Raw genomic sequence first — 57,104 nt, 5'->3', positions numbered from 1 at the left:
GCCGGCAACAGCTGGCAGTCTTCTACCGCCGCCATGTAGGCAGACGACGGTGGGTAGGTCTGGAATGCCTCCTCCCAATCCAGAAACCCCATGGTGCGACGAAAGCAACGGATGACCGGGTCCTCGATCATCAGTCGTCCCTGGCAGTAGAGATCCTTCCAGTAACTGTCGACATTGGATGTGATACAGCTGAGCAGGGAACCGTTGCGGTATTGATAGAGCATCGCTCGCTCACAACGACACTCCTCCCGCAGCCAGTCGAGCGCATTGGCAATCGCGGCGTCACCGTCCTGCTCGGTAATGCTGCTGACCATCTGCTGTATCAACGGACTCAGCGTCCCTGTTTGCACGTTTTTCATCTTCCCCTCCGTTTAAAAAACGTCATGTGTCGTCCCTGAAGGCTCTTTAGAGTTTTAAGTTGATTGCAGCCGCAAAGGACGCTTCGGACACGGCTGGAAGCAGCGACCAGGAAGCGCCAAAACGGCTGTCAGGTTCCGACAGGTGAAGGGTTACACAGTCCGGGAGGGTTAAACATAAAGGCGAAAACAAACAGGCATGCCTGACTCGTAAACAGGCCGCTTCCCACAAAATAACCAAAACGTGCTTACATTTTTGACGATTTACCAAAAAAAACGGCCGATGTCAGAGACATCGGCCGTGGGTTCATTCCGACACAGCAAGGGTCAGAACGTGGCGGGATCAATCTGCGCGAAACTGGCGACATTCGTGTGCCCGGCCAGCACTCCGCCGTCGCGCACCAGTGCGCAGGTCGCCAGGGACGCCTGCCCGGCCGCGTCCAGCTCTTCGACGATGTCGGAGAGGAACAGGATGTCCTGAGCCGGATGCCCGATGGCGGAGGCGATCGTGCGGTAGGACTGCACCTCACGCTTGGGACCGGACGTTGTATCGAAGTAGCCGCTGAACAGACCGGACAAATCGCCTGCCTCGGACCGTCCGAAGATCAGCTTCTGCGCCTGGATCGAGCCTGACGAGTACACGTACAGCGCGTAGCCCTCACGATGCCAGCGCTGAAGCGCTTCGACCGCATCCGGATAAACGTGCCCCTTGAGCTGCCCCGCCAGATAGCCTTGTTGCCAGACCATGCCCTGCAACGCTTTGAGCGGCGTGGCCTTGCGGTCCTCGGCGATCCAGCCGAGCAGAATCTCAATGACGCGCTCGACATCGGCCTGAGGCTCAGCACTGTCGTTGCGCACCGCCTGAAGCTGCGCGGCCACCTCGGCCTCGGTCGCGTGCTGCCGGACGTAATCCGGCAGGTGCGCGGCGGCATACGGAAACAGCACGTCGAAGACGAAGCTCACGGCGCTGGTCGTGCCTTCGATGTCGGTCAGAATTGCTTTGATTGCCATGGGTTTCTCAGTCTTCCAGGCGCGGGAACTGGCTGGCGATGGACTCACCGGTGAAGTTCGCCACCCAGCCTTCCGGGTTGTTGAACAGGCGAATCGCGACGAAGTGCGGGTTTTCGCCCATGTCGAACCAGTGGCGCGTGCCGGCCGGAACGGAAATCAGATCGTTTTTCTCGCACAACACCGCGTAGACGAAGTCGCCGATGTGCAGGGTAAACAAGCCACGCCCGGCAACGAAGAATCGCACCTCATCCTCGGCATGCTGATGCTCGTCAAGAAACTTGGCGCGCAGTTCGGCTTTCTGTGGATGGTCGCTGTTGAGGCTGATCACGTCGACGGTCACATACCCGCGCTCGGTCATCAGTTGGTCGATCTGCACGCGATAGGCGTTGATCACCTCCTCCTGACTGGCGCCCGGCGTAATCGGGGTTGCCGCCTGCCAGCGATCGAATGCAACGCCGTGCTCGGCCAGGGTCGACGCGATGTCTTCAAGGTGAGTCAGGACCTTGTTCGGCAATTGCGGAGATGACACGTGATAGACGGAGAGACTGCTCATTACGGTGTTCCTCGGTTCGGTCAACGCGCGCCGGCTCTGGGGGCCGGTCGGGCGCGGGTTCAGTCAGGCAATCGACAAAAAATGCGGGGACGGCTCGCGAATCAGGGTTGGCGATTCATGACGGCCATGGTTTTGAGTTCGCACTCGAACAGGAACTCAAACGCCTCGATCTGGCGCAAAGCATCGCTCATCTTCGCACCCCAGGTGTACAACCCGTGGCCGCGAATCAGATAACCGGCGCAATCGGGATGCTGGTCGAGCCACGGCTGAACCTTCAGGGCCAGCCGTGTGATGTCCTGATCGTTGTCGAAAATCGGCACGACCACGCGGGATTCATGGGTGACCACACCGCTGAACGCCTTCTGCAGTTCGTAATCTTCGAACACCAGACGGTCGCCCTCGGTCAGCCGCGACAGCACCGTCGCATTCACCGAATGGGTGTGCAACACCGCGCCCACTTCAGACCTGCAGCGGTAGAGCTGGGTGTGCAGCAAGGTTTCGGCGGAGGGTTTCTTGCCCGGCTCCAGGCTGTTACCGGCCAGGTCGGTGGCCAGTACATCGTCGACACCGAGCTGCCCTTTGTGTTTGCCAGAAACCGTCAGCAGCGCCTCGCTGGCCGACAGCCTTGCCGAGTAGTTGCTGCTGGTGGCGGGCGACCAGCCACGGCCATACAGAAAGCGCCCGGCTTCGATGATTTCTTGAGCCAATGATTCGCGACTCATAAGCGCTCCTCTTTCATACAGGTGGCAGCCAGAATCGCGGCAATAAACGCCGCCAGGCTGGCAATGGCGAAGGTCCAGCCAGCGCCTAGCGCATTCCAGCTGTAACCTGAATACAACGCACCCATGGCGCCGCCGGTGCCGGACAATGCGGCATAAAGCGCCTGTCCCTGGCCTTGCTGGCGGGGGCCGAAACTACGTTGCAGGAAATGTATGGCAGCGGCGTGATAACTGCCGAACGTGGCCGCATGCAGCAGCTGGGCGAATATCAATACCGACAGATGATCGGCGAAATTGCCCAGCAAAAGCCAGCGCAGAGACGCCAGCGCGAAGCTTGTGATCAAAACGTGGCGCACGCTAAAGCGCTGTAGAACCCGGCTCATGGCCATGAACATCAAGACTTCGGCGACCACACCCACGGCCCAAAGCATGCCGATGATCCCGCGACTGTAGCCAAGGTGCTCCAGGTGCAGCGTGAGGAAGGTGTAATACGGGCCGTGACTCAACTGCATCAGCGCGACGCTGATATAAAAGACCAGCACACCGGGACTCAACAGTTGCTTGAAAAAGCCTTCACCCGCCGGGCGCTGGCCAGAGGCTGGCGGCTGAGCGTTCGGCACCCACCAACTGCTGCCAACGATTCCGGCCATGATCAGCAACAAGGCCAGCGGATACGCGTCCAGGCTGAACCACTCGAACAGTCGACCCAGTCCGACCACGGTCAGGATGAAGCCTACGGAACCCCACAGGCGGATCTGGCTGTAGCGCGCGGTCTGGCCCTGAAGGTGCGCCAGCGTGATGACTTCGAATTGCGGCAACACCGCATGCCAGAAGAAGGCGTGCAGAGCCATGACCATGGCCAGCCAGGCATAGGACGTGTCGAACAGGATCAGCGAAAAACACGCCAGCGTGCACACTGCACCGAAGCGCACGATGGCCAGTCGGCGGCCCGTGTAGTCCCCGAGCCAGCCCCAGAGATTCGGCGCCACGCACCGCATCAGCATGGGAATCGCGACCAGCTCACCGATGCGCGCACTGGGAAACCCCAGATGATCGAAATACAGCGCCAGAAACGGCGCCGTGGAGCCCAGCAAGGCGAAATAGAACAGGTAGAAACTGGACAGGCGCCAGTAAGGAAGCGCTGCCACGTTCAAACGCCCGTGGCAGCGGCACCGGATGGCGGCATTACAGTTGACCCAGAACCGGCGTATTCACCCGCACGTCCATGTTCTGTCCGCGATGGCGGAGCAAATGGTCAAGCAGCACGATGGCCATCATTGCTTCGGCGATGGGCGTTGCACGGATACCGACGCAGGGGTCGTGACGGCCCTTGGTGATCACATCGACCGGGTTGCCGTCGACATCGATCGAACGGCCCGGTGTGGTGATGCTCGAGGTAGGCTTCAAGGCCAGATGGGCGACAATGGGCTGTCCGGAGGAAATACCGCCCAGGATGCCGCCGGCATTGTTGGACAGGAAGCCTTCCGGCGTCAGTTCATCGCGGTGTTCGGTGCCACGCTGGGCAACGCTGTCGAAACCGGCGCCGATTTCGATGCCTTTGACGGCGTTGATACTCATCAGCGCGTGGGCCAGCTCAGCGTCCAGGCGGTCAAAGATAGGCTCGCCGAGGCCGGGCATCACGCCATCGGCGACCACGGTGATTTTTGCCCCGACCGAATCCTGATCGCGACGCAGCTGGTCCATGTAGGCTTCCAGCTCGGGCACTTTGTCCGGGTCCGGGCTGAAGAAGGCGTTCTGCTCGACCGAGTCCCAGGTCTTGAACGGGATGTCGATAGGGCCCAGCTGACTCATGTAGCCGCGCACCGTGATGCCCTGGGTCGCCAGGTACTTTTTGGCAATGGCGCCCGCAGCGACACGCATCGCGGTTTCACGGGCAGAACTGCGACCGCCACCGCGGTAATCGCGGATGCCGTACTTGTGGTGATAGGTGTAGTCGGCGTGGGCCGGGCGGAACAGGTCCTTGATCGCCGAATAGTCCTTGGACTTCTGGTCGGTGTTGCGAATCAGCAGGCCGATGGAGGCGCCGGTGGTCTTGCCTTCGAACACGCCGGAGAGGATTTCGACCTCGTCCGCTTCCTGACGCTGCGTGGTATGGCGGCTGGTGCCGGGCTTGCGGCGGTCGAGGTCACGCTGCAAGTCTTCCAGGGACAACTCGACACCCGGCGGGCAGCCGTCGACGATAGCAACCAGCGCCGGACCATGGCTTTCGCCGGCGGTGGTGACAGAGAACAGCTTGCCGTAGGTATTGCCGGACATGCGGGAAGGCTCCGAAAAATCGTTCAAACACACGAGCCCGCCAGTATACGCAGGCTGATCGCGTGAATCACCCTCGAACCTTCTTCGATTGTCCGCATCCAATTGACACTTTATTGACGATGACCCTGCGATGCTACGTGCCATGTCCCTGATCCGCGGCTTGCTGCCGCTGCGAGTAATCGCTTTGACCCTCACACTCTTGTCTTCACTGGCCCACGCCGGCACACCGGTCGTGCTGCAGCGACCGATCACCCTCGACACCGGCACCGGCGAGCTGTTCGGCACCTTGCTGCTGCCCAAATCCAGCACCCCGGTGCCGGTGGTGCTGATCATTGCCGGGTCCGGTCCGACCGACCGCGACGGTAACAACCCCGACGGCGGTCGAAACGACAGCATGAAGCGCCTGGCGCTGATTCTGGCCAAACACAACATCGCCAGTGTTCGCTACGACAAGCGCGGCGTGGCAGCCAGTCGACCGGCGACACCGGACGAACGTAACTTGAGCATCGAAAAGTACGTGGACGATGCCGTGGCCTGGGCCGAGAAGCTCAAGGCCGACCCGCGCTTGGGTCAGTTGATCCTGATGGGGCACAGCGAGGGCGCGCTGGTGGCCACGCTGGCCGCTGAACGCGCGGGCGCGACGGCGTTGATCTCGGTCGCAGGCACCGGTCGCCCGGTCGATCAGGTGGTGCGCGAACAGCTGCAATACCGCTTGCCCCCGCCTCTGCTGGCGCGCAGTGAGGAGTTGATCGAAGAAATCAAAGCGGGCAAGACCGACGACAACGTCCCCGAGCCGTTACAGGTGGTGTTCCGCCCAAGCGTGCAGCCGTACCTGATTTCCTTGTTTCGACAAAACCCTGCGGCGGCTTTCAGCAAGCTGAAGATCCCGACCCTGATCATTCAAGGCCGTAACGACATGCAAGTTGGCGTTGGCGATGCACAATTGCTGCACAAGGCCAAACCGGACTCGCAGCTGGCGATCATCGACGGCATGAACCATGTCCTGCGCATCGTGCCGATGGACATGAAGCGTCAGCTCGCGTCCTATAAAGACCCGCAATTGCCACTGGCCAGCGAACTGTCCGATCGCATCATGAAATTCATCGATTCTGTTCCCGCTGCCTGAGGCCTGACTCAATGCATCGGTGGGAGCAAATTCATTCGCGAAGGTCTTTCTGACGCTGCTCCTGCGTCGTCTGTCCCCTTTCGCGTATGAATTCGCTCCCGCAGGTCTTCTGCGCCCATCTCCCCTTCTTTCCCTTCAGCTTCGCCGAAAACGGCCGATAGCGGGGTGCAGGCATTGTGTTGCCGAGCAATGTCGAGAACAGGACCGCCGTGATGACAGAAGCAACTATTGAGGCCGAAGCGGCCGCCCCGACCGACGCCAAAGAAGGTGACGTCGCAGCCCCCGTGCTGTGGGATGACGTGCAGGCCGAGCATTTTTCGATGCTGCGCCTGGCTCCGCTGCCCACTGACCGTGCCACCGGCGGCCGGCCGCTGCGCTTTGTCGAATTCGGGCGGGCCGAGCGCAACAGCAAGGAGTTCAGCCTGCTGCGCATGAGCTACCACTTGCCGGGCCAGAAAACCCGCAAGGAACAGAACCATCTGGACATTTGGGTCGACCACGCCAATCGCGCGGTGCGCATCGGGCCGGAGTCGGGCCTGCAGATCGAACCGTGGAACCGCGGCCTGGGCCGATTCATGGTGGCACAGGGCATTCACTGGGCACAGAAACGCTGGTCCGACTACAAAATCGCTGGCACGGCGCTTGCCAACAAGGACGCGCTTAACGAAGACACCCGCCTGCGTCGCGACCACTTTCTGAAAACGCAGGGCTTCGAGGTGGCGTATGCCGACCCTCAGCACCTCAAGGGCAGCATCAAGGATGTCAAAGTCGCCAACCTGAACAACACCTGGAACACCGATAAAGTGCAGATCGTCGAGATTCTCGACGCCGCGCACATGCTGCAACAGGCTGAACAGAAGATTCAGGAACAGGAAGTCACGATCAAGAAGGCCGAAGACAAGGTCAGTAAATACCGCCGCGACGACAGCGGGCTGCGCTTCACGATTGCGTGCCTGGTGACCTTTGCGGTGTTTCAGGCGGGACTGTTGATCTGGATTGCGACGCATCGGTAAGTCGATACCGCAAAACCTGAGGCGCCGGCTGCTGGCGAAAGCGGCCTGTCAGTTGACCTATTGAAACCTGACACTCCGCATCGCCAGCAAGCCGGCGCCTACAATGATTGGCGATGTGGCTTACACCCGCGCCGCAAACACCGCCTGATGCGCCCGGCACTGTTCAGCCGTCAGCATGAACACACCATGGCCGCCGCGCTGGAATTCCAGCCAGGCGAAGTCCACTTCCGGGTACAGCGCCTCGACGTGCACCTGGCTGTTGCCTACTTCAACGATCAACAAGCCCTTCTCGGTCAGGTGATCCGCCGCCTGCGCCAGCATGCGTCGAACCAGATTCAGGCCGTCATCACCACACGCCAGCGCCAGCTCGGGTTCATGCTGGTATTCGTCCGGCATGTCCGCGAAGTCTTCGGCATCGACATACGGTGGATTAGAAACGATCAGGTCGAAGCGTTGACCCGGCAAGCCGTCGAAGCCGTCGCCCTGTACGGTGTACACCCGCTCATCCAGGCCGTGGCGTTCAATGTTCTGGTTCGCCACTTCCAGTGCTTCGAACGACAGGTCCGCCAGCGCCACTTCGGCGTCCGGGAACACATCGGCGCAGGCGATGCCGATGCAGCCGGAACCGGTGCACAGGTCGAGGATGCGCGCAGGCTCCTGACCCAGCCAGGGTTCAAACCGGTTCTCGATCAGCTCGCCGATCGGTGAACGCGGAATCAGCACGCGTTCGTCGACAATGAACGACATTCCGCAGAACCACGCCTCGCCCAGCAGATATGCCGTCGGCACGCGGTCGTCGATACGCCGCTTGATCAAACGCTGCAGATTGACCAGTTCGTCGTCTTCCAGGTTGCAATCCAGGTAGGCGTCGGAGATTTCCCAAGGCAGGTGCAACGCGCCCAGCACCAGTTGACGGGCTTCATCCCAGGCGTTGTCGGTGCCATGACCATAAAAAAGATCTTCCCCGTGAAAGCGGCTGACGGCCCAACGGATATGATCGCGCAGGGTGCGCAGGCGGGAAGTGATCACAGCAGACTCCTTGAAAAAACGACGGGCGATTCTAGCAGCCATCCACGCAACAAACGATGCCTGAGCCCGACGGGCGTTTGACACGGAAAACTTTCCACAGCCTTTGTGTCGATTTGCAGGCAATATGACAGCAACCGCGACCTGCTCGACGGCTTGAAGCCCGGTAAAAGCGAGCCCTGTGAGCATTGAGATTCACAGAATCGCTCAGCCAGTGGACAATGTGGCAAAAGCCCCACTCGAAGGAGCCCCAGATGTCTGTTTCAAAAACCGATCCAAAAACCGATCCTAAGACGGATCCGAAGACCATGTTTCAGCTCAGTGGCCGCGAATACGCGGCGGCCACCTTGAGCAATGCCACGCTGATCATTATCGATGCCCAGAAAGAATACCTCAGTGGTCATTTGGCCCTGACCGGCGTTCAAGAGGCCATCGACAACATCGTCAAACTGGTCGACGCTGCGCGCGCCGCCAAATCACCGATCATCCATGTCCGCCATTTGGGGACCGTGGGCGGCATGTTCGATCCCCAAGGTGAACGTGGGAAGTTCGTCCCGGAGCTGATGCCCCAGGGTGATGAAATCGTCATCGAAAAGCGCCTGCCCAACGCCCTGAACGGCACCGTGACCACCGACGACCGCAAGACCCTGCACAAGCTCCTCGAGGACCTGGGCCGTCTGGACCTGGTGGTCTGCGGTTTCATGAGCCACTCCAGCGTCAGCACCACCGTGCGTGCGGCCAAGGACTACGGCTTCCGCTGCACGCTGGTTGAAGACGCCTGCGCCACCCGCGATCTGCCGACACCTACCGGCGTCATCAAGGCTGAGCTCGTTCAGCAGGCGGAGATGGCAATCATGAACGACAACTTCGCCAAGCTTGCGCTGACCAAAGACCTCATCTGACGCGACGCTCTTCATCAGGAACTGACCCATGATCCGCAGGGGTTGCCCCGCTGAGATCAATTTTCCGGCAGTTCCTGAAGAAAAAGCGTACAAATGCAGTCATCAGGCGTGTGACGCATCTCACATAACCGCCTATCTGTTAATCACTCGTGTTTGCCTTTGAGCGCTGACCAAACGGGAACCACCCCGGCATAAGCTGGTCAGAGCGCCGATACCCATAGAGGAAGTCGGGATGAAGATATCCGATGGTTTCGATGCCCGTCGCCTGCGCCCGAAAGGCCAGAGCAACTGGCGGATGCGCTTTGGCGCTGTGCTGTCCGCCTTGTTTGCAACTGCCGGCGTACTGCTTGCAATGGCCGGCATCGCCAGTCTGATTGGTCATCCGGCAGCGTTGGGTGAGCTTAACGCGAGCCCGGCCGGCGCCGTGGTCACGATTGTTGTCGGCCTGTTCCTGCTGTACATCGGGGTCTGGCTCTGGCGTCGCAGTCGTCTGCGTCGTCGCCGCGCCGGTGAGCTCAACATGTCTCCGCATCTGATGAAGAAACACGACTGACCCTCCCCGCGTCATCCGCAGCCATTTGAACGTTTTTAGTCGCGCCGAGAACGGCGTGACTTGGTTAAACTGGCGTCCTTCGCGGAGACCGACATGCAAGACGACGACTTTTCCCTGTTCAGAAGTGAGCTTCGTGGCGTCAAGCCCATCAGGACTGAACACGCCGACGTAGGCAAACCCAAACCCGACCGTAAGCATCTGGCCAAGCTGAGGCAGGCGGCGACGGTGCGTTCCGACGCGACGATTACCGTCGACGGCCTGTCCGATCAGTTCGTGATCGACGTAGGACCGGAGGACACGCTGTACTGGGCCCGCGATGGCGTTCAGGAAGGCCAGATGCGCAAACTCAAGCTGGGCCAAATCAGCTTCGAAGGCAGCCTTGACCTGCACGGCATGAGCGTGGAACTGGCGCGGGAAACCATGTGGGAGTTCCTCGCCGAGGCAGCGAAGCTGGAAGTCCGCTGCGTGCGCATCACACACGGCAAGGCGGTACGACTGGACGGCAAGCGCCCGATGATCAAAAGCCACGTCAACACCTGGTTGCGTCAACATCAACAGGTGCTGGGGTTTGCATCGTGCATCGCCAAACACGGTGGCGCCGGTGCGGTGTACGTCATGCTCAAGCGCACGATGATGGAAGGGCGCGACGAGTAAGAACGCTTAAACGAACAAACAGGAGCGCGTTTGCCCGCGATTTCAGAGTGTCAGCTATACAGGTGCGGCTGACGCACCGCGATCGCGGGCAAGCGCGCTCTTACACGGTTCATCGGGTTAGCAATTGATCAGCGCGGGCCGGGTCCACCGCCGCCACCCGGGCCGCCACCTTCGTAGTGACCACCACCGCCTCCATGCCCACCGCCGTGACCTCCACCGCCCGGCCCCCAGAAAGGCCAGCAGCCGGACATGGCTGACATGACCGCGATCACCATCGCGACTTTCGCTATACGACTCAACATGTTCATTGCTCTCTCTTAACAGCAGGCATTCATCACCTGCAACGTCTGACAGCACATCCTGTTGAAACCGCGTCGCTGTTTGGTAGCCGTAGGGTGTCGAGATTGATACGCAGCGGTCAGCAAACAAAAAGGCCGCGAAGGGAAAACACGCCCGTCGCGGCCTTTATTTGAGTCTCTTTGTGGATCAGGGCGTATCCGTTCGATCAGGCTCCCGATCAGAGGAATGAGGGTCAGCGGCGATAATAACCAGGTCCCGGGCCGTAGCCGCCCCGCCCCTCATAATAATGACCGCCATCATAATGGCGATGATCCCAACCTCCGTGACGACCCCATCCAGGGCCAAAAAAACATCCCGAAACCGACGACGTCAGGGCGATCACCAGTGCGATTTTCGCGATTCGGCTAAACATATGATTACTCTCTTCATCCGGGCATCTATCACCCATTAACTCAGACACCAAACGGACACATTTCGACATATGCACTCGGTAAAGGTTAGGTAAAGGCGCCTTTACACCGTGCCGGGCGTCGTCATGCCGCAGGTTTGTCGGTCGCCCGCCGTACACCTCCCCGCCCAGCTACGCTACTATGTGCGCCTTTGCAGGCCGACAATCCTGCGTTTTTTGAACCCACACGGAACACAACCCTGTGACACTGGAACAGAACTACACCGAGATCCTTGGTCAACTCGGCGAGGACGTCTCCCGCGAAGGCCTGCTCGACACCCCGAAACGTGCGGCCAAAGCCATGAAGTACCTTTGCCGTGGCTATGAGCAAACCCTGGAAGAAGTCACCAACGGTGCACTGTTCAGTTCTGACAACAGCGAAATGGTCGTGGTCAAGAACATCGAGCTGTATTCGCTGTGTGAACACCACCTGCTGCCCTTCATTGGCAAGGCCCATGTTGCCTACATCCCGAGCGGCAAAGTCCTCGGCCTGTCGAAGGTCGCGCGCATCGTCGACATGTTCGCCCGTCGCCTTCAGATCCAGGAAAACCTCAGCCGCCAGATCGCCGAGGCCATTCAGCAGGTCACCGGCGCGCTCGGCGTGGCCGTGGTCATTGAAGCCCAGCACATGTGCATGATGATGCGCGGCGTCGAGAAGCAGAACTCCTCGATGATCACCTCGGTGATGCTCGGTGAATTCCGCGAAAACGCGGCCACCCGCACCGAGTTCCTTAGCCTGATCAAGTGATCCGGGCGTCCTGAAAGGCCGCGACCTCAGGTCCGCGGCCGCGAGGTTTCAAGCATGTTGATGAAGGCATTGAGGGTTGGCCTGGGCCAGCTCGTTATTCTGATCGATTTCCTGACCCGCCCCGCCAAGAAAAAACGCACTCCGGACGCTCAGGCCGCCGTCGAAGCGTCGGCAAAAGACCTGACGCTGTACCAGTTCCAGGCCTGCCCGTTCTGTGTGAAGACCCGCCGCACGCTGCGCCGCCTTAACGTGCCGGTCGCCTTGCGTGATGCGAAGAACAACGAGATCGATCGTCAGACCCTGCTGACCGAAGGCGGCAAGATCAAAGTGCCTTGCCTGCGCATTGAAGAGGGCGACAAGACGGTGTGGATGTATGAGTCGAAGGTGATCATCGATTACCTGAACAAGCGTTTTTCGGCGGTTTGAATCATTCCGGACACCGCTGAATTTCAAGCCGGGCATAGACCCTGTGGGAGCGAATTCATTCGCGATTGGCCCTTATACCCGACACACAGGGTTTGTCTGGCCAATCATTCGCGAATGAATTCGCTCCCACAGGAATCATGACAGGCCATGGCATCCGCGCTGTCCGGACCTTCGGCTATTTAGGACAGCCTTCCTGCCGACACGCCACGTAGCCCTTCAACTGCTCGACCCGCACCTTGGTCTGTGCCGACAGGCATTGCGCCTGCGCCAATGGCCAGAGGCTACCGCCCTCCTCTCGCTTACCCACCTGATACTGGCAATCGGCATCGCGAAAGGCGATCCACTTCTTCTGAGCATCCTGCAGCGCTTTTTTCTGTGCCGGATTCGTCAGATAGGCCATCTGCGTCTTGTACTGTTTGTTGAGATCGGCATCCAGGGCCGCGTATTCCTTGCTCGCGCACTGGTTCATCGACGCCTGCGTAGCATCGCAATCTTCGGCTTGCGCCGAACAGCCAATGCCCAGCGCCATGAACATGCCCACCGCTATCATCATGAATCGCATCAATTACTCCCTTTTCCAGTTGATCGTCCGGCCTGAGCCAAACGGGGGCGCAGCGTAAATCAACGCCAGCGCACATGCGTTGCACACAACATTCAGACATAAAAAAACCGGTCACTGCTGCCAGGACCGGCTTTTTTATCTGTGAAGGCTCAGCCCTCGCTGTCAATCCAGCATGCCGACGTAACCCGGTTGCTGCTTGATCCGCTCCAGCCAGCGTTCGATGGCCGGGAACTGAGTCAGGTCAAAACCGCCTTGATGGGCGACATGGGTGTAGGCATAGAGCGCGATGTCCGCAATGGAAAAATGCTCGCCCACCAGGAACGGCGTGCGCTGCAGCTGCTGCTCCATGACCTTCAACGCGCGGTAACCGCGCTTGTGCAGCGACCGGTATTCGTCCATACGCGCTTCAGGCAGCCCCAGGTAGAACTGAATGAAGCGGGCCACGGCGATGGTCGGTTCATGGCTGTATTGTTCGAAAAACTGCCATTGCAGCATTTGCGTGCGCAGGCGAGGCTCGGTCAGCAGATACGGCGTGCCTTCAGCGAGGAAGTTGAGAATCGCGTTGGACTCCCACAGGCAGGTGCCGTCCTCAAGCTCCAGCACGGGAATCTTGCCGTTGGGGTTTTTCTCAAGGAACGCCTCGGTTTCGGTCTCCCCGTTCAGAATGTCCACCGGCACCCATTCGTACTGGGCGCCCAGAAGGCTCAGCATCAGTTTGATCTTGTAGCAGTTGCCCGAGTTGTAATCGCCGTAAACCTTGTACATCTGCTGCTCTCCCCTCAACCCTGCTCGGTGGTGCGTGTGCGTAATGTATCAGGCTGCATGGGCAGCCTGTGCGTGTCTGATGACAGCCGCCAGTCGCTTCAACCCTTCATCCAGTCGTGCGGGATCAATGTGGCTGAAGTTCAGGCGCAGATAACCGGGGTTGGCATCCGGGTCGGTGAAAAACGGTTCACCCGGCATAAACGCCACGTTCTGCGCCAACGCCGTGTCGAGCAGCGTACGGGTGTCGATCTTTTCCTTGAGCGTCAGCCAGAAGAACAAGCCGCCTTGCGGGCTGTTCCACTGCGCCAGATCGCTGAAATGCCGTTGCAGCGCCGCTTCGAACTGGTCTCGACGAGTACGGTAGAAGCCACGCAACTCCATCAGATGCTGCTGATAGTGATCGCTGCCGATCCACTGCAGGGCTTGCCACTGGCCCACACGGTTGGTGTGCAGGTCAGCGGACTGCTTGAGCTTTAGCAGATGCGGAAACAGGTCCGGCGTGGCAATCAGATACCCCACGCGCAGCCCCGGCATCAGGGTTTTCGACACAGTGCCGGTGTAAATCCAGCTGGCTTTCTTCAAGCGGCTGACGATCGGCTTGGCACTGGCACCATCAAACGTCAGGTCGCGATAAGGCTCGTCTTCGATCAGGGTGACGCCAAATTCATCCAGCAGCGCCGCCACGGCGTCCCGCGCTTCTTCGCTGTAGCGCACGGCCGACGGGTTCTGGAAGGTCGGGATCAAATAGGCGAACGACGGCGCATGGCGTTCCAGGCGCTGACGCAGTACGTCCAGATCAGGTCCTTCGGCGAGCAACGGAACGGTCAGGCAGTCGGCACCGAACAGCTGGAAGATTTGCAGCGCCGCGAGATAGGTCGGGCCTTCCAGCAGAATTTCCGTGCCTTTGTCGATGTACAGCTTGGCGGCCAGGTCCAGCGTCTGCTGCGAACCGCTGACAATCATCACCTGACTGGCCTCGCAGGCAATACCCAGCGCCCGGGCCTGGGCCGCGAGCGCTTCACGCAACTGCGGTTCGCCCTCACTCATACCGTACTGCCCCATGCTGCGCGGCATGTCCGACCATTCGCTCTGCGGCAACATCGCCTCGGCCGGCAGGCCACCAGCGAACGACATCATGTCCGGGCGTTGAGCGGCGGCCAGGATTTCGCGAATCAGAGAACTCTTCAAACGGGTGACGCGTTCGGAAAATGCCATGAGATCACCGCTGGCGGAAATAAATGGAAATAGGTCAAACTGGTTGACTGAAACTACGACGACAGACCCGGATACGTCAATATGCTTGACCTTAAAAACTCAGCGACGCAACAAATCGCCATGGAAGCGTTTTTCTTCGGCTATCAGGCGTTCACTGCAAAAGCCGACGAAATGCTCGATCGCCGAGGCTTGAGTCGGGTTCACCAACGCATCGTGTTTTTCATCGCCCGCTATCCGGGGCTGAGCGTGAAGGAACTGCTTGCCGTGCTGGGCGTAAGCAAACAGGCGCTGAACACCCCGCTGCGGCAGTTGATCGAGATGGAGCTGGTCCTGAGCGTCGCCCCCGAAGACGACAAACGAAAACGCCTGCTGGAGCTGACTGCCGAAGGCGCGAAATTCGAAGAGTCATTGCGCCGCGAACAGGTAAAACTGCTGCAACGGGTGTTCGCCGACGCCGGACGCGAAGCCGTGGATGGCTGGCTGGCCGTGAATCAGGCATTGGGCAATACCCTCAATCGCAGCTGAGCCTCGAAAGCACACACACGTTGTAGATGAATGATCAGATTGCACGGAAATCAGAAACGACAAATTAACCTGTAGGAGCAGTCGGAGGTTACGAGGGTCTGGGCCGCACTCGGACGAATGCGGTGGGTCAGCCCCATCTATTTCACTGACCCACCGCGTTCGCTGCCGTCTTAACCTCCGACGTCTCCTACAGGGATCTCATCTGTCCACACATCGCGCCAGATTTTGTACCGCATGGAGATTGATTGTTCCCACGCTCCGCGTCCGTCTTTCTTTGACGCAATGCGTTACCACGCGGAGCGTGGGAACGATCGAGCTCTTGCTCCTGCTTTTGATCTTCATACCGAGAAAGTCCAGACGACACAAAATGCGACTTGGGTGCAGGCTGAACGCAGGCGGGCCCACGGAGCGTCGCCGGAGTGAAGGTACCTCGACGAAGTCGAGGCCAAACCGGGAGCGGACCCTTGGTTACTTGGGGATGGTCCGGCATTCCGGTTTTCAAGTAACCCGCCGAAGGCGGAACGCTTCTGCCGTTAGGCAGAACCCAAAAAAGCAGCGCCACCACAGCCCCGATAACGTCACCACGTCTGATGTGCCATCCCTCAGCCCCTAGCATCGCGAACGCTTATAGCCTATGCCCCAACTGTGCCGATTATTGCGCACCCCGCTGTATCGCAACGAATTGTCACAACTGCGTATACGCTTGCAAACCTGCTCAACTCGCCGCCCCAGGGATAGACCGCATGACCGACGCGACCCACACGCCACTGCGCCCCCTCACCGACAGCTCGCCCTCCGCCATCGTCGCCGGCTTCATCGCCATGATGACCGGCGTCACCAGCTCCCTCGTGCTGATCTTCCAGGCAGGCCAGGCCGCCGGCCTGACCTCCGCGCAGATATCCTCCTGGATCTGGGCGCTGTTCATGGGCATGGCGATCTGCAGCATCGGCCTGTCATTGCGCTACCGCACCCCGATCACCGTCGCCTGGTCTACACCGGGCGCCGCACTGCTGATCACCAGCCTGGGACATGTCGCCTATCCCGAAGCCATCGGCGCCTTCATCACCAGCGCGATCCTGGTCTTCATCTGCGGCATCACCGGCAGCTTCGAGAAACTGGTCAAACGCCTGCCCACCTCCCTGGCAGCGGCCCTGCTGGCCGGCATTCTGTTCAAGATCGGCAGCGAAATCTTCGTCGCCGCGCAACACCGTACCGGCCTGGTGCTGGGCATGTTCTTCACGTACCTGATCGTCAAACGCTTCTCGCCACGCTACGCGGTGCTCGCCACGCTGCTGGTGGGTGTGGCGTTGTCAGCGATGCTCGGCATGTTGAATTTCAGCGGCTTTGCACTGGAAGTCGCCGTGCCGGTGTGGACCACGCCCTCGTTTTCGCTGGGCGCCACCATCAGCATCGGGATCCCGCTGTTTGTTGTCGCCATGACCTCGCAGAACATGCCGGGCATCGCCGTATTACGCGCAGACGACTATCACGTCCCTGCCTCTCCGCTGATCACCGCCACCGGCCTGATCTCGCTGGTGACGGCGCCGTTTGGGGCCCACGGCATCACGTTGGCGGCAATCAGCGCAGCGATCTGCACCGGTCCGCACGCCCATGAAGACCGCAACAAACGCTACACCGCCGCGATCTGGTGCGGGATTTTCTACGCCATTGCCGGTGTGTTCGGCGCGACGCTGGCCGCGTTGTTCGCGGCGTTCCCGAAAGAGCTGGTGCTGTCGATAGCGGCGCTGGCGTTGTTCGGTTCGATCATCAACGGGCTGACCGTGGCGATGAATGAACCCAAAGAGCGTGAGGCGGCGTTGATCACTTTCATGGTCACGGCGTCAGGGCTGACGCTGTTTTCCATCGGGTCGGCGTTCTGGGGGATTGTAGCGGGGGTGTTGACGCTGGTGATTCTTAACTATCGGAAACCCTGACTCCCCCAGATGCATACAAAACCTGTGGGAGCGAATTCATTCGCGAGACGTCGGTACAGACAACCGGAAGTCATCGTTTGAAAAAACGCATCGCGAATGAATTCGCTCCTACAAAGGTCATCCGGCGTAGGCAGTGCAACTCAGGCTCACAACCTGAAATGCCCCACCATCCCTTTCAATTCCATGCCCAGTGACGCCAGCTCAATGCTGGACGCAGCATTGCCCCGCATCGCCACGGCGGACTGATCGGCGCTGGCACGGATGCTGGTGACGCTGCGGTTGATCTCTTCGGCCACAGAGCTCTGCTCTTCGGCCGCCGCCGCGATCTGCTGGTTCATCTGCTGGATCAACGACACCGCCGCGGCAATGCTGCCCAGCGCGCTTTCGGTTTGCAGCGCGTCGCTGACGGCCAGCTTCACCAGTTCACCGCTGCTTTGAATCTGTGCCACCGACGCCTGCGCGCCACTTTGCAGGCTTGTCACCAGGCGCTCGATTTCCTCGGTCGATTGCTGGGTGCGCTTGGCCAGGGCCCGCACTTCATCCGCCACCACCGCAAAGCCCCTGCCCTGTTCGCCCGCCCGCGCGGCTTCGATGGCGGCGTTGAGGGCCAGCAGGTTGGTTTGTTCGGCAACGCTTTTGATCACCCCCAGCACCTTGCCGATGTTCTGGATCTCGGCACTGAGGTTTTCGATGCTGTGACTGGCCGAGTTGGCCGAGGTCGCCAGTTGCTCGATGCGCTGCATGCTCTGACGCACCACTGCCTGACCGCTGTCGACCTTGGTGTCGGCGGTCTGCGCGGCCAGGGCGGCTTCCTCGGCATTGCGCGCAACGTCGTGCACGGTCGCCGTCATCTGGTTCATGGCCGTGGCCACTTGTTCGGTTTCTACTTTCTGGGAGCTGACTTCCAGGTTGGTCTGCTCGGTGACGGCCGACAAGGAATGCGCCGAGCTCGCCAGTTGTTCGATCCCCGCTTGCAGACCGCTGACGATCCCGCTCAACCCTGCGCCCATCTGCTGCATGGCCTGCATCAACTGACCAATCTCATCCTTGCGCGTGACCTGTACAGTGCCGCTCAGGTCGCCGGCGGCAATGCGCTGGGCGATGGCAATGACGCTGCGCAGTGGCGCAACAATGATCCGGGTAATGACGAACGAAGCGATCAGGCCGACGATCAACGCCAGCACCGAGGAACCAATGATCTTCATCGAGTTGGCCTGCAGCTCGCCCATCATCGACTGATCTTCCGCGTCATACGCCTGATTCACTTGCTGCACGACGGTTTTGGCGTTGGCAGCCAGTTGCTGGGAAACCTTGGCCTCGTCGGCCAGCAGGCCGGTGTACTCGTTGAGCTTATCGCCGAAGTTGGTGATGTGCCCGCTGACCTCGGTCAATACCGTGAGGTAGCCGGGATCCTTGATCACGCCCTTGAGTTGCTCGGCAGACTCTTGCGCTTGCACTGCCTGTTCAATTTTGCCGGTTTTGGCCTCTTCGCCTGAACCGGTCTTGCGGCTCTTGTCCAGGCGCACGCGGGCCTCGTCCATGGCCTGCATCATCAATTTGGAAATCTGGCTGACCTGGGCCGATTGCTCGATGAACTCCGAGCCTTGCTGGCCTTGGGAATCCTTCAGCGTATAGGCGCCGTCGTCGGCAAGGCCGGCCTGCAATACGTCGAGGTTGTTGGCAACGCTGGACACCGACCAGCTGGCCATTTCCAGTGCCAGGTCCTTGCTCTGACTGATGCTGACGAATTCGTCGAAGGATTTGCGGTAGGCGGCGAGCGCTTGCTGAACCTCGGTCATGACCCGCTGATTCACCGCCGAGCTGGATTTGAGCGCTTCAGCCTGGGCGTTCAAGGCGTCGAGCCCTGCATGCAGTTCGTCGACCACCTTCGGGTCGCTGTGCAGCGCGAAGTCCTGCTCAAGCAATCGGACCCGGTTGAGACCGGTGTTGAGCGCGTTCATGTCTTTGAGACTGTCAAAATGCACGCTGATCGATCGCAGCGACCAGACCCCGATGGCCGCAACCAAGGCGGTCAACAAGAGCACCAGCACGAATCCGATGGCCAGTTTCTTCGCCATTCCGAGATTGGCAAAACGCGTTTGCACGGCCGAAATCATACGATCAGTCCCCAATCACAGCTAGAAGGCACACACAACGAGGCCATGTGGGCATGGCCATTCAATTTTCGTGCAGATTCGCAACGGGTCAGGCGCAAAACAAGTCTTTGACGTCGGAATAATGGCAAATAGCTACGCCAACGTCGCTTCCAGAATGGTTATCGGCGTATCCAGATTTCTCAACAGGGAGCGAGGTGCCGCAAAGCCCGCATTTAACGAGGCCATGCGACGAAAGGTAACGCGCCATGACGGCGCGAAAACGGGCTTTCAGTGACAGTTCGTGCGCAGGTAACGCTCACGCTGACCGGCGGTCAACGCGCGGCAGGTGCAACCGTCAGGGTGCCGGCGTCTGCGTCCAGAACGGCGCGGCTACCCAGCGCGACGGCGAGGTTGCGATCGCCGTGACCAATCGGCAATCCGCCCAGCAGAGGAACACCCAGATCGGCCAGTCGCTCGATCAAGACATCGGGCGGTTTGATCGGGTTGTTGCCATGGCCCGGTTCGCTGAACTGGCCGATGGCGATGCCGCCGACCCGTTGCAGAATGCCGCCGTTGCGCAGATGAGTGAGCAGACGGTCAACCCTATAGGCCAGTTCGCCGACATCTTCGATGAGCAGGATCGCGCCCTCGAGGTCCGGCATGAACGGGGTGCCGACACACGTGCTGAGCATGCTCAGGTTGCCGCCCAACAAGGTGCCTTCGACAGCGCCCGATGTCCGCACGCTGAAGGTCGGCTCAGCAGAGTCGGCCTGCACCACCATCGGTTCGGTGCTCATCAAGGCATGCCGCAATGTGCTGGCAAACTCGCCGCCTCGCTCCAGTTGCGCGGCCACCGGGCCATGAACGGTCACCAGCCCCGCGCGGTTCCACAACGCCGCGTGCAACGCCGTGATGTCGGAAAAGCCAACGACCAGCTTCGGATCGCGGCGCACGGCATCGTAGTCCAGATGCTCAAGGATTCGCTGCACGCCGTAGCCGCCTCGGTTGCACAGCACCGCACGGATCTCGGGGTCGGCCAGGGCGTCGTTAAGGTCTGCGGCACGGTTGGCGTCGCTGCCTGCGAGAAAATGCTCGGCGTCCAGCGCATGGGGGTAAACCCGTGGCCGCAAACCCCAGAACGTCAACTCACGCACCGCCGCTTGAACCCTCGCCTCGGCCACAGGACCGGCAGGCGACACCAGCGCCACGGCATCGCCCGCGCGCAAGACGTTGGGGTTGAGGATCGTGCGGGATACAGGCATTTCAAGGACTCGGCTGACGTTCGAATGAACCGGCAATGTAGAGCACTCCCTTTCTTGAATCCAGCGTCGGGCTCAACTCATCTTGTCGGTCGGGCCCTGACCCCGGTTGACCTGAAAACGCGTGACGCTCTTGCGCAGCCAGCCGAGAAACCCGCTGGGATCGACGATCACCGGTTTTGTCTCCAGCATCGCGGCACGTGCCTTGGCGCGGAATTTCGCCAGGCCGGCCAGCGCACCGATCAGCTCGGGATGGGCCTCCAGCCAGGGTTCCAGATCAGCTTTCTCGATGCGGTAAACCATGCAATCGGTGTACGCGCAAAAACGCCCCACGGTGGGCGTGCCGTCCACGAACCCGGTTTCACCCAGCAATTCGCCCGGCCCCATGCGACCGACTTCCAGCCAGCCCTCCGGGCGCTGGATCGCCACCGAGATCACACCCGACTCAACGATGTACAGCGCGTCGGGAATCACCCCTTCGGCCAGCACCACGTCCTTCGCCGAATAGGCGGCGAGTCGCATGTGCTGCTCAAGCTGTGCGCGGTCATCGTCACTGAGCATACGCAACGCGCCCACCGTATTGAGCACAGCGGACTGCCGCGTCGCAGGCCGCAACTGATCCATCCGCGTTTCGGTCGAGGCCAGTTGCCGGTGAATCAGGTCAAACAGTTGATTGCGCACAGCTGAACGACGATCTCGGGATTTCACGTACCCGGTGACTTCATATTCGACGCTGCGCAGCCCCGACTTCACCACCACCGCCGATGGCTTGGGTTGTGCGAGTAACTCACGGCAACCCAGCAGCGCTTTGTCCAGTGAGTCCAGTACCACGCTGGGGCGCAACCGCGTCGGCAGTTCGATGGACAGGGTGACGGAATGAAAGTGGTCGGGACGGCTGAAGTTGACGATGCGCGTTTTCGCCGCCATGGCGTTCGGGATCACCGCCATGCTGCCTTCGGAGGTCAGCAAATGCGTCGAGCGCCAGTCGATCTCGATGACTTTGCCTTCGATGTCGTCGACCCGAATCCAGTCGTCGACGCGAAACGGCTTGGTCGCATTGAGGACGATCCCGGAAAACACATCGCCCAACGTGCTTTGCACCGCCAGACCGAAAATGATCGCCACGGCGCCCGAGGTTGCGAGCAGGCCTTTGACCGGCAAGTCCAGTACATAGCCCGCAGCGGCCACGGCAGCCACCAGGAAAATGATCGCGCCCATGACGTCTTGCAGCAAATGGCCCTTGCCGCCGATGCGCGGCTCCATGACCACCACCGCCAGAACCGTCAAGGTCCGTGCGCCGAACAGCCACCATGTGATGGTCAGGATCGTTCCGAGCACATGCCGCGGCACCGACCAGTCCATCGGCACCGGATACAGCGGGCTCAAACCGCCATCGAGCAGCGCCATGCTGAACATCACGAACAGCACCAGCCGAAGCACCAGCTTGCGCCGCAGCAGTCGGGGATGCATCCATTGCCACAGCACCAGATCAACGATCAGCAGCAGCGACGCGCTGAGCAACGGATAAGCGAACCACAGGTGATCCATCGAAGCTCCCGGAAGGTAAACAGCCCAAGGAGCTTAGCTGAATACCGTCGCAGGGGAGCCTCAGAACAACGAGGGATCAGCCGCGAAACAGCGGAATACCCCATGGCGCGCCGATGTTGCCGCCATCGACCACGATCTCGGCGGCGGTCATGCCGGACGAGGCGTTCGATGCCAGGAACATCACGGCCTGGGCCAGTTCTTCAGGATCGGAGAAGCGGCCCATCGGAATGCGCGGTGCGATGGCTTTTTCAGTGGCATCGACCGTGGCGCCTGCACGTGAACCGCGTGTCCAGATCGGCGTGCGGGTGGCACCCGGGATCACGGTGTTGACGCGAATCCCCTTGGGCGCCAGTTCCGACGCAAACACTTTGGCCATCGAGGTAATTGCGCCCTTGGTGGCCGAATAGGCGGACGAGCCCGGCGAGCCGAGTTCGCGCATGACCGAGCCGTTGAGGATTACCGAGCTGCCTTCTTTCAGCAGCGGCAACACGCCCTGCACCGTGAAGAACACCGACGTCAGGTTGGTGCGCACGATCGACTCGAACGCTTCGAGGGTGGTGCTGCCCAGCGGGGTCGCGCCAGAGATACCGGCGTTGGCGAACACCACATCAAGGCTGCCGAACGCTTCGCTGATTTTCTTCACCACCACATCGATGTCGGCGAGGTTGTTCACGTCGGCCTTGATGCCCAATACATCGCCGCCCAACTCGGCCACGGCTGCATCGAGTTTGGCTTGATCGCGACCGGTGATGGCGACACGCGCACCGTTTTCCAACAGCAGTCTCGCCGTGGCCAGGCCAATGCCGCTGTTGCCGCCGGTGATCAGAATGGTTTTGCCGTTGACGTTCATGGTAGCTCCTTGAAGCTCATGCAAAGGATGGGAGGCCCGGTGTTTGCCGAACCGCTATGGAGCACAACCATACGCCTATTTTGGATTTCGTCCATACTCCAAATAAAAAATCTCCCGAACGGCATTTGGCGTATGATCGCTCACCATATCGTTACGAAAAGCAGTCACCGGAGATTTCCATGTCGCGCTCACAGGCAGAGAAAGCCGTCATTCACGAACACATCGTCAACCTCGCAGCCGAGCGTTTCCGAGAAGTCGGGCTGAACGGCATCGGTGTGGCCGACCTGATGAAAGAGGCAGGCCGGACCGGCGGCGGCTTCTACAAGCATTTCGAATCACGGGAAAAGTTAGTCGAAGAAGCGTTGCAGTGCGCGTTCAACAAGCGCACCAAGGCGCTGGAAAAATACACCGATCCAGAATCGACCCTGACCCTGACCGATCTGGTGGACAGTTACCTGAGCGAGCGGCACCTGAACGACCCGGGGTCGGGCTGCGCCTTGGCCGCCGTGATGAATGATGTCGCTCGCAGCAGCGATCCGATCCGTGAGGTGTACACGCAGGAGTTGCAGAAGGAACTGGCGGTGATCACGGCATTGACGAACAGTAAGCAGCCCTCGAAGAAGCGCGCTCAGGCGCTGTTGGCCATGTGCACGTTGGTCGGGGCAATCGGGTTGTCGCGTGCGGTGACGGATGAGGGGTTGGCGCAGGAGTTGTTGAACACCGGCAAGACATTGCTTAAAGCGCTGGATGCGTAAAGGCTGCTGCGGTGTTTTTGCGTTGGCTGGAAATATCGCGATCGACGCAGTCCCTGTAGGAGACCTCGGAGGTTACGACGGCAGCGAATGCGGTGTGGCAGTCCGCATCATCGGGACGGTCCTGCCGCGCTTTCACCTCAATCGCGGAATAAACACAAAGCCTGTGTGTGAGCTTGCTCACGAATAGTCAGCATGGATATGTCTGACCCACCGCCTTCATCGGAACGCCCCCCCGCCCCTGCAGGCATCCCATGTCTGATCTATGGAATTAAAAAGCCGTGACACCGCCATCGACCGCCAGTGAATGACCGGTGGTAAAAGCCGCGCCGTCGCTGCACAGGTACAACACGGCGGCGGCGATTTCTTCGACTTTGCCGATCCGGCCGACCGGGTGCATGGTGGCGGCAAACTCGGCTTTGCGCGGGTCGGCTTCGTGGGCGCGGCGGAACATGTCGGTGTCGATCACCGCGGGGCATACGGCGTTGACCCGGATCTGCTTCTTGGCGTATTCGATGGCCGCCGATTTGGTCAGCCCGATCACGGCGTGTTTGGACGCGGCGTAGATGCTCATCTTCGGCGCGGCACCCAGTCCGGCGACGGAGGCGGTGTTGACGATTGCGCCACCGCCCTGCGCGAGCATGACCGGCAACTGGTACTTCATGCACAGCCACACACCTTTGACGTTGACGCCCATGATTGCGTCGAATTCAGCTTCGCTGCCTTCCGCCAAACGGCCTTTTTCGATCTCGATGCCGGCGTTGTTGAACGCATAGTCCACACGACCGAACGCTTCCACGGCGTTGGCCATCATCTGCTGCACGTCCGCTTCCCGGGTCACGTCGCAGCGCAGGAACAGGGCTTCGCCGCCGGCGTGGCGAATCAGCTCAGCCGTGCCCTCCCCGCCCTCGGCATCCAGGTCGACGGCAACGACTTTCAGGCCCTGTTCGGCAAAGGCCAACGCGGTCGCCCGACCAATGCCTGCGGCTGCGCCAGTGACCAGGGCCACCTGTCCGGAAAACGTCATGCTCATGGAATCGTCCTGTGTTGTCGTTTTTTTCAGGAAGGCTTACAGCCCGTTGCGAAGGAGTTTATCCATGGGATAGGGCATCCGGTCAGCACTATCAAAGCCCCGGTTACGGGATCATGAACACGGGTGATATTGACCCGCCGACAGCATCATCGGCATGGATCGTTGCGCATTCGCCTTGCGGTCTTTGCTTGCCCATCATCGATTCCAGGTCTATCACTGGCCTTTCCCTTTCATTCAGGACCCTGCCATGACTGCGCTGAACAACCGCCAATTCCTTCTCGCCCGCCGTCCAGCGGGCCCCGCCAGCCGGGATGACTTCACCTTTCAGACGGTGCCGGTTGCCGAGCCCGCGTCGGGGCAGATCGTGGTCAAAGCCGAGTACCTGTCGCTGGACCCGGCCATGCGTGGCTGGATGAACGAAGGCAAGTCATACATTGCGCCGGTCGAACTGGGCGCGGTGATGCGCGCGCTGGGCGTGGGCAAGGTCGTTGAATCGCAGAACCCGGCCTTCGCGGTCGGCGATTACGTGCAGGGCGTTCTGGGCGTGCAGGACTATTTCGTGGGCGAGCCCAAGGGCTTCCACAAAGTCGACCCTAAACTGTTGCCGCTGCCGGTGTACCTGGCGGCGCTGGGCATGACTGGCATGTCGGCGTATTTCGCCCTGCTTGAAGTGGGCCAGCCGAAAGAAGGCGAGACCGTCGTCATTTCGGGTGCAGCGGGTGCGGTAGGCAGCGTGGCCGGGCAGATCGCGAAGATCAAAGGCTGCCGCGTGATCGGGATCGCGGGTGGCCAGGACAAATGCAAAACGCTGATCGATGAGTTCGGCTTTGACGGAGCGATCGATTACAAGAGCGAAGACATCCACGCAGCACTGAAACGCGAATGCCCGAACGGGATCGACGTGTATTTCGACAACGTCGGCGGCGACATCCTCGATGCCGTGCTGACCCGACTCGCCTTGAAGGCGCGCGTGGTGATCTGCGGCGCGATCAGTCAGTACAACAACAAGGAAGCCGTCAAAGGCCCGGCCAATTACCTGTCACTGCTGGTCAACCGCGCCCGCATGGAAGGTTTTGTGGTCATGGATCACGCCGCGAACTTTCAGAAGGCAGGCATGGAGATGGTCGGCTGGCTGGCACAGGGCAAGCTCAAGAGCAAAGAACACGTCGTCGAAGGGCTGGAGACATTCCCGGAAACCTTGCAGATGCTGTTCAAGGGTGAGAACAACGGGAAGCTTGTTTTGAAGGTGTAAGCCACCCAAAACGAGGATGTGAAAAAAATGTAAAAAAACAACATCAAAGTGATAACAATTCGCAATCACTTCCTGATAGCATCTGCGCCGAAGAAACATTCGCATTGCCAGGGAGGCTTTTCGCAGACTAGACATCTACAGGAAGCTTCCCGATGGCCCTACGCCTCCCCTCCCGCCCGACATTGCTCGCGCTGTGCTGCTCGGTCAGTGCTAGCGCCTACGCGGCCGATCAAGCCATCGAACTGGGCGCGACCGCCGTCGATGCTCAAGCCATTCAGCAGGCCCCAGGCGCTCTGCCGGAGGCATTCGCGGGCGGCCAGGTCGCACGAGGCGGGCAAATGGGCGTGCTGGGTAATCAGGACAACATGAGCGTGCCGTTCACGATGACCAGCTACACCTCGAAGCTCATCGAGGACCAGCAGGCTGAGAACGTGGGCGACGTTCTGCTCAACGATCCGTCGGTGCGTCAATCAGGTGGTTTCGGGAATCAGGCACAAGCCTTCACCATTCGCGGCCTGCCACTGAACGGCGACGACATTTCGTTTAACGGTCTTTACGGCGTGCTGCCGCGTCAGATCATTTCCGTCGACTCGGTGGAACGCGTCGAAGTCTTCAAAGGCCCCAATGCCTTCATCAACGGTGCCAGCCCGACCGGCTCCGGCCTGGGCGGCAGCGTCAACCTGCAACCCAAGCGCGCTCAGGACACCCCCACCCGACGCTACACCCAGGACATCAGCACCGACGGCCGTGTCGGCGAGCATCTGGACCTGGGTCAGCGCTTCGGTGAAGACAACCGTTTCGGCGCACGGGTGAACCTCAGCCAGCGCGAAGGCGAAACAGCCATCGACGATATGGATCAACGATCCAAGCTGTTCATCGGCGGGCTTGATTACCGGGGCGACAATTTCCGCCTGTCCACCGACTTTGGGTATCAGAAAGAACGCATCAACCACCTGCGCAACAACGTGCAGCTGGGCGCCGGGCTGACCGGCATTCCCCATGCACCGGACGCCGACCATAACTACGGCCAGAACTGGACTCACCAGGAAACCGAAGACACCTTCGGCATGGTGCGGGGTGAGTGGGACCTGAGCGACAGCTGGACCGCCTACCTGGCAGGCGGCGGCAAACGCACGCGAGAAGTCGGCACCTACGGCACCCCGGTCCTAAACAACGCCACGACTGGCGCGGCCACCATCGGCGGCTCGAACATCAACCACAACGAACAAAACGGCACCGTCATGGCGGGCCTGAACGGCAAGTTCCAGACCGGACCGGTCAGCCACCAGGTAGCGTTGGGTGTGTCCAGCATCTGGACCCGACAGGAAAACGGTTTCGTCTTCTACAGCGGCACACCGACCAACATCTACAACACCCCGTCCGTGCCAAAGCCCACCAACGTGACGTTTGCGTCGGGGGACCTTGGTGATCCGGATCTCGCGGGCAAGACCCGTAACCGCAGCGTTGCGCTCTCGGACACCGTAGGCTTCTTCGACGACACGTTGTTGTTGACCTACGGCGTCCGTCGGCAGCAGTTGCGTGTCGAAAACTACAGCGTCGGCACGGGGGCTCGCACCTCGCTGTACGACGACGGGATCACCACGCCGGTTTACGGCATCGTCTACAAACCGATCGACACTGTCTCCCTGTACGCCAACCGCATCGAAGGCCTGGCCCAAGGTCCGACCGCCGGCGGCACCGTACTGAACGTCGGTCAGTCGTTCCCGCCAGGCCGCACCAAACAGCTTGAAGCAGGCATCAAGCTAGACATGGGTTCATTCGGCGCCAACCTCGCCGCGTTCCGCATCGAAAAACCAACCGATGGCTTCATTGACACGACGACCAACTTCTTCGTGCGCGACGGCAAACAGATCAACCGTGGCGTGGAGTTCAGCGTCTACGGAGAACCGCTTGAAGGCCTGCGCCTGCTGGCCGGCGCCACACGCCTGGAGTCGAAACTGGAAGACACGGCGGGCGGGACAACCGATGGCAACCACGCCATCGGCGTACCGACCTTCCTGATGAACGCCAGTGTCGACTGGGATGTGCCGGGGTTGCAGGGCGTTTCCTTGAACACCCGCTTCCTGCGCACAGGCGGTCAATACGCCGATCAGGCCAACAACCTCAGCCTGCCGAGCTGGAACCGCTTCGACGCCGGCGCTCGCTACGCCTTCAAGGTGGCGGAAAAGGACGTGACCTTGCGCGTCAACGTCGAGAACATCGCCAACAAGGATTACTGGGCCTCGGCCAACGGCGGTTACCTGACCCAGGGCGATCCGCGTCTGGTGAAGTTCTCGGGAACCATCGATTTCTGATCATTGCGCCAAACCGCCTTTGTAGGAGCGCGCTTGCCCGCGATGGCGTCGGGTCGGTTGATTCGTCATCGACTTGCCCAACGCCATCGCGGGCAAGCGCGCTCCTACAGATGAGGGACCTGTCGCACTGAGCTGCCCCGCTTGCTGAAATTTCGCTGAACAAGTCAACAATGCTGCTGCCAAAACCACCAGAGGGCGCACTCTGGTGTAAGCTCGTGCGCTGTTGATTTCGACTCATCGAGAGGCTTATGCGGGCTCCCTTCCGACGTTCTACCCTTGCAGCGCTGCGCGGCTTTGAATCGTCCAGCGCGGCCATCACCATCCTGCCCAGCGCCGCCGACTATCGCCGGACCCTGCTCGAAAAGATTGCGTCGGCCACTCAGCGCATCTGCATCGTGGCGTTGTACCTGCAGCAGGACGAAGCCGGTCAGGAAATCCTCGACGCCCTGTATGCCGCCAAAGCCGCACGGCCGACCCTCGACATCGTGGTGCTGGTCGACTGGTTCCGGGCCCAGCGCGGGTTGATCGGTGCTGGCAAACAGGCCGGGAACTCGGCGTGGTATCAGGCGCAGAACCTGGAGCACGATCAGGAGGTGCCGATCTATGGCGTGCCAGTGCAGACCCGCGAGCTGTTCGGCGTGTTGCACCTGAAGGGCAGCATCATCGACGATTGCGTCCTCTACACCGGCGCCAGCATCAACAACGTCTACCTGCACAAGCTGAACAAGTACCGCCTCGACCGCTATCAACTGCTGGAAAACAAGGCCCTGGCCGACTCTTTCCAGCGTCTGGTGACGCAGGAAATCCTGCCATCCGACGCCGTGCATCGCCTCGACCTGCCCTCGCCGCCTGCCTCTCGCAGCATTCGCGGGGAAATCCGCCAGTTCCGTCAGCGCCTCAAACGCGCCAGCTATGACATCAATGAAGGTGTCCGTGAGAACGGCGAGTTTCGCCTCATTCCGCTGCTCGGCATCGGCAGCAAAAACCCGCTGAGCAAAGTGTTGTGCGACCTGATCGCGGCAACCCAACATCAACTGACGCTGTGCACACCGTATTTCAACATGCCGCTCTCGGTGAAACGCGAGATCAACCGCGCGCTCAAGCGGGGCGTGAAGATCGACATCATCATTGGCGACAAGACCGCCAACGACTTCTTCATCCCGCCAGAGGAACCGTTCAAGGTGATCTCGGCGCTGCCTTATCTTTATGAAATCAGCCTGCGACGCTTCATGCAGAAGCATCAAACGGCCGTTGCCAGGCACCGTCTGAACATCCACCTGTGGAAAGACGGCGACAACACCTACCACCTGAAGGGGTTGTGGGCCGACGAGCGCTATACGCTGCTGACCGGCAACAACCTCAATCCTCGGGCCTTCCAGCTCGACCTGGAAAACGCGGTGCTGATCGACGACCCCAAAAGTGAATGGCTCACACCCCGCGCCGAGGAAATCGCCCTGTTGATGCGCAACACCCACCGCGTCGGCAAGTTCGACGAACTGGACACGCTGAGCGAATACCCGATGGGCGTGCGCACGTTTCTGCGCCGGGTCAGCCGGGTGCGTGTCGAACGTCTGCTGTACCGGATTCTCTGACGACCATGAGCAAGAACACCGGCGTCCGCGCGCAACAGGCCGACCAGACGCGCGCCCGCATCCTCCAGGCCGCCATCACGGTCTTCACCCGCGACGGGTACTCGGGCGGGCGCATCGAGAAGATTTCCGCCGAGGCCGAGTCCAACGACCGGATGATCTACTACTACTTCGGCAGCAAGGAAAAACTGTTCGTCAAAGTCCTTGAGCACACGTACGAGCGGTTCAACCAGGCCGAAAGCACGCTGAAGCTGGACCCGTCGACGCCCGTCGAGACGCTGCGTCAACTGGTGGCGTTCGTGTGGGACTACTACGTGACGCACCCGGAATTCGTGGCGATCCTCAGCATCGAAAACCTGCACAAGGGCAAGCACGCCAAACAGTCGGGCGAGCTGCGTCGCTTGTCGGGCGAGGCCGTGGGCGTGCTCAAACCGATCATCGAAGCAGGTCAGGAACAAGGCCTGTTCCGGCGTGATGTGGACCTCAAGCACGTCTACCTGATGATCGCCTCGCTCTGCTACTTCTATAACTCCAACCTGCATACCCTGACCTCGTTCCTGGGCCAGGACATGGGCGCGCAGGGGCAGCGGCAGGACTGGCTGGCGTTCATTCAGGACCTGGTGGTGCGCGGAGTGAGGGTGTTGCCGAACGCGACGATTAACACCCACCCCGTGCAGGAATGACCAACGAAATGCGCTGCACCCCTGTGGGAGCTGCCGGAGGTTACGACGGTGGCGAATGCGGTGTGTCAGACGAATCGCTTTCGCCACCGTCGTAACCTCCGGCAGCTCCCCCAGGGTGATGGGGTGTCATTCAAGGCCGGCGATGTCAGTGGGTGCCGGGATTGGCTTTCAGATGCGCCACTTTTTCCGACAACCCCGTCCACTGAGGTTCATTCGGGGCGAAGCGGCTGCGCAAGTAAGCCGCAAGATCGCTAATCTGCGTATTCGAAAGACTGTCCTTGAACCCCGGCATGTAGCCCAGATCCGGCGTCGCTGGCTTGGAAATTCCCTGCTGAATCACCTTGATCAGGTTATCCGGCAGTGCGCTGTGAACGTTGGTATTGCTCGCCAGCGACGGACTGACCCCAAACAGCTTCGGCCCCAGCCCGTCGGCGTGACAACCCTGGCAAGACCCTTCGAACACCCGCTGACCATTGCTCAGCGATTGCGCTGAGACCGCCGCAGCAGATTCAGCCGCCGAGGCGACTTCGGTGACGGCCGGTGTCGCATCAGCCGAGCCATTCAACGAGGCGAGATACACCGCCATCGCCCGCACATCCGATTTCGGCAATTTCGCCAGCTCCGACACCACCGGCCCCATCGGCCCCGCCGCCACGCCATGGGCATCGGAATACCCGCTGCTCAGGTAATTGAACAACTGGTCTTCGGTCCACGGCGTGGGTGCTTTCGACAGACGGTTCAGCGCAGGCGCCTCCCAGCCGTCGACCATGCCGCCCGCCAGAAACGACGCACCGCCCTTCTCCGCACCCATCAGGTTGCGCGGTGAATGGCACGCGGCGCAGTGACCCAGACCATTGACCAGATACTGTCCGCGGTTCCACTGCGCGCTTTGCTGCGGTTGCGTCTGCACCTCGCCCTTGCGCAGAAACAGCGCGTTCCAGCCCGCCATCAACGGGCGCATGTTGAACGGGAACTGCATGCTGTTGGCCGGCTGAACCTGTTTGACCGGCGCTTGCGACATCAAATAGGCGTACAACGCCTGCATGTCGGCGTCGTCGATATTTCGGAAGGCGGTGTAGGGAAACGCCGGATATAGGTGCTTGCCGTCGCGACTGATGCCGTCACGCATCGCCCGCTCGAAAGCCGGATAGGACCAGTTGCCGATGCCGGTTTCAGGATCGGGCGTAATGTTGCTGCTGTGCAGGGTGCCGAATGGGGTTTGCATCGCCAGACCGCCCGCGTTGACCGTGCCGCCCGGTGCGGTATGACAGACCGCGCAATCCCCCGCCGAGGCCAGCAAACGCCCGCGCTCAAGCGTGGCCGCCGACCAGGTGCCGGCGCTCGGTGGTGCGATGGGGGCGATTTCGGCGCGCCATGGCAAGGCGGTCGCAGCCATGCCCAATACCGCGCCGAACGCCGCGAACAACGACCCGAACAGCCATTTCGAACGCTTGGCCCTGGGCGATTGCGGCGGGTTGCTGTTCGCCTCATCGCCTGCATTTTTCAGCGCCGCCAGGATGCGCTCGGGGGTGATCGGCAGCTCACGAAAGCGGATGCCGGTGGCATCGTAGACCGCATTGGCGATCGCCGCCGCGCTGGGCACCGACGCCGACTCGCCCGCCCCCATCGGCGGTTCAGCCTGACGCGGCATCATCATGACGTCGACCTTGGGCACTTCCGGGAAGGTCAGGATCGGATAACCGCCCCATTCCTTGCTCGCGACCATCGACTCCTCGAACGTCACGCGCTCTTTCAGTACACGGCTGGTGGACTGAATGACGTTGCCATGAATCTGATGCTGCACGCCCGCCGGATTGACCATCATCCCGGCGTCGTGGCCGATCACCACCCGCGTGACCGAAACATCGCCAGTGTGCTTGTCCACCGCAACGTCCGCGACCCACGCCGCCCACGCCGCACCGAAGCCGGGAAACTTGCTGTGGATGTAACGCGCGTAGGCAAAGCCCCGACCGCGAAGCACGCCGTCTTCTTCCGGGATTTGCATGGGCTGTGTGCGCGGCGACCAGTTCGCACGCTCGGCGGTGGCGCGCACCAGTTCCGAGGCGCGGTCGTCGTGCAGGTAGCGCAAACGGTACTCAACCGGATCCACCCCCGCCGCGAAAGCCAACTCATCAATGTAGGACTCGTGAGCGAAGGTGTTGGGAAGTGCCGATACACCGCGCATCCATGACGCGCGGACAATGGGCGCCATGTCGTTGATCGTGACCCGCATGTGCTCGATGTCGTACGGCGGAATCGAGGTGCGGTCGCCCATTTCGAACATGGCCGCGACCGGCTCGACGCGCCCGGTCAGCAGCAACGCCAGGGTCGGCGAGTTGTTGGACGGGTAGCTGGTGGTGAAGTCATAACCGGCGATGGTGCCTTCCGCCGTCAGGCCACCATCGACCTCCATCAATTGCGCCGTGCCCTTGGGCTCCCACGCGTGTTCCTGTTCGCGGGTCAGTTGCACCCGAACCGGAAGGCCGACGGCCCGCGACAGCAATACGGCGTCCGCGCACACGTCATCGGCACAGTTGCGACCATAGCAACCGGCCGCCTCCATGCGGATGATCTCGATCTTTTCTTCGGGGTACTCCAGCAACCAGGCCAGGTCGGCGCGCAACATGTGCGGGTTCTGCGTGCCTGACCAGACCCGGATGCCATCCTCGCGGTAGTCCGCCAGCCCGCATGACGGTCCGATGGAGCCATGGATCTGGTAGGGCCAGAGATACGTGCGCTTCATCCGTTCGCTGGCGTTGGCCAGGGCTTCGTCGACATTGCCCTTGTCCAGCACCACCCGCTGAACGCTCGGGTTGTCGCGAATCGCCTGCTCAATGTCGCTCATGTCAGGCAACGGGTGCTGCCAGGGTTTCCAGGTGGCTTTCAGCTCCCGCGCGGCTTTGGCGGCCTGCTCTTCGCGCATCGCAACGACGCCGATGAAATCGCGGATCACCACAATGCGGACAATGCCGGGAATGTGCGCAATGGACGACTCATCGACCTCCAGCAGGCTGGTGCCGACAAACTCGCCCGTGTCGTAACCGGCATAGGGCGGACGAATGACACGGCCGTGGAGCATGTCGGGCAAACGCATGTCGTGGACGTAGGTCAATTCGCCGGTGGCCTTGGCCGGAATGTCGACGCGCGCTGCGACCGTTCCGACCAGCTTGTAATCTTCCAGGCGCTTGAGCGGCGCATTGCCGGAAATACGCAGCTCGACGTGCTGGTCGACCAGCAACTCGCCAAAGCGCAGGCTGCGACCATCCTGGGCACTGATCACCCCGTGTTCGATCACCAGCGAGCCCGCACTGACTCCCCAACGTTGCGCCGCCTGTTCAAGCAGGTATCGCCGCGCTTCGGCAGCGGCATTGCGCAACGGAATCGCGGAGATCTGCAACGTTGCACTGGCAATGGTCGCGCCCTGATTCGGCGCGCGCTCGGTGTCGCCCAGTATCATCGTGACCTGGTCCATGCGCAGGTCGAGCTCTTCGGCGACGATCTGCGCCAGGGAGGTGCGAATACCGGTGCCGAGGTCCACATGGCCGTTGAAGGCGTAGACCGTGTTGTCCTGGTCGATGGCGATGAACAGCCCCAGTTCCTTGGGCTTGACCGTGGGCGTGCCGCCTTTGGCGACCGGCCCTGAAGGCGGCAGGATGTCATCGACGATCAGCAGGACCCCGTTCTTGGCCAACAGGTGGTCGCGGGTCGGCGTGGGCAATGTCGTGGGAGGCGTGATGGGCTGGTTCAAGGGATTCGCTCCGTTCAAAGCGGGTGGCGAGCGGCACGCATGACCGCACGGAGGATTTCGATATGGGTGCCGCAACGGCAGAGGTTGGCCGAGAGTTCGTTGCGGATTTCCGATTCGCTGGGGTGCGGGTTGCGATCGAGCAAGGCTTTGGCCGTCATGATCATGCCGTTCATGCAGTAGCCGCATTGCGCGGCTTGCTCGTCGATGAAGGCCTGCTGCACCGGGTGCGGGCACGCCCGCGAACCGATGCCTTCCAGCGTGGTGATTTCGCGCCCTTCGGCACCGGCCAGAGGAAACACGCAGGCGCGTGCCGCCACCCCGTCAATGATCACCGTACACGCGCCGCACTCCCCTAACCCGCAACCGTACTTCGGGCCGTTGAGGGCCAGGTCGTTGCGCAAGATCAGCAGCAGCGGCGTATCTGGCATGGCTGTGACGGACGCGGCCTGACCGTTGACATTAAGCGTCACGGTCGTTTGCGCCATCACCGGCTGCTCGCTCATATCGCACTCCCCCTGTGTTACTCAGCGCCTCGCGCTTTTGATGAAGTATTCACTTCACAAAAGGAGAGCAGGAAGCGTGCCACTGGAGAAAAGGCTGTAGGACGGAGGGATCTGGCTGTATGGAAATGGAGGTTTTTAATGGAAGAGTTTGAGGGGGCCCACGCTCCGTGGGGTCACTCGACTCCGGACGCTTCGCGCCCTCAAACAATGACGCGGAGCGTTAGCGCAGGCATGCCCACGCGGAGCGTGGGTACGATCATATCGTGGCGAAAAGGAGACGAACCGGCTTACTCCTCAGGCTCGTCGATCAATTTGCGCAGCAGAAACAGCACCGCCACACGTTCAGCCGGGTTGAGCCTGGCCAGTGTGAGTTCGGATATCTGCGCTGCCCGTGGCACCGTCTCCTGCACCAACTGAAGGCCGCTGTCGGTCAGGCTGCAGATGACCTTGCGGCGATCCTCGGGGTCTGGATCGAGGCTGATCAGGTCACGCGCTTTGAGCCGGTCGACGATGCCCCGAATCGTCGCCTGATCCACTGCCGTGGCCTTGACCAGCTCGGTCTGCGAGCTGGGCCCGTGATCGCGCAGCGCGCACAACGTCACGAACTGCACCGCCGTGAGCTGCGAATCACCCACGTTCTGCTGAAAGATCGCCAGATGGCGTTGATACGCCTTGCGCAGCAAGTGGCCGACCTGCTCGGAGAAGGTATAGGGCTGATGGTTGTTGGATGAATGATCAGTGGACACGGAGCGCTCGTTCGACAAGGGACGTAGAAAGTGGTGGGTACATTAACGGTTGCAAGCTGACAGGGGAATCGTCAGCCCACCGCAGTCCGAACTGTGGGAGCGAATTCATTCGCGAGACGGTGGTACAGCCAACGCATCTCCGGCGACCGTACGGGTGCATCGCGAATGAATTCGTTCCCACAGGTCCCACAGGTTTGAAACCTGCCTTGTCATGGACGGCCCGCTTCAGGCCTTCGACGCCTCGGGCGCAACCACATCGCCGCCCAGCACCACGGCCTGATCGTCCAGATAGATGTCGCAATGCCTCAGCGGAATGTCCAGATGGCACGGCGTCTTGCGCGTCCCGCCCACCTCTGTGTTCGGGCCGGTGGAGAACAGGAAGTTGCCATAGAACGCCCGGGCGTCCATGCACATGCCGTCGTTCTTGTCGTGCAGGCCCATGGCGGTCCATTGCGCGCGCGGCTGCAAGCCCCAGCCAATGTGGGAAATGCCGTACACCTCGGGATCATTGAAATACTTCATGTAATCGCGCAGGTACTCAGCCTCGAAGCCGCCCTTGATCCCGGTGATAAAGCCCTTTTCGATCTCCAGAACGATCTGCTCGCGGGAATAGTTCTTGAACGGCAGCACGATGTCGCCGATGTCGATCACCAGCGTGCCTTCTGCCGTTTCTTCGTTTGGCCAGGAGAACAGAAACCCGCTGGGCCAGTGGTCCCAACGGCCCGGTTCGTCGGCGAAACCGTACTCCGTCACCGAAGGGTATTGACCCAGCTGGGCGCGAAAATCACTGCCGGCGCGGGACTTCACATGAATCGAGCGCGCCGATTTCAGCACCTTTTCAGCCGCCAGCACCCGCTCCTTGTCGGCCAGGGTAGGCAGCATGCGCGCCAGCACTTCAGGCGGCTCGACGGCAAGCAGGATGCGCGTACCGGTCTTGAGGATCTGCTCCTGTTCCGGGGAGTGCAGCAGCATCATGGTGTCGACGACCAGGTCCGCTGCCTCCAGCGCGCGCTGGGCCGCGAGGTTGCCGGTCAGCGCGGTGTCGCCGCAGTACGCGGTCATGTCATTGCCCATGGCCTTGGGATGATTGAACGACGGCAATTCCACCGCATAGACCTTGGCGCCCAGACGCTGGGCGGCGTCCATGGCCGCGCGCACGGTGCGCGCATCGGAGTAATGGCTCTTGAGCACTGCAACGCTCTGGGTCGTGTCCACCTTCGACAGTTTCAGGACGTGCTCGAACATCTGGGTCAATTCGCAATCGCTAACCGGCATATCTTGTCTCCTCGTCACTCGGCTCAGGTCAATCACATGGCACCGAATGCACCATTGAAAGGCATCCCGCATCAGACTAGTGCATTTTTTGAAGCGTACACACTAGTTAAACGCGATAAGACATCAATTGAACGCGGTCTGCAATAGACGAGCCACTTCGTTACCTACGCACACACATGGCTTATTTGCTGGGTTACCAAGGGTGACATGCCTGTTTGCGACGTCGCAGGGTATTTTTTGAAATACCAGTTCACATTTCAAAATTTCAGCGTATACACTTTAAAAACGTAATGCAGCGGCAACGATGTTCGCCCCACCACTCATCGAGATTCACGAAACACGAAGGAAGCGCGCCATGCCAACTCACCCCGCTACGCCCAGTTCGCAAACAATCGCCATCGTCGGAGCCGGTCTTGGTGGTGCAGCCGCTGCCACGCTGTTGCAGCAGGCCGGTTTCAAGGTCGATGTCTATGAGCAGGCGCCTGAGTTCTCGCGCATCGGTGCAGGGATCCACATGGGTCCGAACATCATGAAAATCTTTCGGCGCATGGGCATCGAGCAGCAGCTCAGTGACATGGGTTCCCATCCGGATTTCTGGTTCAGCCGTGACGGTGCGACCGGGGACTACATGTCCCGCATCGCACTCGGCGAGTTCTCACGCAAGGAATATGGCGCGGCCTACATCACCGTCCACCGCGGCGACCTTCACGCCTTGCAGATGTCCACCCTCGCCCCGGGCAGCGTGCACTTCAGCAAATGCCTGACCACCCTTGAAGAGCGCGACAATGGCGTGCGCATGAGCTTCGCCGACGGCACCCATGCCGACGCGGACATCGTGATCGGTGCCGACGGCATCAACTCGAAGATCCGCGAAGAGTTGCTCGGTCATGAAAAACCGCTGTACAGCGGCTGGGTCGCACACCGCGCGCTGATTCGCAGCGACGTGCTGACCAAATACAACCTGAATTTCGAGAACTGCGTGAAGTGGTGGAGCGAGGACCGTCACATGATGGTTTACCACACCACCGGCAAGCGCGATGAGTACTACTACGTCACCGGCGTTCCGCACCCGGCATGGGATTTCGACGGCAACTTCGTCGACAGCAGTCAGGCGGAAATGTATGAAGCCTTCGCCGACTATCACCCGACCGTGCAGGCGCTGATCGAATCCACCGAAAGCGTGACCAAGTGGCCGCTGCTCAACCGCAACCCGCTGCCGCTGTGGAGCCGTGGCCGTCTGGTGTTGCTGGGCGACGCCTGCCACCCGATGAAACCCCACATGGCGCAAGGCGCCGGCATGGCCATCGAAGACGCCGCGATGCTGACACGCTGCCTGCAGGAAACCGGGCTCACCGATTACCGCACCGCCTTCGAGCTGTATGAAACCAACCGTAAGGAGCGCGCCTCCCGGGTTCAGGCGGTTTCCAATGCCAACACCTGGCTTCGCACCCAGGAAGACCCCGCGTGGGTCTATGGGTACGACCTGTATGGCCAGGAACTGAAATCGGGGGCCATCGCATGAGCACATTCATTCAGGGCGGTAACGTTCAAGCCAACGGTATCCGGCAGCACTATCTGCGCTACGGCGGTACACGGCACGCCGACAAGCCGGCACTGATCCTGATCCCTGGCATCACCAGCCCGGCGATCACCTGGGGTTTCGTGGCCGAGCGACTGGGTCAGTACTTTGATACGTATGTGATCGATGCCCGAGGTCGTGGTCTGTCTTCCAGCGGCCCGGAGCTGAATTACAGCGTCGACACCTGCGCCGATGACATCAGCGCGTTTGCCGACGCCATGGGGCTCGACAGTTATCACTTGGTCGGCCACTCCATGGGCGCACGATTCGCGGCGCGGACCTCCGTGCGCAATCCCCGTGGCCTGAAGAGCCTGGTGCTGATCGATCCGCCCGTCTCAGGGCCAGGTCGTCGTGAATACCCCTCGAAACTGCCGTGGTACGTGGATTCCATTCGTCAGTCTCAAAACGGCATGAGCGCCGAAGACATGCGTGTCTTCTGCCCGACCTGGACCGACGAACAATTGCAATTGCGCGCCGAATGGCTGCACACCTGCTACGAGCCGGCCATCGTGCGTGCCTTCAACGACTTCCACGAGGTGGATTTCCATCAGGACCTGCCGAACCTGCCCGTCCCTGCCCTGCTCATCGTGGCCGGCCGTGGCGGCGTGATTCAGGCCGAGGACGAAGCGGAAATCCGCCAATTGCAACCCGCGATCCTGATCGCCCGCGTGGAAAACGCCGGGCACATGATCCCGTGGGACAACCTGCCGGGGTTCTTTGCGGCGTTTGGTGATTTTTTGGGCACGACATTGCGCTAGCGACGTCGCTCATCTGGCGCTGAACGTTATGTAGGAGCGTGTTTGCCGCCAACCACTCAAGTTGTTGAAGGAGAACGGAATGAGTGAACAGCAAAGCGCCGACGCCAACTATCAGGGCGTCTGGGGCAATCGCATTGGCTTCGGTCAGAAACCGGCCTTGCTGATGATCGACTTCATGCAGGGTTACACCCAACCCGGCGCACCGCTGTTTGCACCGGGCGTGGTCAGCGCCGTGGCCGAGAGCGTCGAGCTGCTCGCCAGCGCGCGGCAACACGGCATTGCGGTGGTGCACACCAACATCCGCTATCACCCTGGGCATTTTGCCGATGGCGGCATGTGGGTGAAGAAAGCACCGGTGATGAAAGACATGGTCGAGGGCAACCCGCTGGCGGCGTTCTGCGAAGAAGTGCTGCCGCTGCCGGAAGAAGTGGTGATCAGCAAGCAATACGCCAGCTCGTTCTTCGGCACGTCACTCGCCTCGATGCTGCACGCCATGGGCATCGATACCGTGGTCCTGGCCGGCTGCTCGACAAGCGGCTGTATCCGGGCGACGGCGGTAGACGCCGTGCAGCACGGGTTCCGGACCATCGTGGTGCGTGAATGCGTCGGCGACCGCCACCCCGATCCGCACGAGGCCAACCTGTTCGACATCGACAGCAAATACGGGGACGTGGTGAGCAAGCAGGAGGTTATTAACCAGTTCAAGAAATGACCTGAGACGACCGCGCCCTGTCAGGCCAACACGAAACCTGTGGGAGCGAATTTATTCGCGAGACGTGGGTACATTCGGCACACATTTGTCGCCTGACCCAACCCATCGCGAATGAATTCGCTCCCACAGCAGATCGGTAGCCGAAAGGAGCATGCAACAAACGCTTCACCGGCAGAAACGGACATTCCGCCGTCAGAACCAGGCCACAGAGCACTGGTCGCGCAGGTTAATCGCGCACTCACTGGACACTGTTTCGCCATGGACCGGCGAAGCGACGCCCAGTCTTCTGACACTGCCTTTGGAAGCCGCCACCCGGTGCTTGCCAAAGTACTGGATGTGCGGCAAACAAAAACCACAACAGGCCGTATGAGAACGCAGCAAACGCAGGCAAGATCTGCCGCGACTGTGCTCATCGGTCGAAGAACCGCCAGGAGACACCCATGCCCTCTGCGAATGTAGAAACCGCCGCGACCGTTGTCGCGGACCCGATCAAAGCGCTGTACCACAAGATCACCTGGAAGCTCATTCCGTTCCTGTGTTTCTGCTACCTGGCCGCGTACCTTGACCGCATCAACATCGGCTTTGCCAAGCTGCAGATGCTCGATCAGCTGCACTTCAGCGAAACCGCCTTCGGCCTGGGTGCCGGGCTGTTTTTCGTCGGCTATATCCTGTTCGAAGTGCCGAGCAACCTGGTGCTGGAAAAAGTCGGTGCGAAGATCTGGATCGCCCGGATCATGATCACCTGGGGCCTGCTCTCGGCCTGCACGCTGTTCGTCAGCACGCCGATGCAGTTCTACGTTCTGCGCTTCTTTCTGGGCGCCGCCGAAGCGGGCTTTCTGCCGGGCGTGCTGTTCTACCTGACCACCTGGTTCCCGACCTACCGTCGCGGCCGCATCATTGCGCTGTTCATGATCGGTCTGCCGCTGTCGAGCGTCATCGGCGGTCCACTGTCCGGCTGGATCATGGGGCATTTCGACCAGACGGCGGGGCTGCGCGGCTGGCAGTGGTTGTTCCTGATCGAAGGCGTGCCCAGTGTGCTGCTTGGCGTACTGACCTTCTGGGCCCTGCCGAACGCACCGAAAGATGCGAAATGGCTGAACGCTTCCGAGCAGACGCTGCTGGAGGGCGAGCTGCGTCTGGACGATGCCGAAGGCAAAGACAGCAAGCACAGCTTCCGTGACGGCTTCTTCAACCTGAAGGTGTGGATGCTCGGCGGTATCGACTTCTCGATCCTGCTCAGCGCCTACGCCATGGGCTTCTGGATGCCGACCTTCATCAAGAATGCCGGGGTGACCGACACCTTCCACATCGGGATTCTGACCGCGCTGCCCAGCGTGGCCGCGCTGATCGGCATGCTGATGATCGGCGCCAGCTCCGACCGCCGCCGCGAGCGCCGCTGGCACATCATCGTGCCGTTCTGGATCGGTGCGGTGGCCATGGCCGCCAGCCCGTTCTTCACCCATAACGTGGTCGCGACCGTGGCGTTGTTCGCTGTCGCGTCGGCGGCAATCATCGGCGCAGTGCCCGTGTTCTTCAGCCTGCCAGCGACGTTCCTGAAAGGCCGCGCGGCCGCCACCGGCTTCGCCCTGGCGTGCTCGCTGGCCAACATCGCCGGGCTGGTCAGCAACTCGATGATGGGCATCGCGATCGACGTCACCGGCAGCAGCGCAGGCGCGCTGTGGTTCTTCGCCGGTTGCCTGATTCTCAGCAGCCTGCTGGTCGTGGCGCTGCCGGCGAAGCTGGTGAACAGATAATCGACACCAACCCTGTAGGAGCGCGCTTGCCCGCGATTGCGGTGTGTCATGCGCCATCACTGTCACAGACAGATCCCAATCGCGGGCAAGCGCGCTCCTACAGGGTCTGTATTTCTCCAATAACAACGATGGACACCACTCATGCAGGCGTTTCTGAAAAGCTGTGCCCTGGCCTTGACCCTCGGGCTGTCCGCAACCTCGCTGCAGGCGGCGGAAAAGGTGATCTTCGATACCGACTTCAATGTGCTCAACGATGACGGTCAGGCCTTTATCATGCTCGCGCAGCTGCACGCGCAAAAACGCATAGACCTGCTGGGCATGACGCTGGTCAGCGGCAATGCCTGGGTCGATCAGGAACAGGTCGACGCGCTCAAGGCCGTCGAGCGCATGGGCGTGGAGAATGAAATCGGCGTTTACACCGGCGCGGCCTATCCGCTGCTGCACGACTTCGCGTCCTATGAGCAGGAAAAAGCCCTGTTCGGATCCGGCTGGCCGGGCGCGTTCAAGAATCCCCGTCCCACTGCGGCCTCGCAGCTGGTCGCGCCACCGGACGGCTTGGCGACACATACGACACTGCGCAGCGAATCCGCCGTGCAGTTCATCGTCGACAGCGTGAAGAAAAACCCGCACGAGGTGACGATTCTCGCCGTCGGTCCGCTGACCAACATTGCACTGGCCATCCGCAGCGCGCCGGAAATCGTGCCGTTGATCAAGCGCATCGTCTACATGGGCGGCGCCATCGAGATTCCTGGCAACACCACGCCCGCCGCGGAATTCAACTGGTGGTTCGACCCGGAGGCGGCAAAAATCGTCCTGCGCTCGCCGATCGAGCACGTGATCTTCCCCAACGACGTCTGCGAGAACGTCATCTTCGACGCGTCGGTGTACAAGCGGATCGTGTCGCAGAAAGGCGTGATCCCTGACCTGTACAAAACAGTGCTCGGGCCTGAGTTCGACAAGGACCCGAACCATCACAGCTTCACGTGGGACAGCCTGCCTGCACTGTTCCTGGTGCACCCGGAACTGGTCACTGAATCGAAAGACCTGTGGGTGGATGTCGACGCCCATTTCGGCCCGGATTACGGCCGTTCGATGGGGTATAAAAAAGGCGCGCCGGTCGGCACGCAGAAGGCCAAGGTGGTGTTCGCGGTGGATCAGCCAAGATTCTGGGACGAGTACGTCAAGCTCGTGACCCTACCGGCGCCGGTTAAACGCTGAGGTATCACTCGCCTTGAGTCACCTGTAGGAGCTGTCGGAGGTTACGACGGTGGCGAATGCGGTCAGCGACATCCATGTCGACCAACGCTCACCTTCGAGAGCACGCTCACTCCTACAGGTAACGGTTGCCAATCTAGACAGCGCATCACCCCACCAACGCAATCAACTGCTGGCGCTGTGCATCGGTCAACAAAGGCCCCATCGCCGCGCCGGCATTTTCTTTCATGTACTTCGGATTGCCCGTCCCCGGAATCGCACAGGTCACCGCAGGATGGGAGATCAGGAATTTCAGCGCCAATTGCGGCCAGCTCTTCGCTTGCACCTCCCCGGCCCAGCCCGGCAACGGCTTGTCGCGCAGACGCCCGAACAACCCGCCGCCGCCGAACGGCCGATTGCAGATCACCGCGACGCCACGCTCGCGGCAAATCGGCAGCAACCTTGACTCAACCGCCCGGTCATCCAGCGCATAGTTGATCTGCAGAAAGTCGAAGGGCTCGGCCTTGAGTGCCGCCTCGACCTCGTCATACGCCGACGAGGTGTAATGCGTGATGCCGATGTAGCGAATGCGCCCCTGCTCCTTCCACTCTCGCAGCGTGGGCAGGTGGGTTTTCCAGTCCAGCAGGTTGTGGATCTGCATCAGGTCGATGCGATCGGTTTGCAGCAGACGAAACGAAGCCTCCATCTGCGCAATTCCCTCCGCCCGTCCCCGGGTCCAGACCTTGGTGGCCAGAAACGCGGGAGAGCGCGGCCGATGAATCGACAGCAGCTCGCCGGTGGTCTGCTCGGCGCGGCCATACATGGGCGAACTGTCGATCACCGTACCGCCTGCCCGGAACAGCTCGTTGAGCACCTCAGGCAGTAACTTATAGGCGTCGCTGCCAGGCTCGACATCGAAACCGCGATAGGTGCCGACACCGATCATCGGCACGGCCTCGCCACTGGAGGGGATATTTCGGGTCAGCATGTCGGATTCTCCTTGCTGGTCGGACGGCGTGTCAGAACGGGGGTCGCGTGACGGCGAACCCTCACCGGCTGCGGAATCGAACGCCAGCGCAGCCGACACACCGGCGGCCAGCGTGAGTAATCGTCTGCGTGTGAACAGCGTTGATTCGGTCATGGCACGTTCCTTTTGCGAACCTCCCGATAAAGAGGAGTCGTCAAACAATAGTTGATCGACCACCCTCGACTCGCGTCGGTTCAACGGCCACTTCGTCCGTCTGCGCAAGTTCTCGGGAACGCTCTTCGCTCGCCATACGTCACACGTTAGGCACTGAAAGGAGCGCACGACATGAAGACAGTCATCACACTGCAAGAACTTGCCGAAGCAGACCTGCGGCCGTACAAGGAAGTCTGGCTCACAACAGCGCAAGCGTTGGCCGAAAGTGGCCACAACGAAGACGAGCTATGCCTCTGGCGCTCGAACGACACGTTCACTCACGACATGCTCAGCGAAGGCACGCACGACCAGAACGTAGCGGGCGTCTGGCTGATGGTCGACGACATCGACGACCCGGATCAGGTGCTGGAGATCGAAGAAGAGGTGCGCCAGCGCTTGCAGGCGCTAGGGCTGGAGGGCGAGTTCTACCCGGCAGAATCGGGTGACACCCGCGCCTCAATGGGATGAATATCCGTCCACGCCAGGCGTCTGCCTAGACCCTGGCCTCTCCGAGGCCTCCCTCGGAAGCGAAGGCCTTTATACACTTGCCTGATAATGCCTTGGAATGCCCTGCGTAGGTGCTTTCCGAAAAGCTCGTAGTCATGCGGTTTTTGGCCGTTTGTTTAATGACACCTGCTAAGCCGCGTCTTTATTGTCGCCTCCTCACTTCGGTGAACAGGCAGGCGAAAAACTCTTCGAGCATGTTGAACGATGAATAACGACACCTCCGGCTGGGTTGCCATTGTCATAAGCGGCTTAACGATGCTGAACCTGATTCTCCTGTTGTTCGCGGCATACTGGAAACTCCCCACCGCCGAGCAGTACCTCACCGGTTGCCGAATCATTTCGGACACAAAACGCCTATGGAAAGGCAATGGTCCAATCGCAAGGCTGAACAGGCTGGGCGCCGTGGCGCTGGTTTTCACATTGAGCGTGTTACTTGAAAAACGAGGGTTAATAGACCGGGACGAAACCGATCAGGTACCGCTAAGCCTGCGTATCTGGACAGCGGGCCCGATATTGGGGAGTTGCATGTTACTGCTGGGGGCTGTGAGTCTCTGGCTAATGACTAAGATTGGAAGTGCTTGACCCTCAGTGGAAAAAGCTTTGGGCATTTGGAATAGCTGTCGGCAGCGTTTTGAACGAAACCGTTGATGAACGTTAATTTTGTACTTGATATAGGCGTTACCCTTGCCACTGTCGTCGGAATCGTTGACGCAGCCATACTTGTTTGGGTTGCGCTATTCAGACTTGAGCGAGACGAATAGCCCTACCCATGTTGACGCTGTAGCCGCACGCCTTGTCTGCGGTGGCGCTGACAGGTGGGCACCGTAGGCAAGCCATACGACTACAGCCAGTGAATTCCCGCCTTACTTCTTCAACGCGTCATACGCTTCCAGCGCGTGCATCGAGTAGATGTAGGCGGCACCCGCGTTCAGCGAGATCGCAGTGGCCAGGGCGGCTGCCACTTCTTCACGGGTGGCGCCGGCCGCGATGGCGGCTTCGGAGTGGGCGCCGATACAGCCGTCACAACGAGTGGTGATGGCCACGGCCAGGGAAATCAGCTCGCGGGTTTTCGCGTCGAGCACGTTATTTTCTGCGGCGGCATCGCCAAGGGCCATGTAGGCCTTGACCATTTTCGGGTTGGATTTGGACAGCGAACCGAAAGATTGCTTGATGGTGGAAACGAGGTCGGACCAATTGCTGAACATGGTGGTATCTCCTGAGAGCGGCGACTAGACTGCGCCGGGAACACAAACAGTGTCCGCCAAGGGCGTTCGTGTAACTTGCTCGTTTGGCTCATTTCTTTGTCTGAAAGTCGCATATGAACGCCATCGACACGCTCATCACTTTAGCCGACGTCCGCGGAAGCCTTGACCTGCGCTGCCAGTTCCAGGGCGACTGGGCGCTGGATCATGATCAGAAAGCCAGCGGCATCGCGCCCTATCACATCGTTCTGGCGGGAGAGTGCCGGATCGAACTGCCGGACCGTCGGCGGTTGAAGCTGGTTGCCGGCGACATCCTCGTGCTGCCCACCGGGGTCAGCCATTTGCTCCTCAGTCGCGGGGAACGGGTGTCGCCGTCCCGCCCGCAGAGGGAAGAAGGTGGCTTGTTGACCGTGCAACGGTTCGGCAACGGCAACGGCAACGGCCAGGAGCTGGACCTGCTCTGCGGGCGCTTTCTCTACCAGCCCGACTCGATGCTGCTCTCGGCCCTGCCTGATCACCTGCTGATTTCCACCCAGTCGCTCAACGTCGGCGATCCCCTGCCCTCACTCGTTGCATTGCTGCGCAGCGAGGCCGATGGCAATCAGGCGGGTGGCCAGTTCATGGTCAACGCCTTGACCTCGGCGCTGTTCACCCTCGTGCTGCGCGCCCACCTGCACCAGTCGCCGCAAAGCGAAGGCAGCCTTGCACTGCTGAGCGATAGACGCCTGGGTCGCGCTTGGCAGGCGATGCTCGAAGACCCGGCCCATGACTGGACGGTCGAAGCGTTGGCGGAGCTGGCGAGCATGTCTCGCGCCACTTTCATGCGCGCATTCAGCAAACTCAGCGGCAGCTCGCCCTGGACCTTGCTCACCCAGGTGCGCATGCAACGCGCCTACGGTTTGCTAAGCCGCTCGCAAAGCGGCCTCAGCGACATCGCCGCGCAGGTTGGTTATCAATCCCAGGCGGCGTTCAGTAAAGTCTTCAAAGACACCTACGGCATGGCGCCGGGACAGTTTCGTCGGAAGCTCGAACCCCCTGTTTCCTGAGACCTTGGGTGGCAGTGAGTCTGTCCTGCGTTGCCTTTGAATGTTGGGGTGAATCAGTGACATTGAGGTTGCCTGAACGACCGCATTCGCCAGCAAGCTGGCTCCTACAGATTAGATATCGACCGCAAATTATCGGAACGACGCAGTACCTGTAGGAGACGTCCGAGGTTACGAGGGCAGCGATGCGGTGGGTCAGTGACACTGAGGTTGCCTGAACGACCGCATTCGCCAGCAAGCCGGCTCCTACAGATTAGACATCGACCGCAAATCATCGGAACGACGCACTCCCTGTAGGAGACGTCCGAGGTTACGAGGGTATGGGCCGCACTTCGGACGAATGCGCTGGGTCAGTGACATCGATTCTGCCTGAACGACCGCTTTCGCCAGCAAGCCGGCTACAGGTCTGATGGCGGCCTCAAATCCCGGGGAAGCGACCGGAATCACGGGGCCTTCACCCCCAACCGTTTCCACATCGGCTTGGTGATGCGCTGAGTGTTTTTATAACCCGCCCACGGATCGGCCTTGAGCTTGCGCAGGCGTTTTTGCAGGTTGCCGATGTTCCATTGCGTCGATGATTTGAGGCTGCTCAGTTCGTCCCGGGTGATCGGCACCGAGACCGGCAGGCCCGGTCTTGCCCGGGCGGAATACGCGGCCACGGTGCTGGCGCCACGGGTGTTGCGCAAGTAGTCGACGAAGATCTTGCCGACCCGGTTCTTCGGGCCGGAAGTCGCGGTAAAGCGTTCCGGCAGCTGGTCCGACAGGAACTGCGCCAGCGCTTTGGCGAAGGCCTTTACCGTGTCCCAGTCGGCCTTGCGCGCCAGTGGCACGATGATGTGCATGCCCTTGCCGCCGCTGGTCTTGAGGTAGGCATCCAGGCCCAGCTCATCGAGCACCGACAAGGTCATTTGGGTGGCCTCGATCATGCTGCGCCACGGCAACGCTTCGTCCGGGTCAAGGTCGAGGACAAAGTGATCGGGCAGCTCGATCTTGTCGTACGTCGAGCCCCAGGTGTGCAGTTCGATGGTGCCCATCTGGGCCGCGCCGACCAGCGCCTGAACGCTGTCGATCTCCATCAGTCGCGCGTGGCCGGGGTCGAGCTTCGGGTCGAGCTGCTTGATGTTCGGGATCGCCAGCCGCTCGGAATGCTTCTGAAAAAACTGCTCGCCCTCGACACCGTCCGGGCAGCGCAGCAAGGCCACCGGACGGTGATCCAGATGCGGCAGGATCCAGTCGGAAATCGATTCGTAGAAATGCGCCAGGTCGATTTTGTGCAGGCCGCTCTGCGTGTCGATCACCCGCTCGGGATGGCTGATCATCACGCCCGCCACTTCAACCTTGTCTTTGCCGGCACGCTTGCTGGCAGGTTTGGGCTTCTCGGTTGTCACTTCGGCGGTCGTGGACGCCTTGGACGCGCGAGCCTTGGTCGCACCGGTTCTAGAGGCGTTCGGCTTGAAGGGTGCCTTGATGTCCACCGGCGATTTGGGGTACTCGTGGACCACTTCGCTGGCAGGCTTGTCGCTGCGCAGCGCGATAAAGGCCGAATGACGAATGATGCCCTCGCGGGTCCACTCCCCGAACTCCACTTCACCGACCAGCGTCGGCTTGATCCAGTGCACGCCTCGGGCCTGAGTGCTGGTGAGTTTTTTCGCCAGCGGCGAGGCATCCTGCGCGAGCGGCTTCATCTGATCGAGCAATTCACCGAGCATCTTCTGATTGAAGCCGGTGCCGACCCGCCCTGCATACACCAGCCCTGCCCCTTCCTCGTTGACCGCCAGCAGCAGCGCGCCAAACCCGCTGCGCGTGCCCTGTGGCTGGGTGAAGCCGACGATGACAAACTCCTGGCGCAGCTTGCACTTGAGCTTGATCCAGTCCGCGCTGCGCCGTGACTGATAGACGCTGCCCGCACGCTTGCCGATGACCCCTTCAAGGGACAACAGACAGGCGCTTTCCACAATGTCGCGATGGCTGGCCGAAAACGCATCGGAGAAACGCAGCAATCGGCTTTTCTTGCCCAACAGCTTTTTGAGGGCCGCACGACGCTCTTCCACCGGTGTGTTGCGCAGGTCTTCGCCATTGAGGAACGGGACGTCAAACAGGTAATAGACGATGTCCTTGCTGCGGCCGATCTCGAACGCATTCTGCAGCGCCTGAAAGTCCGGCAACCCCTCCTCGTTGAGCACCACCATCTCACCGTCGAGCCAGCCGTCGCCCAGTTTCAGGTCCGCGATGGCCTTGGCCTGCAGGGGCAGACGCTCGGTCCAGTCATGGCCGTTACGGGTGATCATCCGGACGTCGCCGTCGAGAATCCGGGTCATGATCCGATAGCCATCGAATTTGATTTCGTACAGCCATTCGCCTTCTGGGGGCGTGGCCATAAGCGTGGCAAGCTGCGGCGAGAGTTTTTCCGGGACCTTGATTTTCTTCGTCGCGGACTGCTTGCCTGCCGCTTTCCCCTGCGCCTGACCGACCGACTTTTTTGCAGCGACGGACGCAGACGCCGCCGTCTTGCGCTGGCCGGATCTGGCCGACGCTCGGCCATCGCCCACGGTCGCGCCGCTGACCACGCTCTGCGGCTTGTCTGCGACGATGTCGTACTCGTCCGCCGAACGCACCGCCTCGTCCTTCTCCTTGATCAGCAGCCATTGCTCCTTGTCGCCGCTGCCGGGCAAGTGCGTGCGCACCAACGCCCAGTCGCCGGTGAGCTTTTCGCCGATCAAGGTGAATTTAAGCTTGCCCGCCTTATAGGTTTCCTGTGGATCGCCATGGGGCTGCCAGATCCCCCGATCCCAAACGATCACGTCACCGGCCCCGTATTGGCCCTCCGGAATGCTGCCCTCGAAGCTGCCATAGCCCAACGGATGATCTTCGACATGCACCGCCAGGCGCTTGTTCTTCGGGTCCAGGCTCGGGCCTTTGGGCACGGCCCAGCTTTTCAGCGTGCCATCCAGTTCAAGTCGAAAGTCGTAATGCAGGTTGCGCGCATCGTGCTTGTGAATGACAAAGCTCAACGCCTTGTCTTTGTTCCCGCGAGCCCGGCCTGGCGTTTCGGGTGGCTCGGAGGTGATGTCGAAATTGCGCTTACGGGTGTACTCACTCACAGGTTTCGCCATGATCGATTAGACCTCTGCATTGTTCTTATCAACCCGGCATCGCTTTTCAGGATGCCTTGGTCGCTTTCTTCCTTGCAGGGGCGCGCCGTTTGGCCGGAACGTCTTCATCATCGGCAGCGGTTTTGCTCTTGCTGGCAGGTTTGGTTTTTACGGGGGCTTTGGCTGAACCGCCACGGCCACCCAGGCTGCGTTTGAGCAACTCAGTCAAATCGATGACATCAGCGGATTTGCGCTCGGTTTCCCCAGCGTCGGTCTCCACATCCTCGATCTTGCCTTCCCGGGCTTTGGTCTCGACCAGCGTCATGATCTGGTCCTGGAACGTGTCACGGTATTCTTCGGCGTCCGGCGTCCACTCGGCGCTCATGTCCTTGACCAGACGTTTGGCCATGTCCAGTTCACTCTTGCTCAGTTTGACGTCGGTCGCCTCCTTGGGCAGGTCCAGTGTGTCGAGCCCGCGCACTTCAGAAGGCCAGCGCAACAGCACCAGAACGATGGCCGACTCCAGCGGCATGACGGCAGCGAGGTGCTGGCTGGTGCGGATCACGACATGGGCCAGCGCCACCTTGCCGGTGTCTACCAGCGTTTGTCGTAACAGAGCGTAGACCTTCTCGCCACGCTTGTCGGGCGCGAGGAAGTAAGGCGTGTCGATGTTTTGCAGCGGAATGTCTTTGCTGTCGACAAAACCGAAGATGTCGATGGTCTGCGTCGACTTGGGGTGAGCAGCGCGAATCTCTTCCTCACTGATCACCACATAGCGGCCTTTCTCGTACTGCACGCCCTTGACGATGTTCTCTTTGGTGATTTCCTTGCCCGTGGCTTTGTTGATCCGTTTGTAGCCCACCGGGTCCATGCTGCGTTTGTCCAGCCAGTCGAAGTCAACGCCCTGCCGCGACGTCGCCGACACCAGCGCGACCGGAATATGCACCAGCCCGAAACTGATCGCGCCTTTCCAGATTGCCCGAGCCATCGCGTGATTCCTTGTGGGATGAGTCTGTGTAGGAGTGACCGGGGCAAGGGAGGAAAAGTTTCGGCGGAGCGACGGGTGCAGAGATGGCGCATCAGCACCCTTCTTTTGATGCATAAGACATATCCACCCGATAGCACTTCTTAACGCAACGAAAAAGCGTTAGCCTCTGATCCTTCCTTTTTATGCACCGTGGTAGCGCGCTTTTGCGGCCCGTTGCAATGCCAGTCGAGATCCGCATGACTTCCATGCCCCACGCCAACCCCGGTGCAACGATGACCAAGGGCCTGGCCGTACTGTTTGCCTTCTGCTGCGGCGCAATCGTTGCCAACATCTACTACGCCCAACCCATCATCGGATTGATCGCGCCAGACATCGGGCTGTCCAGCACGCTGGCGAGTTTCATCGTGTCGTTGACGCAGATCGGCTACGCGCTGGGGCTGTTCTTCCTGGTGCCGCTGGGTGATCTGCTGGAAAACCGCCGGTTGATGATCATCACCACGGTCGTGGCCATTCTCAGCCTCTTGAGCGCTGCCTTTGCGCAGACGCCTAACCTGTTTCTGCTGGCCTCGCTGCTGGTGGGGTTCAGTTCGGTCGCGGTGCAGATTTTGATTCCGCTGGCCGCGCATCTGGCGCCCGAGGAAACACGCGGACGTGTGGTCGGCAGCATCATGGGCGGCCTGCTGTTGGGCATTCTGCTCGCCCGCCCCGCTTCCAGCATCATCGCCGACCACTTCGGCTGGCGTGCGGTGTTCGGGACGGCAGCGGCGGTCATGCTGGTGATCAGCGTGGTTCTGGCAACGACCATTCCCCGGCATCAACCCGCCCACAACGCCAGCTACGGGCAATTGCTGACCTCACTGTGGACGCTGTTGCGCAAGCAGCCGATTCTGCGCCAACGGGCGTTTTATCAGGCCTGCATGTTCGCCACGTTCAGCCTGTTCTGGACGGCCGTGCCGCTGGAACTGGCGCGCAACCATGGCCTGTCGCAGAGCCAGATCGCCATTTTCGCGCTGGTCGGTGCGATTGGCGCCATTGCCGCACCGATTGCCGGGCGTCTGGCGGATGCCGGACACACGCGAGTCGCCAGCCTGTGCGCCATGCTCTTCGCCGCCCTGAGCTTTCTGCCCAGCCTGATCACGCCAGCGTATGCAGTGATCGGCATGGCGGTGACCGGCATCGTCCTGGACTTCTGCGTGCAGATGAACATGGTCCTCGGCCAGCGCTCGGTCTACGCCCTGGACGCCAAAAGCCGCAGTCGTCTCAACGCGCTTTACATGACCAGCATCTTCATCGGCGGCGCCACCGGCTCGGTGATCGCCAGCGCCCTGTATGACCACGGCGGCTGGACATGGATCGTGATCGCCGGGAGTGCATTCCCGCTCATCGCGCTGCTTGCGTTTCTCAAAAACTCGGCGTCCGGGTCGCGATCTTTCTAAGCGCCCGATAGCCAGACGGACACTGTCCCTGTGGGAGTGAATTCATTCGCGGTGCGATCGTACAACCGACAAGAAAAGGTCGGATGCACTGGCCAATCGCGAATGAATTCGCACACAGGGACGCACCCCGACCTGAACCTTTTCCCCAATCTTACGGAGCACTATTCATGACCTCCCGCACTTTCCTGATCACCGGCGCCAGCAAAGGCATAGGCCGTGCGCTGTCCGAACACCTGGCGGCCGCCGGTCATCAGGTGGTGGGCATCGCCCGCCACGCCGACGACCCGACCTTCCCGGGCGTGCTCAAAGAGCTTGATCTGAGCGACAAAGACCAGACCCGCTGCGGCCTGACCGAGCTGGCGCAGCACTATCGCTTCGATGGACTGGTGAACAATGTCGGCCTGGTACGTCCGCAGCCGCTCGGGCAGATCGAGCTGGACGACTTCGACGCCGTGATGGGCGTCAACCTGCACTCGGCCCTGCTCGCCACCCAAGCCTTGCTGCCCAACATGCGCGAACAAGGCTGGGGCCGGATCGTCAACATCTCCAGCCTGACCGTGCTCGGCATCACCCAGCGCACGGCCTACGCCGCCGCCAAAGCCGCGCTGATCAGCTTCACCCGTTCCTGGGCGCTGGAACTGGCGCAGACCGGCATTACCGTCAACGCCATCGCCCCCGGCCCGACTGAAACCGAGCTGTTCCGGCAGAACAACCCGGTGGGCAGCGAAGGCGAAAAACGCTACCTGTCCGGCGTGCCCATGGGCCGCTTCGGCCAACCCGAAGAAATCGCCTCGGCGATCGCCTTCCTGCTCTCCGAACAGAGCGGGTTCATTACCGGGCAGACGTTGTTTGTCGACGGTGGTGCTTCGGTGGGTAAGGCGGGGTTTTGAACTGAAGCCTGTTTCCACCTCCCATAAAAAAACCGCCATTGCTGGCGGTTTCTGTCACACGTTCAAGCGCTGGGTCCTGCCATGGGCCCTGCGGGCTCAAGTTCCTTACCGTGGGTCAGACCCACACGCAGGTAGTGCTTCTGGGTGTCCGAGAGCTCAGTCGGAAAGGACACCTCTTTCACCCGGACGTCAACAGCCGTTGGCTCTTTCGTTCCGCGTTTTCGAGTGCTCATAAACACCTCGTCGGTGGGACCAATAGAGGCCATCTTAGGAGTCACCTACTGAAATGACAAGGCGACCGCTGCTATCGAACTGGAATCCCAGCGCCCGGTAATACTCAATCGCACCGGGCTCCGGTTGCTGAATCTCTATTTCTTTGCAGCCCAGCAGTCGAGCATAAAAATCCACGGCCAAAAGCGCGAGCGGAGCAATCAGTCCTTTCAGAGGGTGATCAGTGTCAGGTTTTCCCTCCAGTAAAATGATTTTGATCGTCAACCTGCTTCGACGCGGCGTTGCGTAAGCCGCATAACTCGTGTCCGTACCAAAGGGCGAGATCAAATCCTTTCGGATCTTTGACTTTCCACCTTGGAATATCGGCCCATGGGTAGAACCTGCCTTCCCAGCCTTCGCTCGCCACAATCGCAGCCTCATCAATCGAATCGAACCGGACGAGTTTCATCTTTATGCCGGTCGCCAACATTTCAGAAGAACTGGAAACCAATCGATAGACGAGCAAACGAATCTTCGATTTGTTTATCTGGTCGCGAAGCTCAGTTCCTTTCCCATGTCGTCTCATTTGCCGTGCTCGTCGCAAACTCAAACGAGGAATGATGACGAGGAAGCCCTGCACGAGTGCGGTAGATATTTATATGTACTGAGTTTTCCAAAAACAGAAGTCATTACCACTAACGACAGCGCCCCGATGGAAACAAAATACCAACGCCCTCTACAGGAGAAACTTCCGTAGGCGATGGCAATCCAAGGGCGCCACCGCCAGCAACCACTGGGCTGTAAAACCGGATATACGGCTTTCAACGGATCGCCGCAAACCCCCGTTCCAGATCTTCGATCAACGCGCTCACGTCCTCCAGCCCGATGTGTAACCGCAGCAGCGGATTCAGCGCCTTGTCTGGAGCGTTATCGCGGTCGCGGACGTTGGCGACGATGATCAGGCTTTCGAAGCCGCCCCATGAAGCACCCAGCCCGATCAGCTGCAGCGCGTCGATGAAGGCGTCCAGGTGTTTGGGGTCGTTGTCGGCGAGTTCAAAGGTCAGCAGGCCGTTGCTGCCGCTGAAATCGCGCTTCCAGAGTGCGTGATTCGGGTGATCCGCCAATGCCGGGTGGAACACGCGCCTGACCTGCGGATGCTGTTGCAACCAGTGGGCGACGTGCAGGGCCTGGCGCTGATGAACGTCGAGCCGCGCAGCCAGGGTACGGGCGCCACGCAGCACGAGATACGCGTCGTCAGGACTGACGGTGCTGCCGAAGGTGTCGGTCATCACCGCCAGGGGTTGCCAGACCGCTTGCGTGGTGCAGACGCTGCCCATCACCACGTCGCTGTGTCCGGCGATGTATTTGGTCAGTGCCATGATGGAGATGTCAGCGCCGAGGGTCAGCGGGCGGTACTGGTAACCCGAGCCATAGGTGTTGTCGACAGCGAGCAAGATGCCGCGTGACGTGCACAGGGCCGCGATCGCGGGAAGATCCGCCAGCTCGTAGAGCAGCGACCCCGGCACCTCGGCATAGACCATTTTGGTGTTGGCCTGGAGCTTGTCTTCCAGCCCGCTACCATCGGCGGCAAAGTAGCTGTATTGAATGCCGAACGGCGCGAGGAATTCCTCGGCCACCTGGCGCACCGGCGAGTACACCGCGTCGGTGATCAGCACGTGGTCGCCCGGGCGCAGATAAGCCAGAAAGGTCTGCGCCACGGCGGCCAGTCCGGTGCCAAACAGCCGCGTGCGGTAGCCGCCTTCCAGTTCCGTGACCAGGTCTTCCAGCTCGAACGCCGTCGGATTACCCCGCGCACCGTACGTCAGCACACGCTCAGTATCGCGCCGTTTGCGCGCGTCGCGCATCTCGCCGAGCGTGTCGAACAGCACGGTGCTCATGCGGGACACCGGCGGGTTCACACTGCGCACACCGCTGCCCTTTTCGCCTCGTGCGGCATGGACCAACCGGGTGCGAACACGGCTCTGGTTCTCGCTCGAAGCCAAGGGCTTGAGGCTGGCGATTTCCTGTTCGGTCATCTGCCCCAACAACCCGATTTCCCACGCCAGGTACTGACGGGCCGCATCCTTGTTGCCGGAGTGACGGTCGTGGGTGAAAAACAGAAAATCGATGCACTGCTCGTTCAGCGGGTTGCCTGCATCTTCATGCACAGGCAGGCCGGCCGATTGCCAGGCCCTGAAATCCAGCCATCGGGCGTGCACTCGCTGCTGCTCGGGCAATTCAAGGGCCGCTATTGCCGCGACATCGGCATGATCGGCCACAAGCACCATCGGCTTCGTTTCAGTTGCCAGGTCATCGGCCAGATGCGAACGAATCGACCAGCGAGCCCCTGCGATCTGCGCCTTGCGAAACGCCATGCTCCCGCGCAGGTCCACCAGCACAACGGTGTTGTCACGCAGCGAGTCCGCCAGCTCGGCAGCGCTGATCGCAGGCAACGCTGGCGCGACAGCGTCACGCTCGGGCGTTAACGCCAGACCGCTGTGCAAGCCGCCCTTCAACACGTAGGCCTGATGCCCAAGCTGACGTAACCAACTGGCCACGATGGGGGCGCGCACGCCATCGTTGTCGATCAGCACCAGCCGCGCGCCACGCACGCCGATGTAGAGGTCGGTGGATTGAACCAACTGTCCGCCCGGCGTGTGTTGCGCGCCGGGGAGACTGCCGAGGGCAAACTCTTCCGGGGTGCGCACATCGCACAGAAACAGGCTGCGCGCGGGGTCGCCAGACCAGGCCACGACCTGCTCGGCGTCGACGGTCGTCACACCCGCCCGCTGAGCCAGACGTGTGGCGGCCTCACGTTGCTGCGCCAGCGACGCGGCAGCGGACACTTGCGGGTAGCGACGCGTGCTGCCGTGTTCCAGCGGCAGGTCGGCGAGGTACCACCCTTGTGTACCGTTCTCCAGCGCATACACCGGGTTCTTCACCCCCAGGTCAATCAGGGTCTGTGCACCAATGATGCTGCGCGTGCGCCCCGCGCAATTGACCACGATCGGCGTCGTGTCATCCGCAACCAGGTCGGCCAGCCGATACCCCAGCTCGCCGTTGGGGCAGCAGATGGAACCGGGAATGGTCATCTTGCGGTATTCGTCGAACGGCCGGCCGTCGAGCAAAACCAGCGGTTCGCCTCTGGCCTGCAATGCCGCCAGTTCGGGCGCGCTGATGTGCGGCGTGTGGCTGGCTTCTTCCACCAACTCGCCAAACGCCTTGGACGGCACGTGCACCCCGGCAAACAGTTGCAGGCCTGCCGCTTGCCAACCATCAGCACCGCCTTCCAGCACATGGACGTCGGTGTAGCCGAGCGTTTGCAAACGTTGCACCGCCCGGACGGACACATCGTGGCCGGTCTGGTCGTAGATCACCAGGCGCACCGCCGGATTGGGCGCCAGCCGACGCGCTTCCAGCTCAAGGCGGCTGTAGGGCAGGTTCACCCCGTGAAACAGATGCGCTTCGCCGTAATGACCATGCTCGCGCACATCGAAGAGGGCGATCTCCTTCCCGTCGAACAACCAGGTTTGCAGGTGTTGCGGGGTGACTTTTTGGCTCATGGAGTTCTCGTGATTCAGAAAATGATGCAACTCGCTTTTGTAGGAGCGCGCTTGCCCGCGCTTCAGGCGCCGCGGTACATCAGGCAGTCCGCGTTATCGTTTATCGCGTGCAAGCGCGCTCTTATAGGGACGGTGAGCGCCTTTACTGCAACGCCAACGACTTCTCGCCCGCTGCCACGTCCCTGCCCTTGTCATAGGCCCGCTGCACGGCCGGGCGGGCTTTGATGCGTTCGC

The 57,104-nt window shown here is 60.7% G+C and carries 51 protein-coding genes and 1 pseudogene (2 of these 52 only partly in view); 24 read left to right on the top strand and 28 right to left on the bottom strand.

What is annotated here, in order from left to right; all coding sequences use genetic code 11:
• The 6 genes from AB4N84_RS19865 to aroC form a co-directional block, all read right to left on the bottom strand.
• Window positions 1-359: the 5' portion of a helix-turn-helix transcriptional regulator gene (locus AB4N84_RS19865; RefSeq protein ID WP_074755151.1), read on the bottom strand. Its footprint begins 358 nt before the window's first position; the window shows 359 of its 717 coding nt (coding positions 1-359); the start codon lies at window positions 357-359; the stop codon falls past the left edge of the window.
• Window positions 360-683: 324 nt separating this feature from the next.
• Entirely contained in the window at window positions 684-1,367 is a 684-nt protein-coding gene (gene mtnC, locus AB4N84_RS19860) for an acireductone synthase (protein WP_460042771.1), read from the bottom strand.
• A gap of 7 nt (window positions 1,368-1,374) precedes the next feature.
• Complete coding sequence (locus AB4N84_RS19855; protein WP_074755155.1) at window positions 1,375-1,920, bottom strand: 1,2-dihydroxy-3-keto-5-methylthiopentene dioxygenase; 546 nt, start codon at window positions 1,918-1,920, stop codon at window positions 1,375-1,377.
• 101 nt (window positions 1,921-2,021) lie between these two features.
• Window positions 2,022-2,642, bottom strand: a complete 621-nt coding sequence (locus AB4N84_RS19850) for a methylthioribulose 1-phosphate dehydratase (RefSeq protein WP_460042770.1) — start codon at window positions 2,640-2,642, stop codon at window positions 2,022-2,024.
• On the bottom strand, window positions 2,639-3,787 hold the full coding sequence (locus AB4N84_RS19845) for an MFS transporter (RefSeq protein ID WP_460042769.1): 1,149 nt from the start codon (window positions 3,785-3,787) through the stop codon (window positions 2,639-2,641). Before AB4N84_RS19845 ends, AB4N84_RS19850 begins: the two co-directional genes overlap by 4 nt.
• A 37-nt stretch (window positions 3,788-3,824) precedes the next feature.
• The gene (gene aroC / locus AB4N84_RS19840; protein WP_460042768.1) at window positions 3,825-4,916 is read right to left on the bottom strand and encodes a chorismate synthase; all 1,092 of its coding nucleotides are present in this window, start codon (window positions 4,914-4,916) and stop codon (window positions 3,825-3,827) included.
• A gap of 130 nt (window positions 4,917-5,046) precedes the next feature.
• On the opposite strand from aroC, the gene AB4N84_RS19835 reads away from it, so the two are divergent.
• Both AB4N84_RS19835 and AB4N84_RS19830 read left to right on the top strand, forming a co-directional pair.
• Window positions 5,047-6,042, top strand: a complete 996-nt coding sequence (locus AB4N84_RS19835) for an alpha/beta hydrolase (protein ID WP_460042767.1) — start codon at window positions 5,047-5,049, stop codon at window positions 6,040-6,042.
• A gap of 212 nt (window positions 6,043-6,254) precedes the next feature.
• The gene (locus tag AB4N84_RS19830) at window positions 6,255-7,055 is read left to right on the top strand and encodes a hypothetical protein (RefSeq protein WP_460042765.1); all 801 of its coding nucleotides are present in this window, start codon (window positions 6,255-6,257) and stop codon (window positions 7,053-7,055) included.
• Between the two features lie 120 nt (window positions 7,056-7,175).
• Here AB4N84_RS19830 and prmB read toward each other — a convergent pair whose 3' ends face one another.
• Entirely contained in the window at window positions 7,176-8,084 is a 909-nt protein-coding gene (gene prmB / locus AB4N84_RS19825) for a 50S ribosomal protein L3 N(5)-glutamine methyltransferase (RefSeq protein WP_074755167.1), read from the bottom strand.
• Window positions 8,085-8,335: 251 nt separating this feature from the next.
• Here prmB and AB4N84_RS19820 point away from each other — a divergent pair, with 251 nt between their 5' ends.
• From AB4N84_RS19820 to AB4N84_RS19810, 3 genes are all read left to right on the top strand, one after another.
• Window positions 8,336-8,983 carry a cysteine hydrolase family protein gene (locus AB4N84_RS19820; protein ID WP_460042763.1) on the top strand — a complete coding sequence of 216 codons (648 nt, stop codon included), beginning with the start codon at window positions 8,336-8,338 and terminating at the stop codon, window positions 8,981-8,983.
• Window positions 8,984-9,215: 232 nt separating this feature from the next.
• Window positions 9,216-9,536: a hypothetical protein gene (locus AB4N84_RS19815; RefSeq protein ID WP_074755171.1), complete on the top strand. Its 321-nt coding sequence runs from the start codon at window positions 9,216-9,218 to the stop codon at window positions 9,534-9,536.
• 93 nt (window positions 9,537-9,629) lie between these two features.
• Window positions 9,630-10,190, top strand: a complete 561-nt coding sequence (locus AB4N84_RS19810; RefSeq protein WP_460042762.1) for a Smr/MutS family protein — start codon at window positions 9,630-9,632, stop codon at window positions 10,188-10,190.
• A 128-nt stretch (window positions 10,191-10,318) separates the two neighbouring features.
• On the opposite strand, the gene AB4N84_RS19805 is transcribed toward AB4N84_RS19810, so the two are convergent.
• Window positions 10,319-10,492, bottom strand: a complete 174-nt coding sequence (locus tag AB4N84_RS19805) for a hypothetical protein (RefSeq protein ID WP_460042760.1) — start codon at window positions 10,490-10,492, stop codon at window positions 10,319-10,321.
• Between the two features lie 648 nt (window positions 10,493-11,140).
• On the opposite strand from AB4N84_RS19805, the gene folE reads away from it, so the two are divergent.
• Both folE and AB4N84_RS19795 read left to right on the top strand, forming a co-directional pair.
• The gene (folE, locus tag AB4N84_RS19800; RefSeq protein ID WP_460042759.1) at window positions 11,141-11,686 is read left to right on the top strand and encodes a GTP cyclohydrolase I FolE; all 546 of its coding nucleotides are present in this window, start codon (window positions 11,141-11,143) and stop codon (window positions 11,684-11,686) included.
• A 54-nt stretch (window positions 11,687-11,740) separates the two neighbouring features.
• On the top strand, window positions 11,741-12,112 hold the full coding sequence (locus AB4N84_RS19795) for a glutathione S-transferase N-terminal domain-containing protein (RefSeq protein ID WP_460042757.1): 372 nt from the start codon (window positions 11,741-11,743) through the stop codon (window positions 12,110-12,112).
• Window positions 12,113-12,287: 175 nt separating this feature from the next.
• Here AB4N84_RS19795 and AB4N84_RS19790 read toward each other — a convergent pair whose 3' ends face one another.
• The 3 genes from AB4N84_RS19790 to AB4N84_RS19780 form a co-directional block, all read right to left on the bottom strand.
• Window positions 12,288-12,674, bottom strand: a complete 387-nt coding sequence (locus AB4N84_RS19790) for a lysozyme inhibitor LprI family protein (protein WP_074755184.1) — start codon at window positions 12,672-12,674, stop codon at window positions 12,288-12,290.
• A gap of 162 nt (window positions 12,675-12,836) precedes the next feature.
• Window positions 12,837-13,439, bottom strand: coding sequence for a glutathione S-transferase family protein (locus AB4N84_RS19785; protein WP_074755186.1), 603 nt, complete (start codon window positions 13,437-13,439; stop codon window positions 12,837-12,839).
• Window positions 13,440-13,487: 48 nt separating this feature from the next.
• Window positions 13,488-14,654, bottom strand: coding sequence for an aminotransferase-like domain-containing protein (locus tag AB4N84_RS19780; protein ID WP_460042756.1), 1,167 nt, complete (start codon window positions 14,652-14,654; stop codon window positions 13,488-13,490).
• Window positions 14,655-14,735: 81 nt separating this feature from the next.
• Here AB4N84_RS19780 and AB4N84_RS19775 point away from each other — a divergent pair, with 81 nt between their 5' ends.
• Both AB4N84_RS19775 and AB4N84_RS19770 read left to right on the top strand, forming a co-directional pair.
• On the top strand, window positions 14,736-15,179 hold the full coding sequence (locus AB4N84_RS19775; protein WP_460042754.1) for a MarR family transcriptional regulator: 444 nt from the start codon (window positions 14,736-14,738) through the stop codon (window positions 15,177-15,179).
• Window positions 15,180-15,922: 743 nt separating this feature from the next.
• Window positions 15,923-17,113 (top strand): benzoate/H(+) symporter BenE family transporter, encoded by a 1,191-nt coding sequence (locus AB4N84_RS19770; RefSeq protein ID WP_460042753.1) that lies wholly within the window; start codon window positions 15,923-15,925, stop codon window positions 17,111-17,113.
• Between the two features lie 146 nt (window positions 17,114-17,259).
• Here AB4N84_RS19770 and AB4N84_RS19765 read toward each other — a convergent pair whose 3' ends face one another.
• The 5 genes and pseudogenes from AB4N84_RS19765 to AB4N84_RS19745 all read right to left on the bottom strand — a co-directional run bounded on the left by AB4N84_RS19765 (window position 17,260) and on the right by AB4N84_RS19745 (window position 22,866).
• Window positions 17,260-17,964 carry a methyl-accepting chemotaxis protein gene (locus tag AB4N84_RS19765; protein ID WP_460047070.1) on the bottom strand — a complete coding sequence of 235 codons (705 nt, stop codon included), beginning with the start codon at window positions 17,962-17,964 and terminating at the stop codon, window positions 17,260-17,262.
• Window positions 17,965-18,168: 204 nt separating this feature from the next.
• Window positions 18,169-18,318 (bottom strand): annotated as a pseudogene (locus tag AB4N84_RS19760) (hypothetical protein); the annotation flags it as partial.
• A gap of 1,223 nt (window positions 18,319-19,541) precedes the next feature.
• Entirely contained in the window at window positions 19,542-20,471 is a 930-nt protein-coding gene (locus AB4N84_RS19755) for a S66 peptidase family protein (RefSeq protein WP_460042752.1), read from the bottom strand.
• A gap of 72 nt (window positions 20,472-20,543) precedes the next feature.
• The gene (locus tag AB4N84_RS19750) at window positions 20,544-22,016 is read right to left on the bottom strand and encodes a mechanosensitive ion channel domain-containing protein (protein WP_460042750.1); all 1,473 of its coding nucleotides are present in this window, start codon (window positions 22,014-22,016) and stop codon (window positions 20,544-20,546) included.
• Window positions 22,017-22,092: 76 nt separating this feature from the next.
• Entirely contained in the window at window positions 22,093-22,866 is a 774-nt protein-coding gene (locus AB4N84_RS19745) for an SDR family oxidoreductase (protein ID WP_460042749.1), read from the bottom strand.
• A gap of 179 nt (window positions 22,867-23,045) precedes the next feature.
• On the opposite strand from AB4N84_RS19745, the gene AB4N84_RS19740 reads away from it, so the two are divergent.
• The gene (locus tag AB4N84_RS19740) at window positions 23,046-23,621 is read left to right on the top strand and encodes a TetR/AcrR family transcriptional regulator (protein WP_460042747.1); all 576 of its coding nucleotides are present in this window, start codon (window positions 23,046-23,048) and stop codon (window positions 23,619-23,621) included.
• 268 nt (window positions 23,622-23,889) lie between these two features.
• Here the strand turns inward: AB4N84_RS19740 and AB4N84_RS19735 are convergent, their stop codons facing one another.
• Window positions 23,890-24,651 carry an SDR family oxidoreductase gene (locus AB4N84_RS19735; protein ID WP_460042745.1) on the bottom strand — a complete coding sequence of 254 codons (762 nt, stop codon included), beginning with the start codon at window positions 24,649-24,651 and terminating at the stop codon, window positions 23,890-23,892.
• A gap of 247 nt (window positions 24,652-24,898) precedes the next feature.
• On the opposite strand from AB4N84_RS19735, the gene AB4N84_RS19730 reads away from it, so the two are divergent.
• From AB4N84_RS19730 to AB4N84_RS19715, 4 genes are all read left to right on the top strand, one after another.
• Entirely contained in the window at window positions 24,899-25,903 is a 1,005-nt protein-coding gene (locus tag AB4N84_RS19730; RefSeq protein WP_460042744.1) for an NADP-dependent oxidoreductase, read from the top strand.
• A gap of 152 nt (window positions 25,904-26,055) precedes the next feature.
• Window positions 26,056-28,218 carry a TonB-dependent receptor gene (locus AB4N84_RS19725; RefSeq protein ID WP_460042743.1) on the top strand — a complete coding sequence of 721 codons (2,163 nt, stop codon included), beginning with the start codon at window positions 26,056-26,058 and terminating at the stop codon, window positions 28,216-28,218.
• Window positions 28,219-28,466: 248 nt separating this feature from the next.
• The gene (pssA, locus tag AB4N84_RS19720) at window positions 28,467-29,810 is read left to right on the top strand and encodes a CDP-diacylglycerol--serine O-phosphatidyltransferase (protein WP_460042742.1); all 1,344 of its coding nucleotides are present in this window, start codon (window positions 28,467-28,469) and stop codon (window positions 29,808-29,810) included.
• Window positions 29,811-29,815: 5 nt separating this feature from the next.
• The gene (locus AB4N84_RS19715; protein WP_460042741.1) at window positions 29,816-30,490 is read left to right on the top strand and encodes a TetR family transcriptional regulator; all 675 of its coding nucleotides are present in this window, start codon (window positions 29,816-29,818) and stop codon (window positions 30,488-30,490) included.
• Between the two features lie 145 nt (window positions 30,491-30,635).
• Here AB4N84_RS19715 and AB4N84_RS19710 read toward each other — a convergent pair whose 3' ends face one another.
• From AB4N84_RS19710 to AB4N84_RS19695, 4 genes are all read right to left on the bottom strand, one after another.
• Window positions 30,636-34,238: a molybdopterin cofactor-binding domain-containing protein gene (locus tag AB4N84_RS19710; RefSeq protein ID WP_460042740.1), complete on the bottom strand. Its 3,603-nt coding sequence runs from the start codon at window positions 34,236-34,238 to the stop codon at window positions 30,636-30,638.
• A 14-nt stretch (window positions 34,239-34,252) separates the two neighbouring features.
• Window positions 34,253-34,741, bottom strand: coding sequence for a (2Fe-2S)-binding protein (locus tag AB4N84_RS19705; protein ID WP_460042739.1), 489 nt, complete (start codon window positions 34,739-34,741; stop codon window positions 34,253-34,255).
• A 287-nt stretch (window positions 34,742-35,028) separates the two neighbouring features.
• Window positions 35,029-35,487, bottom strand: a complete 459-nt coding sequence (locus tag AB4N84_RS19700; RefSeq protein ID WP_460042738.1) for a MarR family winged helix-turn-helix transcriptional regulator — start codon at window positions 35,485-35,487, stop codon at window positions 35,029-35,031.
• Window positions 35,488-35,712: 225 nt separating this feature from the next.
• Complete coding sequence (locus AB4N84_RS19695; protein ID WP_074755217.1) at window positions 35,713-36,762, bottom strand: 2,5-dihydroxypyridine 5,6-dioxygenase; 1,050 nt, start codon at window positions 36,760-36,762, stop codon at window positions 35,713-35,715.
• 355 nt (window positions 36,763-37,117) lie between these two features.
• Between AB4N84_RS19695 and AB4N84_RS19690 the strand changes: the two genes are divergently transcribed.
• From AB4N84_RS19690 to AB4N84_RS19670, 5 genes are all read left to right on the top strand, one after another.
• Window positions 37,118-38,284, top strand: a complete 1,167-nt coding sequence (locus AB4N84_RS19690; RefSeq protein WP_460042737.1) for an FAD-dependent monooxygenase — start codon at window positions 37,118-37,120, stop codon at window positions 38,282-38,284.
• Window positions 38,281-39,099 carry an alpha/beta fold hydrolase gene (locus AB4N84_RS19685; RefSeq protein ID WP_460042736.1) on the top strand — a complete coding sequence of 273 codons (819 nt, stop codon included), beginning with the start codon at window positions 38,281-38,283 and terminating at the stop codon, window positions 39,097-39,099. Before AB4N84_RS19690 ends, AB4N84_RS19685 begins: the two co-directional genes overlap by 4 nt.
• A gap of 79 nt (window positions 39,100-39,178) precedes the next feature.
• On the top strand, window positions 39,179-39,811 hold the full coding sequence (locus AB4N84_RS19680) for an N-carbamoylsarcosine amidohydrolase (RefSeq protein WP_460042734.1): 633 nt from the start codon (window positions 39,179-39,181) through the stop codon (window positions 39,809-39,811).
• Window positions 39,812-40,251: 440 nt separating this feature from the next.
• Window positions 40,252-41,565: an MFS transporter gene (locus AB4N84_RS19675; protein WP_460042732.1), complete on the top strand. Its 1,314-nt coding sequence runs from the start codon at window positions 40,252-40,254 to the stop codon at window positions 41,563-41,565.
• Window positions 41,566-41,706: 141 nt separating this feature from the next.
• Window positions 41,707-42,783, top strand: coding sequence for a nucleoside hydrolase (locus tag AB4N84_RS19670; protein ID WP_460042731.1), 1,077 nt, complete (start codon window positions 41,707-41,709; stop codon window positions 42,781-42,783).
• A gap of 145 nt (window positions 42,784-42,928) precedes the next feature.
• On the opposite strand, the gene AB4N84_RS19665 is transcribed toward AB4N84_RS19670, so the two are convergent.
• The gene (locus AB4N84_RS19665) at window positions 42,929-43,900 is read right to left on the bottom strand and encodes an aldo/keto reductase (protein WP_460042729.1); all 972 of its coding nucleotides are present in this window, start codon (window positions 43,898-43,900) and stop codon (window positions 42,929-42,931) included.
• A 171-nt stretch (window positions 43,901-44,071) separates the two neighbouring features.
• Between AB4N84_RS19665 and AB4N84_RS19660 the strand changes: the two genes are divergently transcribed.
• Together AB4N84_RS19660 and AB4N84_RS19655 are read left to right on the top strand one after the other, a co-directional pair.
• Window positions 44,072-44,407, top strand: coding sequence for a hypothetical protein (locus AB4N84_RS19660; RefSeq protein WP_460042728.1), 336 nt, complete (start codon window positions 44,072-44,074; stop codon window positions 44,405-44,407).
• Between the two features lie 243 nt (window positions 44,408-44,650).
• Entirely contained in the window at window positions 44,651-45,028 is a 378-nt protein-coding gene (locus AB4N84_RS19655) for a hypothetical protein (protein WP_460042726.1), read from the top strand.
• A 281-nt stretch (window positions 45,029-45,309) separates the two neighbouring features.
• On the opposite strand, the gene AB4N84_RS19650 is transcribed toward AB4N84_RS19655, so the two are convergent.
• A complete protein-coding gene (locus tag AB4N84_RS19650) occupies window positions 45,310-45,651 on the bottom strand; it encodes a carboxymuconolactone decarboxylase family protein (RefSeq protein WP_074755236.1) in 342 nt (113 codons plus the stop codon).
• 113 nt (window positions 45,652-45,764) lie between these two features.
• Between AB4N84_RS19650 and AB4N84_RS19645 the strand changes: the two genes are divergently transcribed.
• Window positions 45,765-46,694, top strand: a complete 930-nt coding sequence (locus AB4N84_RS19645; RefSeq protein ID WP_460042725.1) for an AraC family transcriptional regulator — start codon at window positions 45,765-45,767, stop codon at window positions 46,692-46,694.
• Window positions 46,695-47,134: 440 nt separating this feature from the next.
• On the opposite strand, the gene ligD is transcribed toward AB4N84_RS19645, so the two are convergent.
• Together ligD and ku are read right to left on the bottom strand one after the other, a co-directional pair.
• Window positions 47,135-49,804 carry a DNA ligase D gene (gene ligD / locus AB4N84_RS19640; RefSeq protein ID WP_460042723.1) on the bottom strand — a complete coding sequence of 890 codons (2,670 nt, stop codon included), beginning with the start codon at window positions 49,802-49,804 and terminating at the stop codon, window positions 47,135-47,137.
• Between the two features lie 46 nt (window positions 49,805-49,850).
• Window positions 49,851-50,771, bottom strand: a complete 921-nt coding sequence (ku, locus tag AB4N84_RS19635) for a non-homologous end joining protein Ku (RefSeq protein ID WP_460042722.1) — start codon at window positions 50,769-50,771, stop codon at window positions 49,851-49,853.
• Between the two features lie 236 nt (window positions 50,772-51,007).
• Between ku and AB4N84_RS19630 the strand changes: the two genes are divergently transcribed.
• Together AB4N84_RS19630 and AB4N84_RS19625 are read left to right on the top strand one after the other, a co-directional pair.
• Entirely contained in the window at window positions 51,008-52,207 is a 1,200-nt protein-coding gene (locus tag AB4N84_RS19630) for an MFS transporter (RefSeq protein WP_460042720.1), read from the top strand.
• Between the two features lie 167 nt (window positions 52,208-52,374).
• Window positions 52,375-53,097, top strand: a complete 723-nt coding sequence (locus tag AB4N84_RS19625) for an SDR family oxidoreductase (protein WP_074755246.1) — start codon at window positions 52,375-52,377, stop codon at window positions 53,095-53,097.
• 457 nt (window positions 53,098-53,554) lie between these two features.
• Here the strand turns inward: AB4N84_RS19625 and AB4N84_RS19620 are convergent, their stop codons facing one another.
• From AB4N84_RS19620 to AB4N84_RS19610, 3 genes are all read right to left on the bottom strand, one after another.
• Complete coding sequence (locus tag AB4N84_RS19620) at window positions 53,555-53,893, bottom strand: hypothetical protein (RefSeq protein WP_460042718.1); 339 nt, start codon at window positions 53,891-53,893, stop codon at window positions 53,555-53,557.
• Window positions 53,894-54,128: 235 nt separating this feature from the next.
• Entirely contained in the window at window positions 54,129-56,870 is a 2,742-nt protein-coding gene (metC, locus tag AB4N84_RS19615; protein WP_460042716.1) for a cystathionine beta-lyase, read from the bottom strand.
• 142 nt (window positions 56,871-57,012) lie between these two features.
• Window positions 57,013-57,104, bottom strand: the end of a protein-coding gene (locus AB4N84_RS19610) for a glutathione S-transferase family protein (protein ID WP_460042715.1). 562 nt of this gene lie beyond the right edge of the window; 92 of the gene's 654 nt are visible here — the last part of the coding sequence; its start codon lies beyond the right edge, outside the window; the stop codon is at window positions 57,013-57,015.

Source organism: Pseudomonas sp. S2_H01, assembly GCF_054668305.1.
The sequence above is the reverse complement of the archived record's forward strand: the minus strand, read 5'-3'. Positions and strand labels throughout refer to the sequence as shown.

Excerpts from the sequence above, each read along its gene's own strand:
- mtnC (WP_460042771.1), bottom strand. The coding sequence starts at position 1,367 with ATGGCAATCAAAGCAATTCTGACCGACATCGAAGGCACGACCAGCGCC.
- AB4N84_RS19855 (WP_074755155.1), bottom strand. The coding sequence starts at position 1,920 with ATGAGCAGTCTCTCCGTCTATCACGTGTCATCTCCGCAATTGCCGAAC.
- AB4N84_RS19850 (WP_460042770.1), bottom strand. The coding sequence starts at position 2,642 with ATGAGTCGCGAATCATTGGCTCAAGAAATCATCGAAGCCGGGCGCTTT.
- aroC (WP_460042768.1), bottom strand. The coding sequence starts at position 4,916 with ATGTCCGGCAATACCTACGGCAAGCTGTTCTCTGTCACCACCGCCGGC.
- AB4N84_RS19835 (WP_460042767.1), top strand. The coding sequence starts at position 5,047 with ATGCTACGTGCCATGTCCCTGATCCGCGGCTTGCTGCCGCTGCGAGTA.
- AB4N84_RS19830 (WP_460042765.1), top strand. The coding sequence starts at position 6,255 with ATGACAGAAGCAACTATTGAGGCCGAAGCGGCCGCCCCGACCGACGCC.
- AB4N84_RS19820 (WP_460042763.1), top strand. The coding sequence starts at position 8,336 with ATGTCTGTTTCAAAAACCGATCCAAAAACCGATCCTAAGACGGATCCG.
- AB4N84_RS19815 (WP_074755171.1), top strand. The coding sequence starts at position 9,216 with ATGAAGATATCCGATGGTTTCGATGCCCGTCGCCTGCGCCCGAAAGGC.
- AB4N84_RS19810 (WP_460042762.1), top strand. The coding sequence starts at position 9,630 with ATGCAAGACGACGACTTTTCCCTGTTCAGAAGTGAGCTTCGTGGCGTC.
- AB4N84_RS19805 (WP_460042760.1), bottom strand. The coding sequence starts at position 10,492 with ATGTTGAGTCGTATAGCGAAAGTCGCGATGGTGATCGCGGTCATGTCA.
- AB4N84_RS19795 (WP_460042757.1), top strand. The coding sequence starts at position 11,741 with ATGTTGATGAAGGCATTGAGGGTTGGCCTGGGCCAGCTCGTTATTCTG.
- AB4N84_RS19790 (WP_074755184.1), bottom strand. The coding sequence starts at position 12,674 with ATGCGATTCATGATGATAGCGGTGGGCATGTTCATGGCGCTGGGCATT.
- AB4N84_RS19785 (WP_074755186.1), bottom strand. The coding sequence starts at position 13,439 with ATGTACAAGGTTTACGGCGATTACAACTCGGGCAACTGCTACAAGATC.
- AB4N84_RS19780 (WP_460042756.1), bottom strand. The coding sequence starts at position 14,654 with ATGGCATTTTCCGAACGCGTCACCCGTTTGAAGAGTTCTCTGATTCGC.
- AB4N84_RS19775 (WP_460042754.1), top strand. The coding sequence starts at position 14,736 with ATGCTTGACCTTAAAAACTCAGCGACGCAACAAATCGCCATGGAAGCG.
- AB4N84_RS19770 (WP_460042753.1), top strand. The coding sequence starts at position 15,923 with ATGACCGACGCGACCCACACGCCACTGCGCCCCCTCACCGACAGCTCG.
- AB4N84_RS19765 (WP_460047070.1), bottom strand. The coding sequence starts at position 17,964 with ATGACGGCGACCGTGCACGACGTTGCGCGCAATGCCGAGGAAGCCGCC.
- AB4N84_RS19755 (WP_460042752.1), bottom strand. The coding sequence starts at position 20,471 with ATGCCTGTATCCCGCACGATCCTCAACCCCAACGTCTTGCGCGCGGGC.
- AB4N84_RS19750 (WP_460042750.1), bottom strand. The coding sequence starts at position 22,016 with ATGGATCACCTGTGGTTCGCTTATCCGTTGCTCAGCGCGTCGCTGCTG.
- AB4N84_RS19745 (WP_460042749.1), bottom strand. The coding sequence starts at position 22,866 with ATGAACGTCAACGGCAAAACCATTCTGATCACCGGCGGCAACAGCGGC.
- AB4N84_RS19740 (WP_460042747.1), top strand. The coding sequence starts at position 23,046 with ATGTCGCGCTCACAGGCAGAGAAAGCCGTCATTCACGAACACATCGTC.
- AB4N84_RS19735 (WP_460042745.1), bottom strand. The coding sequence starts at position 24,651 with ATGAGCATGACGTTTTCCGGACAGGTGGCCCTGGTCACTGGCGCAGCC.
- AB4N84_RS19730 (WP_460042744.1), top strand. The coding sequence starts at position 24,899 with ATGACTGCGCTGAACAACCGCCAATTCCTTCTCGCCCGCCGTCCAGCG.
- AB4N84_RS19725 (WP_460042743.1), top strand. The coding sequence starts at position 26,056 with ATGGCCCTACGCCTCCCCTCCCGCCCGACATTGCTCGCGCTGTGCTGC.
- pssA (WP_460042742.1), top strand. The coding sequence starts at position 28,467 with ATGCGGGCTCCCTTCCGACGTTCTACCCTTGCAGCGCTGCGCGGCTTT.
- AB4N84_RS19715 (WP_460042741.1), top strand. The coding sequence starts at position 29,816 with ATGAGCAAGAACACCGGCGTCCGCGCGCAACAGGCCGACCAGACGCGC.
- AB4N84_RS19705 (WP_460042739.1), bottom strand. The coding sequence starts at position 34,741 with ATGAGCGAGCAGCCGGTGATGGCGCAAACGACCGTGACGCTTAATGTC.
- AB4N84_RS19695 (WP_074755217.1), bottom strand. The coding sequence starts at position 36,762 with ATGCCGGTTAGCGATTGCGAATTGACCCAGATGTTCGAGCACGTCCTG.
- AB4N84_RS19690 (WP_460042737.1), top strand. The coding sequence starts at position 37,118 with ATGCCAACTCACCCCGCTACGCCCAGTTCGCAAACAATCGCCATCGTC.
- AB4N84_RS19685 (WP_460042736.1), top strand. The coding sequence starts at position 38,281 with ATGAGCACATTCATTCAGGGCGGTAACGTTCAAGCCAACGGTATCCGG.
- AB4N84_RS19680 (WP_460042734.1), top strand. The coding sequence starts at position 39,179 with ATGAGTGAACAGCAAAGCGCCGACGCCAACTATCAGGGCGTCTGGGGC.
- AB4N84_RS19675 (WP_460042732.1), top strand. The coding sequence starts at position 40,252 with ATGCCCTCTGCGAATGTAGAAACCGCCGCGACCGTTGTCGCGGACCCG.
- AB4N84_RS19670 (WP_460042731.1), top strand. The coding sequence starts at position 41,707 with ATGCAGGCGTTTCTGAAAAGCTGTGCCCTGGCCTTGACCCTCGGGCTG.
- AB4N84_RS19665 (WP_460042729.1), bottom strand. The coding sequence starts at position 43,900 with ATGACCGAATCAACGCTGTTCACACGCAGACGATTACTCACGCTGGCC.
- AB4N84_RS19660 (WP_460042728.1), top strand. The coding sequence starts at position 44,072 with ATGAAGACAGTCATCACACTGCAAGAACTTGCCGAAGCAGACCTGCGG.
- AB4N84_RS19655 (WP_460042726.1), top strand. The coding sequence starts at position 44,651 with ATGAATAACGACACCTCCGGCTGGGTTGCCATTGTCATAAGCGGCTTA.
- AB4N84_RS19650 (WP_074755236.1), bottom strand. The coding sequence starts at position 45,651 with ATGTTCAGCAATTGGTCCGACCTCGTTTCCACCATCAAGCAATCTTTC.
- AB4N84_RS19645 (WP_460042725.1), top strand. The coding sequence starts at position 45,765 with ATGAACGCCATCGACACGCTCATCACTTTAGCCGACGTCCGCGGAAGC.
- ligD (WP_460042723.1), bottom strand. The coding sequence starts at position 49,804 with ATGGCGAAACCTGTGAGTGAGTACACCCGTAAGCGCAATTTCGACATC.
- ku (WP_460042722.1), bottom strand. The coding sequence starts at position 50,771 with ATGGCTCGGGCAATCTGGAAAGGCGCGATCAGTTTCGGGCTGGTGCAT.
- AB4N84_RS19630 (WP_460042720.1), top strand. The coding sequence starts at position 51,008 with ATGACTTCCATGCCCCACGCCAACCCCGGTGCAACGATGACCAAGGGC.
- AB4N84_RS19625 (WP_074755246.1), top strand. The coding sequence starts at position 52,375 with ATGACCTCCCGCACTTTCCTGATCACCGGCGCCAGCAAAGGCATAGGC.
- AB4N84_RS19620 (WP_460042718.1), bottom strand. The coding sequence starts at position 53,893 with ATGAGACGACATGGGAAAGGAACTGAGCTTCGCGACCAGATAAACAAA.
- metC (WP_460042716.1), bottom strand. The coding sequence starts at position 56,870 with ATGAGCCAAAAAGTCACCCCGCAACACCTGCAAACCTGGTTGTTCGAC.